Annotated in this window: 48 protein-coding genes, 3 pseudogenes and 1 riboswitch (2 of these 52 only partly in view); of the genes and pseudogenes, 7 read left to right on the top strand and 44 right to left on the bottom strand. The window is 37.9% G+C overall.

The annotated features are described in order from the left end of the window. The 5 genes from Q5794_RS05165 to Q5794_RS05145 all read right to left on the bottom strand — a co-directional run. Window positions 1-932: the 5' portion of a CoA transferase gene (locus tag Q5794_RS05165; protein ID WP_214985051.1), read on the bottom strand. Its footprint begins 277 nt before the window's first position; 932 of the gene's 1,209 nt are visible here — the first part of the coding sequence; it begins with the start codon at window positions 930-932; its stop codon lies off the left edge, out of view. Window positions 933-1,043: 111 nt separating this feature from the next. Then, complete coding sequence (locus Q5794_RS05160; RefSeq protein ID WP_013081988.1) at window positions 1,044-2,348, bottom strand: MFS transporter; 1,305 nt, start codon at window positions 2,346-2,348, stop codon at window positions 1,044-1,046. A 638-nt stretch (window positions 2,349-2,986) separates the two neighbouring features. Beyond that, entirely contained in the window at window positions 2,987-3,883 is an 897-nt protein-coding gene (locus tag Q5794_RS05155; RefSeq protein WP_164797215.1) for a shikimate dehydrogenase, read from the bottom strand. Window positions 3,884-4,399: 516 nt separating this feature from the next. Continuing rightward, complete coding sequence (locus Q5794_RS05150) at window positions 4,400-4,978, bottom strand: VTT domain-containing protein (RefSeq protein ID WP_311591958.1); 579 nt, start codon at window positions 4,976-4,978, stop codon at window positions 4,400-4,402. A 235-nt stretch (window positions 4,979-5,213) separates the two neighbouring features. Then, window positions 5,214-6,194 (bottom strand): zinc-binding dehydrogenase, encoded by a 981-nt coding sequence (locus tag Q5794_RS05145; RefSeq protein ID WP_214985046.1) that lies wholly within the window; start codon window positions 6,192-6,194, stop codon window positions 5,214-5,216. 161 nt (window positions 6,195-6,355) lie between these two features. Here Q5794_RS05145 and Q5794_RS05140 point away from each other — a divergent pair, with 161 nt between their 5' ends. Next, window positions 6,356-7,234 carry a LysR family transcriptional regulator gene (locus Q5794_RS05140; protein ID WP_164797214.1) on the top strand — a complete coding sequence of 293 codons (879 nt, stop codon included), beginning with the start codon at window positions 6,356-6,358 and terminating at the stop codon, window positions 7,232-7,234. A gap of 258 nt (window positions 7,235-7,492) precedes the next feature. Here Q5794_RS05140 and Q5794_RS05135 read toward each other — a convergent pair whose 3' ends face one another. The 5 genes from Q5794_RS05135 to Q5794_RS05115 all read right to left on the bottom strand — a co-directional run bounded on the left by Q5794_RS05135 (window position 7,493) and on the right by Q5794_RS05115 (window position 10,972). Further along, window positions 7,493-8,107 (bottom strand): AI-2E family transporter, encoded by a 615-nt coding sequence (locus Q5794_RS05135; RefSeq protein WP_374989197.1) that lies wholly within the window; start codon window positions 8,105-8,107, stop codon window positions 7,493-7,495. Between the two features lie 65 nt (window positions 8,108-8,172). After that, window positions 8,173-8,526: a hypothetical protein gene (locus Q5794_RS05130; RefSeq protein WP_374988766.1), complete on the bottom strand. Its 354-nt coding sequence runs from the start codon at window positions 8,524-8,526 to the stop codon at window positions 8,173-8,175. Window positions 8,527-8,694: 168 nt separating this feature from the next. Next, on the bottom strand, window positions 8,695-9,348 hold the full coding sequence (gene bluB / locus Q5794_RS05125; RefSeq protein WP_013055676.1) for a 5,6-dimethylbenzimidazole synthase: 654 nt from the start codon (window positions 9,346-9,348) through the stop codon (window positions 8,695-8,697). A gap of 464 nt (window positions 9,349-9,812) precedes the next feature. Further along, window positions 9,813-10,232: a hypothetical protein gene (locus Q5794_RS05120; RefSeq protein WP_214985040.1), complete on the bottom strand. Its 420-nt coding sequence runs from the start codon at window positions 10,230-10,232 to the stop codon at window positions 9,813-9,815. Between the two features lie 101 nt (window positions 10,233-10,333). After that, on the bottom strand, window positions 10,334-10,972 hold the full coding sequence (locus Q5794_RS05115) for a DUF1643 domain-containing protein (protein WP_016763237.1): 639 nt from the start codon (window positions 10,970-10,972) through the stop codon (window positions 10,334-10,336). A 381-nt stretch (window positions 10,973-11,353) separates the two neighbouring features. On the opposite strand from Q5794_RS05115, the pseudogene Q5794_RS05110 reads away from it, so the two are divergent. After that, window positions 11,354-12,003, top strand: a pseudogene (locus tag Q5794_RS05110) (hemolysin III family protein). Between the two features lie 42 nt (window positions 12,004-12,045). Here the strand turns inward: Q5794_RS05110 and Q5794_RS05105 are convergent. The 7 genes from Q5794_RS05105 to treP all read right to left on the bottom strand — a co-directional run bounded on the left by Q5794_RS05105 (window position 12,046) and on the right by treP (window position 20,045). Then, window positions 12,046-13,233, bottom strand: a complete 1,188-nt coding sequence (locus Q5794_RS05105) for an NRAMP family divalent metal transporter (protein WP_214985034.1) — start codon at window positions 13,231-13,233, stop codon at window positions 12,046-12,048. A gap of 9 nt (window positions 13,234-13,242) precedes the next feature. Then, on the bottom strand, window positions 13,243-13,998 hold the full coding sequence (locus Q5794_RS05100) for a LamB/YcsF family protein (RefSeq protein ID WP_214985032.1): 756 nt from the start codon (window positions 13,996-13,998) through the stop codon (window positions 13,243-13,245). Between the two features lie 11 nt (window positions 13,999-14,009). Continuing rightward, window positions 14,010-15,008 carry a biotin-dependent carboxyltransferase family protein gene (locus Q5794_RS05095; protein WP_193426488.1) on the bottom strand — a complete coding sequence of 333 codons (999 nt, stop codon included), beginning with the start codon at window positions 15,006-15,008 and terminating at the stop codon, window positions 14,010-14,012. Then, the gene (pxpB, locus tag Q5794_RS05090) at window positions 14,998-15,720 is read right to left on the bottom strand and encodes a 5-oxoprolinase subunit PxpB (protein ID WP_214985029.1); all 723 of its coding nucleotides are present in this window, start codon (window positions 15,718-15,720) and stop codon (window positions 14,998-15,000) included. Before pxpB ends, Q5794_RS05095 begins: the two co-directional genes overlap by 11 nt. A 355-nt stretch (window positions 15,721-16,075) precedes the next feature. Next, on the bottom strand, window positions 16,076-16,792 hold the full coding sequence (gene treR, locus Q5794_RS05085; protein ID WP_057241514.1) for a trehalose operon repressor: 717 nt from the start codon (window positions 16,790-16,792) through the stop codon (window positions 16,076-16,078). Between the two features lie 88 nt (window positions 16,793-16,880). Further along, complete coding sequence (gene treC, locus Q5794_RS05080; protein ID WP_214985026.1) at window positions 16,881-18,566, bottom strand: alpha,alpha-phosphotrehalase; 1,686 nt, start codon at window positions 18,564-18,566, stop codon at window positions 16,881-16,883. A 15-nt stretch (window positions 18,567-18,581) separates the two neighbouring features. Then, window positions 18,582-20,045: a PTS system trehalose-specific EIIBC component gene (treP, locus tag Q5794_RS05075; RefSeq protein ID WP_214985021.1), complete on the bottom strand. Its 1,464-nt coding sequence runs from the start codon at window positions 20,043-20,045 to the stop codon at window positions 18,582-18,584. Between the two features lie 199 nt (window positions 20,046-20,244). Here treP and Q5794_RS05070 point away from each other — a divergent pair, with 199 nt between their 5' ends. Continuing rightward, window positions 20,245-20,421: a YvzF family protein gene (locus tag Q5794_RS05070; protein WP_214985018.1), complete on the top strand. Its 177-nt coding sequence runs from the start codon at window positions 20,245-20,247 to the stop codon at window positions 20,419-20,421. Window positions 20,422-20,450: 29 nt separating this feature from the next. On the opposite strand, the gene Q5794_RS05065 is transcribed toward Q5794_RS05070, so the two are convergent. The 4 genes and pseudogenes from Q5794_RS05065 to Q5794_RS05050 all read right to left on the bottom strand — a co-directional run bounded on the left by Q5794_RS05065 (window position 20,451) and on the right by Q5794_RS05050 (window position 24,852). Then, entirely contained in the window at window positions 20,451-20,630 is a 180-nt protein-coding gene (locus Q5794_RS05065; RefSeq protein WP_129706578.1) for a hypothetical protein, read from the bottom strand. Between the two features lie 131 nt (window positions 20,631-20,761). Beyond that, window positions 20,762-21,546 (bottom strand): annotated as a pseudogene (gene aroD, locus Q5794_RS05060) (type I 3-dehydroquinate dehydratase). 66 nt (window positions 21,547-21,612) lie between these two features. Next, window positions 21,613-23,370, bottom strand: a complete 1,758-nt coding sequence (locus Q5794_RS05055) for a thiamine pyrophosphate-binding protein (RefSeq protein ID WP_374988765.1) — start codon at window positions 23,368-23,370, stop codon at window positions 21,613-21,615. Window positions 23,371-23,421: 51 nt separating this feature from the next. Next, a complete protein-coding gene (locus tag Q5794_RS05050) occupies window positions 23,422-24,852 on the bottom strand; it encodes an aldehyde dehydrogenase family protein (protein ID WP_214985011.1) in 1,431 nt (476 codons plus the stop codon). 548 nt (window positions 24,853-25,400) lie between these two features. Here Q5794_RS05050 and Q5794_RS05045 point away from each other — a divergent pair. Next, window positions 25,401-25,958 carry a shikimate kinase gene (locus tag Q5794_RS05045; RefSeq protein WP_013055659.1) on the top strand — a complete coding sequence of 186 codons (558 nt, stop codon included), beginning with the start codon at window positions 25,401-25,403 and terminating at the stop codon, window positions 25,956-25,958. Here Q5794_RS05045 and Q5794_RS05040 read toward each other — a convergent pair. The 3 genes from Q5794_RS05040 to Q5794_RS05030 form a co-directional block, all read right to left on the bottom strand. After that, entirely contained in the window at window positions 25,940-27,013 is a 1,074-nt protein-coding gene (locus Q5794_RS05040) for a LacI family DNA-binding transcriptional regulator (protein WP_374988764.1), read from the bottom strand. The two genes, Q5794_RS05045 and Q5794_RS05040, sit on opposite strands and share 19 nt — an antisense overlap. 146 nt (window positions 27,014-27,159) lie before the next feature. After that, complete coding sequence (locus tag Q5794_RS05035; RefSeq protein ID WP_214985007.1) at window positions 27,160-28,485, bottom strand: NCS2 family permease; 1,326 nt, start codon at window positions 28,483-28,485, stop codon at window positions 27,160-27,162. A gap of 379 nt (window positions 28,486-28,864) precedes the next feature. Next, window positions 28,865-30,208 (bottom strand): 5'-deoxyadenosine deaminase, encoded by a 1,344-nt coding sequence (locus Q5794_RS05030; protein ID WP_214985005.1) that lies wholly within the window; start codon window positions 30,206-30,208, stop codon window positions 28,865-28,867. 522 nt (window positions 30,209-30,730) lie between these two features. On the opposite strand from Q5794_RS05030, the gene Q5794_RS05025 reads away from it, so the two are divergent. Both Q5794_RS05025 and Q5794_RS05020 read left to right on the top strand, forming a co-directional pair. Then, window positions 30,731-31,300 (top strand): YkoF family thiamine/hydroxymethylpyrimidine-binding protein, encoded by a 570-nt coding sequence (locus Q5794_RS05025; RefSeq protein ID WP_214985003.1) that lies wholly within the window; start codon window positions 30,731-30,733, stop codon window positions 31,298-31,300. Between the two features lie 53 nt (window positions 31,301-31,353). Next, a complete protein-coding gene (locus tag Q5794_RS05020; RefSeq protein ID WP_097824209.1) occupies window positions 31,354-31,983 on the top strand; it encodes a hypothetical protein in 630 nt (209 codons plus the stop codon). 243 nt (window positions 31,984-32,226) lie between these two features. After that, window positions 32,227-32,326, bottom strand: a riboswitch (SAM riboswitch). A gap of 159 nt (window positions 32,327-32,485) precedes the next feature. On the opposite strand, the gene Q5794_RS05015 is transcribed toward Q5794_RS05020, so the two are convergent. From Q5794_RS05015 to Q5794_RS04965, 11 genes and pseudogenes are all read right to left on the bottom strand, one after another. Further along, a complete protein-coding gene (locus tag Q5794_RS05015) occupies window positions 32,486-33,805 on the bottom strand; it encodes an aspartate aminotransferase family protein (RefSeq protein WP_374988763.1) in 1,320 nt (439 codons plus the stop codon). A gap of 360 nt (window positions 33,806-34,165) precedes the next feature. Beyond that, window positions 34,166-34,753: a histidine phosphatase family protein gene (locus Q5794_RS05010; RefSeq protein ID WP_214984998.1), complete on the bottom strand. Its 588-nt coding sequence runs from the start codon at window positions 34,751-34,753 to the stop codon at window positions 34,166-34,168. 12 nt (window positions 34,754-34,765) lie between these two features. Beyond that, the gene (locus tag Q5794_RS05005; RefSeq protein WP_057241501.1) at window positions 34,766-35,572 is read right to left on the bottom strand and encodes an alpha/beta fold hydrolase; all 807 of its coding nucleotides are present in this window, start codon (window positions 35,570-35,572) and stop codon (window positions 34,766-34,768) included. A 36-nt stretch (window positions 35,573-35,608) separates the two neighbouring features. Continuing rightward, a complete protein-coding gene (locus Q5794_RS05000; RefSeq protein WP_057241500.1) occupies window positions 35,609-35,983 on the bottom strand; it encodes a DUF1992 domain-containing protein in 375 nt (124 codons plus the stop codon). A gap of 456 nt (window positions 35,984-36,439) precedes the next feature. Further along, window positions 36,440-39,313 (bottom strand): ATP-binding protein, encoded by a 2,874-nt coding sequence (locus tag Q5794_RS04995; RefSeq protein WP_374988762.1) that lies wholly within the window; start codon window positions 39,311-39,313, stop codon window positions 36,440-36,442. After that, on the bottom strand, window positions 39,303-39,671 hold the full coding sequence (locus Q5794_RS04990; protein ID WP_214984992.1) for a response regulator transcription factor: 369 nt from the start codon (window positions 39,669-39,671) through the stop codon (window positions 39,303-39,305). The genes Q5794_RS04995 and Q5794_RS04990 overlap by 11 nt, the downstream gene beginning before the upstream one ends. 2 nt (window positions 39,672-39,673) lie before the next feature. After that, a pseudogene (locus Q5794_RS04985) lies at window positions 39,674-42,890 on the bottom strand (hypothetical protein). Then, window positions 42,887-44,296 carry a glycosyltransferase gene (locus Q5794_RS04980; RefSeq protein ID WP_374988761.1) on the bottom strand — a complete coding sequence of 470 codons (1,410 nt, stop codon included), beginning with the start codon at window positions 44,294-44,296 and terminating at the stop codon, window positions 42,887-42,889. The pseudogene Q5794_RS04985 and the gene Q5794_RS04980 overlap by 4 nt, the downstream one beginning before the upstream one ends. Then, window positions 44,286-45,335, bottom strand: coding sequence for a HEAT repeat domain-containing protein (locus Q5794_RS04975; RefSeq protein WP_214984986.1), 1,050 nt, complete (start codon window positions 45,333-45,335; stop codon window positions 44,286-44,288). Before Q5794_RS04975 ends, Q5794_RS04980 begins: the two co-directional genes overlap by 11 nt. Further along, window positions 45,336-46,724: a response regulator gene (locus Q5794_RS04970; RefSeq protein WP_251033932.1), complete on the bottom strand. Its 1,389-nt coding sequence runs from the start codon at window positions 46,722-46,724 to the stop codon at window positions 45,336-45,338. Beyond that, the gene (locus Q5794_RS04965) at window positions 46,721-46,942 is read right to left on the bottom strand and encodes an Hpt domain-containing protein (protein ID WP_251033931.1); all 222 of its coding nucleotides are present in this window, start codon (window positions 46,940-46,942) and stop codon (window positions 46,721-46,723) included. The genes Q5794_RS04970 and Q5794_RS04965 overlap by 4 nt, the downstream gene beginning before the upstream one ends. Window positions 46,943-47,511: 569 nt before the next feature. Between Q5794_RS04965 and Q5794_RS04960 the strand changes: the two genes are divergently transcribed. Then, window positions 47,512-47,943 (top strand): hypothetical protein, encoded by a 432-nt coding sequence (locus Q5794_RS04960; protein ID WP_374988760.1) that lies wholly within the window; start codon window positions 47,512-47,514, stop codon window positions 47,941-47,943. A 31-nt stretch (window positions 47,944-47,974) separates the two neighbouring features. Here the strand turns inward: Q5794_RS04960 and Q5794_RS04955 are convergent, their stop codons facing one another. The 9 genes from Q5794_RS04955 to Q5794_RS04915 form a co-directional block, all read right to left on the bottom strand. Then, window positions 47,975-48,709, bottom strand: coding sequence for a sugar phosphate isomerase/epimerase family protein (locus Q5794_RS04955; RefSeq protein WP_374988759.1), 735 nt, complete (start codon window positions 48,707-48,709; stop codon window positions 47,975-47,977). 51 nt (window positions 48,710-48,760) lie between these two features. Beyond that, window positions 48,761-49,567, bottom strand: coding sequence for a carbohydrate ABC transporter permease (locus tag Q5794_RS04950; protein WP_013055640.1), 807 nt, complete (start codon window positions 49,565-49,567; stop codon window positions 48,761-48,763). Window positions 49,568-49,635: 68 nt separating this feature from the next. Next, window positions 49,636-50,490, bottom strand: coding sequence for a carbohydrate ABC transporter permease (locus Q5794_RS04945; RefSeq protein WP_013055639.1), 855 nt, complete (start codon window positions 50,488-50,490; stop codon window positions 49,636-49,638). A gap of 72 nt (window positions 50,491-50,562) precedes the next feature. Beyond that, entirely contained in the window at window positions 50,563-51,840 is a 1,278-nt protein-coding gene (locus Q5794_RS04940) for an ABC transporter substrate-binding protein (RefSeq protein ID WP_214984980.1), read from the bottom strand. Between the two features lie 351 nt (window positions 51,841-52,191). Further along, window positions 52,192-52,803, bottom strand: a complete 612-nt coding sequence (locus Q5794_RS04935; protein WP_214984977.1) for a flavin reductase family protein — start codon at window positions 52,801-52,803, stop codon at window positions 52,192-52,194. Between the two features lie 418 nt (window positions 52,804-53,221). Beyond that, window positions 53,222-54,484 (bottom strand): 3D domain-containing protein, encoded by a 1,263-nt coding sequence (locus Q5794_RS04930; protein ID WP_268575043.1) that lies wholly within the window; start codon window positions 54,482-54,484, stop codon window positions 53,222-53,224. Between the two features lie 439 nt (window positions 54,485-54,923). After that, window positions 54,924-55,844, bottom strand: a complete 921-nt coding sequence (rbsB, locus tag Q5794_RS04925) for a ribose ABC transporter substrate-binding protein RbsB (protein WP_374988758.1) — start codon at window positions 55,842-55,844, stop codon at window positions 54,924-54,926. 11 nt (window positions 55,845-55,855) lie between these two features. Next, on the bottom strand, window positions 55,856-56,815 hold the full coding sequence (gene rbsC / locus Q5794_RS04920) for a ribose ABC transporter permease RbsC (protein WP_025749709.1): 960 nt from the start codon (window positions 56,813-56,815) through the stop codon (window positions 55,856-55,858). A 1-nt stretch (window position 56,816) separates the two neighbouring features. Next, window positions 56,817-57,671 carry the 3' portion of a sugar ABC transporter ATP-binding protein gene (locus Q5794_RS04915; RefSeq protein ID WP_057239178.1) on the bottom strand. 627 nt of this gene lie beyond the right edge of the window, so 855 of the gene's 1,482 nt are visible here — the last part of the coding sequence; the start codon falls outside the window, past its right edge; the stop codon is at window positions 56,817-56,819.

The raw sequence follows: 57,671 nt of genomic DNA, 5'->3' as shown, positions 1-57,671 counted from the left end.
TTTGCCTGCAGCTCGTCTTGAGTGAAGGACTTAATCCAATTTGACACAATTTCCTGAACTTCATGATCATGCTTTAGACGCTCTACGTTTGTATAGTATCGCGGATCCTTTAACATATCTTTTCTTTCCATTGCCTCTGCAAGACGATCAAAGGTAGAATCTGTACTGCATACTAATACAACAAACTTTCCGTCTTTTGTTTCATATGTGCCTGCAGGGCTTGAGTGACCTGCAAGTCCAGGGCTTCTCTCTCTTACTTTTCCGTTTTGATCATATTCAGCGATTAAAAACTCCATCATTCGAAAAATAGATTCATATAATCCCATTTCTACTACTTGACCTTCCGGCTGTTCGTGTACATCTCTATGATAGATAGCGCTTACACAAGCGAACGCAGTATATATGCCCGTTACATAATCTAGTAAAGAGTAAGAAGGACTGACGGGCGGACGATCTGAATATCCTTGTAAATAAGTATGTCCGCTAAATGCTGTCCCAGGTGTACCGAATCCAGCTTTTTCTCGATAAGGACCTGTTTGTCCATAACCTGATACGCGCACCATTACTAGCTTAGGGTTAACTTTTTTAAGCTCTTCATATCCTAAGTTCCATTTTTCCAGTGTACCGGGACGAAAATTTTCAATTAAAATGTCTACTCCACTAATTAGCTTTTTGAAAATTTCTGCTCCTTCTTCTGATCGAATGTCCAGCGTAACGGACTTTTTATTGCGAGCAAGTCCCGGCCACCTTAAGGGTTCAGTCCCTTTCCAAGGCCCTACAGTCCGAAGCGTATCTCCTTTTCCCGGAAGTTCAATTTTGGTTACTTCCGCCCCCAAGTCCGCTAGTAAAGTAGCTCCAAAGGGAGCAGCAATCATAGTAGAAATATCTAGTATTTGAACTCCTGTTAAAGGTCCATAATTTTTGGTTAACACGTTGAATCCCCTCCGGTAATAACTGTTTGTATGCTTAACTAATATAATTAATTAGTAGATTTCCTTTGATATGTTAAAAACGAATACCATTAGTCGAAATATTAAGATTATTTATTTTTCTAAAGTTAACTCTTTTTCTTCTAATAGGATAGACTCTTTGCTTTCAATCGGGTCTAAATCTGTTAATAAGAACGTATAGCTTAAAATTCCAATCACTAAAAAAGCAGCTGCTAAAAGGAAAGCATACATAAATGAACCCGTGGCCTGAACAATGAACCCAGTCGTAATAGGTGCAACAATAGCCATCGAGTTATTCCCGAATGTTAAAAGTCCCGTTAATGTTCCTACCGTTCCTTTTGGTGCAATAAATGTAGGAATGCTGTAGGCAACAGCAGATGTGACAACAAGACCTCCAAGTGCTGTTGAAATCCAAAATACAGCTACGTTCGCACTGTGAGTAAACGCTGCCCCAATAATTGACAAACCAAATACCATACCTATTACTAGAAAAAACTTGCTGACACGCGTCCGGTTATACCCTTTGTTAATAAGACGATCAACAAGCCAGCCCCCGATTACTATTTCAGTAATGGTACCTACAATCCAAGGTATGGCCGAGTACCAGCCTGATTTTAAAATAGACATGTTCATTTCTGTTGCTAAATATCCAGGAAGCCAAGTCAAGAACAAAAACCATGAGTAGCCGTATGCCGCAAACCCAATGAACACTGCCCAGACTTTTCTTTTAGTTAGCAAATATCGAATGTTCTCCATTGCACTGCCTTTAACTTCTTCTGAACTTTGAGAACCGCCTTGAACAATGTAGTCATATTCTTCTTTCGTCAAACGCTCATCTTCATGAGGTTCACGATACCAGATCCAATAAACAATAGCATATATGAAACTAAGGATAGCAGTTGCTAAGAAACCGCCTCGCCAGCCCCACTCTGTTACAATTAGTGCTAATATAGGCGCCCCGATGGCGTTGGAAAGTTTGGATTGAGAATCATAAGCTGCGATAGCTTTTCCGCGTTCCTGACGCGGAACCCAATGGCTAACTGCTTTAGCAGCAGATGGAAAGAATGGTGCTTCTCCAACTCCTAACAGCACCCGAGATAAAATAATTAACCCCCATCCATTTGCTACTGCAGTTAAAAGACAAGCTACTGTCCATATCACGGTCGCTACACGCGTTACCCATTTTACGCCTATTTTATCTAGCAAAGGCCCTATAGGAAGTTGAAGTAAAGCGTAAGACCATGCAAATGCTGATAGGAAAATCCCCATCTGACCTGCTGTCAAGTTAAATTCTTTTTGTAACAATGGCATAGCAATGGACATATTAATTCGATCAAAATAGTTTACAACTACACCAACCGCAATCAAGAATACAATCGACCAACGATGTTTTTTCATTCTTTTCCCTCACTCATAAGATTTTAAGTATGCGCTTTCATTTTTGTGAAATATTTCTTTGCTCAGATCCCATTTATAATTGCTTGCTTACATAAAGTCTGTCTGAACTAAAGTTGAAAGATGGCAATGCTGAAAACCTAATCCTCTAGCTATTTACTTATTCTTTTATCTTTTCGTAAAAACATTTTATTACTGGAATTAAAAAAATTAATACAAAGTTCTAATTAGAACGATCTAATTTTTTATTAGAACGATCTAATTGCAGCGGGAATCTCTTCACATATTGCGGAATGGTGCTGTATATTTTATGATCTACTCAAATATCCGAACGTGATGATCAATGTCTGCTTTTTTAATTTCTCATTGTAACACCTGACTTTTTTCGCTAAGCGTCGTCTTTTGACACAGCCTAATATAAAATCAATTCAAACTTGAGTTTTAGTATACTGAATTACATTTGCCTGCGCAATATATATTTTTAATTTTTAGAAAATTAAAATAAACACTTTTTTAATATAATAAATTCAAAAAAATAACTGTATTAATTTTACAAACACTTCTCTTATTGCGTTAAAGAAATAGAAAATACAGACACTTCATTCGTACAATTTTCTAGTAAGGTTTGAAGATACGAGTTTTCAATATTGTAAGCTTGGTTCAAACATTTGTTCCTTAATGTAATCCACAGGCATCTCTTTTCCTGTCCACAATTCAAACGCCATGGCCCCTTGCCAGATCATCATTCCTATTCCATTAATGGTGTGACATCCAATTGATTCAGCTTGTTCTAACAGTTTTGATCTCATAGGCATATACACGACATCTGTTACAATTAAATCACGGCGCAGCATTGATATATCTTCAATAATGCTGAATTCTTCTAACGGTTTCATTCCCACTCCTGTTCCATTTGTCAAAATATCGCTCGTTTTAATTTCTTCTCTTAACCTGTCTGTATCCTCAAGAGAATACAGCTTCGCTTTACATGAAACATGTTTCATCTCTTCATTAATAATTTTTACGTTTTCGACAGCTTTTGAATAAAATTCATCGTGACGAGCAAAAATTGTTAATTCTTCAAGTCCTTCTAAAGCCGCTTGAATAGCAATAGGCGTCGCTGCTCCACCCGAACCGATCAACGTCATTTTTTTCCCTGTGATATCCACGCCGTGCTCTTTTAAATTTCGAATGTAACCCATACCGTCTGTGCTGTGCCCAACTAGTACGCCATTATCGTTTACGACCGTATTGACAGCTCCTGAAAATTTGGCGCTGTCTGCTAATTCATCAAGAAACGGGAGAATTTTTGTCTTATTGGGCATGGATACATTAAAACCTTTAACATTTAACGCTCTCAGCCCTTTAATCGCATCTTCTAACGAGTCATTTCCTACCTCAAAAGCTAAATAAGCATAATTTAATCCCAGTTTCTTAAAGGCCATATTATGCATAGATGGTGATAATGAATGTCCAATTGGAGTTGCTAAAAGGCCGATGAGCTGAGTTTTGCCATTAATACGCCCTACGCTTTTCATGATTTTACCTCCTGTTTTATTAAAATTTCAGAAATACTTGTGGTACCTAACCTGTACTTTTTAAGCTTATTTTCAGTTACGATCAAACACATTTCACATTCATGTAATACGGGTAATTAGATCGATCTAATTTTAAGATATACTCACTATTCAACCAACCTGTAACAAGCTGCATTCAAAACCAAAGCTGCTCTACTCACATGTAAAAAGAAAGAAATCGCTTACAAATTTACGGTTTTAATAACATACGTTTAACACGTACTGTACGTCTTACCTCCCTTCACAAGGCAGCATTTCTCAACATTACTAGAAACAAAGCTTTCACCTATACCTGGCTTCTTTTATTAAATGACTGCAGTAAACACTCGGTGAACCAAGACAACTCTTAGCGACCTTATATATCATAGTATCACATTTTTTTAAAAGGAAAAATGTTTTTTTGTTACTTTTCAGAAAAATCTTTTTATTTAAAGAATTTCTTTATATTAAAATAAAGCTATAACCATAATTATAGCTTTATTCTTGAGCGTGGCTTTCTCTTCTCTTTTTCATCCACCAGCCTGCGCCAGCTATCACTCCGATTATAAGAATAACAAATATTAAACGATCAACATCATGCAAATATTTTTGGATTTTTTCAATATCTCCAAGTCCTCCTACATAGAGCAAAAAAACAAACCACGGAAAAATGCCTAGGGTACTGTATAAAACAAAGTCCCTAGATTTGATTTTACTAAGGCCTGCCAAATAGGTTATATAGTTTGCGATACTGATGGGACGAGAAATCGTAATACTCCATTTTCCATATTTATGAAACCATTTTTGGGCACGCTTTATATTTTTTTCACCAAACCAGCGCTTGGTAATAGATTCAAACCTGTATCCCATAACGAACGGAATATAGTTGAATGCGATATAAATAACGGTATTGACAGCTGAAACAATAAGGATTTTCCATATTGAGAGCTGCAGCACCGAGCCAATAAGCAAAATCGATAACGTACACGGAAAAGGAATTGCCGCAGCTTCGATTGCTGTAGCAATAAAGATGCCCACTATGCCTAAATTTTGTACAAAATCAATAAACCCTTGCACCTTTTTTCTCCTTTCAATCATACAAATTTCACGTTCTTTCATCATAACTCAAACTATTCAAAATTTCACGATTTCAAAGCAATTTTACTAGTAAAAAAAGCTCATACGCACCCGTTTGCTCTATTTGATTATCTTCTATCATATGCAGTTCATAAGTGAAGTAACGCAAAAAAAGAAAATAGCAGAAAAAACCTCTTTTATTAGTTGTAATAAAAGAGTCTTTTCTGTCCTGCTATTATTTAACTTTAGCAATAATTTTCCCTTTCATGTGGCGTTTTGAAAGCTCTTCTAATGCACTTGGCACTTCTTTTAACGAGATGATGCGCTCAATCATCGGAGCTACTTTCTTCTCTGCTACTAATGCTAAAAGCTCACCGCCCATTTTTGCTAAATCCGCTTGCGCAATCATGTCATCAATGTGGTGTGCAGCATTTAAAGCTACTTCATGATAAGAAATCACCTTTGTAAAAGGCTTTACTTTTGTATAATCAGGTGCACCAGCAATATGTGCTAAATGTCCTCTATAGGCAATCATATCTAAAGAATCCGTTGCGTTCTTTGCGCTCACCGTGTCAAGCACAGCATCTACGCCGCGGCCATTTGTCAGCTCCAATACTTTTTCCACGACATTTTCCTCGCGATAATCAATTACATAATCAGCTCCTAACGACTTCACATACTCATGATTATGTGCTGAAGCTGTTGAGAAAACGGTTTTTCCAGCGTTTTTAGCAAGCTGCACGCCAAAGCCCCCTACGCCTCCAGCTCCTCCGTGAATTAAGATGGTTTGAATATGGTTCATTGGAAGTTTACGAAATAGTGCTTCATACGCCGTGTAACCTGCAGTAGGCAAAGCAGCAGCTTCTTCAAATGTAACAGCATCAGGAATGCGCGAAATTGAATGAGCAGTTGTAACCGCATATTCAGCATATCCGCCTTTTTTCATAAAGTCGCCGTGATAGACAACGCGGTCTCCTTTTTTCCAGCCGGCTACTCCTTCACCAATTTCATCAATTGTCCCAGCTACATCTAAACCTAGAATGTGAGGATATGTCCAATGAGGGTTGCCGTTAGTAGCCGTTTTATAATCTACGGGATTAAGTCCCACTGCGTGAACTTCAACTACTACTTCCCCTTTATTTGGAAGAGGTTTTTCTATTTCTTCTACTTTCATTTCTGTCCATTTATTTTTATCTTGCAATAATAATGCTTTCACAGTCTAACTCTCCTTTTTAAATCATTTGCCTAGCGTTGCTTTTATTATTTTATCTAAAAATGATTTGCTTACTATTTTTATTTTAAAGAGAGCTTGTCTATAATACAAATTAGAAAATAAATAGATATCCATAAATAAATTTATAAGAAAGGATGACATAAATGATTGATTTTGAATGGTATCGTAGCTTTATTAGCATTTACAAATATCGATCCGTTTCTGAAGCAGCCAGAGCGAGGATCTTAACGCAGCCGGCCATGAGTCAGCACTTAGCTGCTTTAGAAGCTGAAATAGGCGAAGGTTTATTTATCCGTGCACCGAGAAAGATGATTCCAACAGAAAAAGGTAAAGAACTGTACACGCGTATTGTCCCGTTAATTGAAAGTCTAGAAGCTGCTTCAATTGAATTAAAAATGACCGCTTCATCTCCCGACGCGCTGCCGGTCGTAAAAATTGGTTCTCCCGTAGAGTATTTTACCGAACAAGCTTTAGAAAGAATAAAGGATGCAGGCATCCGCTGCTACAGCCAGTTTGGTATTGCTTCTGTTTTGCTTGAAAAGATACAGAGCGACGAAATTGATATTGCGATTACAACCCAAAGATTGCAAATACCTGGAATTGAATATACGGTCATTGAAGAAGAAGAGTTTGTCTTAACCGTCCCTCCTTCTTTTGAAATGACAGCTAGTAAAGACGTAGAAGATTTTTTATATAATCAGCGGTGGATTAGCTATGGTCTTGAACTTCCTATTATCAGGAGATTTTGGCGGCAACATTTTAAAAAACGACCTGAAATTCAGCCTCATCATGTGATTCCAAATCTTCAAACGGTGTTAAAAGCCATTCAGCATCACATGGGGATCAGCCTGCTTCCCCGCTATTTAATTCAAGAAGCGCTTCGAGAAAAAAAAGTGAAAATCGAACTTGAACATTTAGCAGTAAAAAATCAGATCTTTCTTGCTTATAAACTTAAGCATCGCGATCATCCTACTATTCAAAAAACGATACGCTCGCTAAAAAAAGAAGAGGTTGAGAAATAACGACATGAATCCATTCTAAGGACGAACAAACAGGATATATGAGATATATGAGCTGAGCCGCTTGTGACACCGCAGTTGATTTCCATGCAAGACTTCGCTTTCCGCGGGCGGCCGATGAGCCCGCAGGAGTCTTCGCTTTGCCCTCCAATCAACTGCTAGAAGGAACGAAACAGATGAAACCTACGTTCACCATAACAAAAAAAACGAACCACGAATCAAACATCTTGATTAATGGTTCGTTTTTCACCTCGTCTAAAATCATTTTGTCCCAGTCTCTTCTTTTTTTGACAGTTGCTGTGCTGAATCTACTCCTACTAAATCTAAAAAGAAAATAAAAATAGGAATACCAAGAATCAGCCCCCATATGCCCAAGAAGTGTTCACCAAACACTAAAATGATAAACGTAATGAACGTTGGCAAGTTTGTTTTAGATGACATGAGCTTTGGATTTAATACATAGCTTTCAAGTGCGTGAAGTACTACCACCATAATTAACACAGATAGTACTTTTACACCGCCTCCTAAACTGTAAGCGATTGTACAAAGTGGAATGAGTGAAACAAATACCCCAAGAACCGGCACTAGCCCTAGTAGAAAGACCATAACGCCAAGTGCAAGCAAATTAGGAAATCCTAACACCCACAGCGCAATAACGGATAAAATGCTGTTCACAAAAGCGATAATAAACTGAACTTCTATTACCTTGCCGAAGGAATTAACAAATTTTCTCCCCAAGTAGCCCGCTTCTTTGAAAAACCAGCCCAGCCTAGATTGTTCCAGTTGGACAAATAATCGGTGAATCCGCGACTTTTCAAGTAAAAAGAATAGGCTTAACAAGAGTGCTAAGAAAACTTGTGCACTTACTTTTCCAATATTAGATAAATAGCTGTATACTAAATCAATATTCTGCTGAATATTCTCTGGTGATTTGAATCTCTTTAGATTATCGATAATATAGGTGACGAATGTATTATCAGGGGGTGCTTGTAAAAATACATCAGCTTCTGTACAAGCTCAGTAACTTGCGTCATAATAACCGGGATATATACATATCCTACAATACCGAGGGCCCCAATCAGTGCGATATAGATGACGATGAGTATAAGCGTTGAATTAAGCGTAAGCTTTCTTCTTAACGTTTGTTGAAGACGACCAATTAAAAAGGTAAAAATAAACGTAAATAACAGCAGCTGAAGCATACTTCTAATGCTGACAAGTAAAACTGTAATGACAATAAGCGTAATGATGCGAACAGTAAGTTTGTTGTGAAGCCAACTTCTTGCAATATTCATGAAACCTTCAATTCTCCTATCTCTCTTTTTCCCAAGTCATTTGTATACATATAAATAAAACGGATACGCTAGACGCTCATATCCGCTTTCGCTATATATAGTGTATCATTTAATATTCAAATTTTACTATATTTCGGCACTTTTTAGTATGTCTTTATTTTCTCTCCGCTATTCTTTTTCATTTTCCCATACATTATGATAAATTAGCTTGTCTAAATCCCTTCTTTTTTCCCAGTTAGCTTGTTCTAAGATTGGTTTCTCAGGATATTTATCTGTATAGCCAATTGACATGAGCGCTACAGGATCAATATGAGGAGGAATATGTAAAATGTCACGTACATCATTTTTCTTGTAAAAACTTACCCACCCCATTGCCAGTCCTTCTGCATATGAAGCAAGCCACATATTTTGAATCGCACACGCAGTTGACATCATATCGGTTTCTGGAATTGAGTTTCTTCCGAGAACATGAGAGCCCCCTCTTGTTGGATCACACGTTACGCAAATAGTTAATGGCGCTTCTTTTAATCCTTGAATCTTTAGCTCTAAAAAATCTTCTTTCTTTTCACCTTCATAATGAATAGCCAGTGCTCTTCTCTCTTTATCTGCTGCCCAGGCAAGTTTATTTTTCACTTCTGTATCAGATACTAATATAAAATTCCAAGGCTGCATAAACCCGACGGAAGGTCCGCTGTGAGCAGCCTGCAGAATGTTATAAACCGTTTCATTCGGAATCTCATCAGACAAAAATGTTCGTACATCTCTTCTTCCGTAAATCGCTTTGTATACCGCTTGCTTTTCGTCGTTTGTAAACGAATTCATCTTCTTCAACCTCCATTAAATTCTCTCTTCAACTATTTTTCTAAAAAAACATTAAAAAAATGTGATCCAAACTTTATGTTTTCTCGTATTACTATATGAATCTATCATAAAGGAGGTTGCAAACATGTTCAACGACGTTTTAATGAACTTATTTAACGCGGTAAGCAGCATCATTAACACAATTGGATAATTTGATTGTACATATTCAGTAAGAGAGGAGGCATATTACATGCTAAACGAGGTACTTATGAACTTTTTTAACGCAGTAAGCAGTATCATCAACACAATCGGATAAAAAAAGCACAAAGAAAAGGGTAACTGCCATTACCACCGTCTTTATGCTTTACTAGTTCAAAATCATATATTTTACAATAAAAAGAACTCTTTGATTAGGAGTTCTTTTTACTTATCCTAACATGTTCCCTTTTATTTGTATATATGCCTTGCCATTTCAACAGATTCACTTATATGTTGCAAGCATACACATAGGTCTGCAGCTCGTAGTGCAGTTCTTTTAAGTCTTCAGCTGCTTGAGTCAATAACTTCTTTCGCTGAGCTGTATACACATCTAGAATAGCTCTTTCTACTTTTACCTTTTCTTCATATAAAATATCTAACTTATCTTCATTTCCTTCAAGGGAAATAGGCTTTAACATAGCAAATTGATAAATGGGTTGTCCATAATCCAATTTTGTTAAAATAGAACCTACTAATACATCCTGCGAGCATTCATATACGAAGTTTAACAGCGTACTTAATTCTTCTAGACGAGAAATATCCAGCTCTGCATTTTCGTTGATCACAGCCCCTATATATTGAAAGCAATCTTCTTCTAACTCATTATAAATAGTTGTGATGCGGTGCAATACTTCATTCAATTTCATAAAGTTCCCCCTTCACACACGCTTCTTGATACAACCATATGACAAAACTTGGTGTTTTATACTAACGAAAAAGCGAGGAATATAAACCTCGCTTCTTCTTTTTACCGATACATACTGGCAATGTCTTCAATAAACATAAGCGGTTCTTCTTCTGTTAGTTGTTTAATTGGAGAATAATCCTCTCCACCAAAACTTTGATCTATGTCTTCAATAAACGAAGAAACTTCTTCCGACTCTTCACGATTAGCCGGCATTTCGTATTTTTGTAATTCTGTGCGGTGCACGACGGATAAAATATGGCGAGGAAATTGCTGCTTCGTTTTTCCAAAACAGTATACCGGCTTGTGTTTCAAAAAGCGTTCTACTTCCTCTTGCCGGTTATAAATGCTTCCATGATCACCCCAAGCTACCACAACCAGTTCAGCATCTTCCACTGCTTTTTGAATATATTCACCTGTTCTTGTTCCAACAGCTTCTTCTTTTGAAAGCATGCGTAAAAACGAAACATGATCGGTTTGATAGCTGAATAAATAAACGATTTCTAAGACTCCAAATCCCCACTTTTGCGCCAGTTCTATGCATTTGGATACAGCTGTATCGTCGCTGTATTCATACGTATTTTCTGGAAATGACAAGATAAACGTAAGTTTACGTTCGTTTACTTCACTCCATTTGCATAATAGAGAGTATTTGTATGTGCCTGTTTCATCAAAAATAACTTCTTTTTTCACTGCTTCCATCCCCCTGCCTTCTTACAATCTTGTTACTTATCTATTGCAAATGAGCTAAGCAGTAATCGTAACCTTGACTGTTAAAAGTTTTATTTTATATGTATTTCAAAATCATGCCTTCATGACAACTTTTCTTCCATTTTTTCAAAAAGTAATTTTTTCTTCTATACATGCTTTTTACAGCTAGTGAACATTCACATATACATCTTTCCTCTTTTCGGACCTCCAGTCAAAATAGATAAAATCAAAAGAATGGTCTATAATAAAGAAATAACCAATGACTTTTTCACTCATGTTTTTGACAGTTACGGATTTTTCTCAGCAGGTATGTTCAAAACTGATCCTCTGAGAAAATAGAAAATAAATTTGTGTAAAGAAAGGATTTTGTAAATGGCTACTACACACACATTTACAAGAGGAGAAGAAATTGCAAATGCGATTACACACGGCGTTGGAGCCGTACTCAGCATTGTTGGATTAACGCTTTTAATCGTACTTTCTTCGTTAGAAGGAACGCCTTGGCATGTTATCAGTTTTACTATTTACGGAGTAACCATGCTGCTTCTCTATGTCTCCTCTACGCTTGTCCATAGCTTTCCGGAAGGTAAGGTAAAAGATCTTTTTGAGATATTTGACCACTCTTCTATTTATTTGTTTATTGCCGGTACGTACACTCCATTTTTATTTATCGCAGTAAAAGGAACCACCGGCTGGACACTTTTTGGAATTGTATGGGGCATCGCTCTTGCAGGAATTGTATTCAAAGTTTTTTTGTAAAGAAATTCCTTTTTATTTCCACCATTCTTTACGTATTTATGGGATGGATGATTGTGTTTGCTTGGGATTCGTTAACTCAAAACATTGCCCATCAAGGAATTGTCCTTCTCGTAGTTGGAGGCGTATTGTATACAATCGGGGCCGTTTTTTACGTATGGCGAGGATTTCGTTTTCATCATATGATTTGGCATATGTTTGTTCTTGGCGGAACCGTACTCCACTTTTTAGCAATCATTTTATATGTATTGCCTATAACCAATTAAAAAAGGGCCTTCTGGCCCTTTTTTAATTGGTTATAGAATTCCTTACCACAGTTTTGCCATTTGAGTCAAAAGCGTATAGACTCCTAGCACAGCCATAATAACAACCACAAAACCGCCAAAAACGGTCAGCCAAGCCGGATGCTTGTAATCGCCTACTATCTTCTTTTTATACGCCGCTATCAGCATTGTTCCGAGTGTAATAGGTAAGATTAACCCATTTAATGCTCCAGCTAAAATAAGCAGAGTGACCGGCTGACCAATCGTTAAGAAAACCAGGGTTGAAATCGTAATAAATGCAATGATAATCCAGTTTTCATATTTCTCAATCCTTTTGCTGAAGGATTTAATAAAGGAAACCGATGTATATGCCGAACCAATAACTGAAGTGATAGCCGCCGCTGCCATGACGACACCGAATAATTTATAGCCAATATCCCCTGCGGCTAACTGAAAAACAGAGGCAGGTGGATTATCAGGATTCAGTTTTAATCCTTGGCTCAACACACCTAATGTCGCTAAAAATAGAAAAATTCGAATGATCGAAGCAATCGTAATACCGGATACTGCTCCTCTTGTTACTTCAGGAATCGCGGCTTTTCCTTTGATTCCTGCATCTAATAAACGGTGACCTCCTGCAAATGTAATATATCCTCCTACTGTTCCTCCTACAAGAGTAACAATCGACATTACGTCAATGTGATCCGGCCAAAATGTTTTAGAGACTGCTTCTCCTAATGGCGGAGCGGAAGAAACTGCAACATACACCATTAAAACAATTAATATTCCGCCCATTAATTGAGCAAAACGATCCATTAATTTTCCGACTTCTTTGACTAAAAAGATTGCGATAGAAATGATGGCTGTAATGACTGCACCCGCTTTAGGAGAAATACCAAATAGCGCATTGAAGCCAAGACCTGCTCCTCCTACGTTTCCAATATTAAATGCTAAGCCTCCGATTACAATTAAAATAGCAATAAATAAGCCGAGACCTGGCAAAACATTGTTAGCGATATCCTGTGCTCTTTTTTCTGAAACGGCAATAATACGCCATACGTTTAGCTGAACGCCAATGTCTAATAAAATCGACAGTAAAATGACAAAACCAAAACTTGCGGCGAGAGCTTGTGTAAAGACCGTTGTTTGAGTTAAAAAACCTGGACCCACTGCTGAAGTAGCCATTAAAAATGCTGCTCCGAGCAGCACACTCCAGTTGCGTTCTTTTTTCATGATGTCACCTCATTGTGGTTGAATAATGATTTGTTCTTCTTTTAGCTTGTCACAAATAGCTTTGGCAAATTCAACAGCATGTGCACCGTCTCCATGAATACAAACGGTATCTGCTTGAATGGGAATCTCTTCGTTTTGCACAGTGAATACTTTCTTTTCTTTGACCATTTTAATTACTTGAGAAATAGCCGCTTCTTCATCTTGAATCACGGCGTTTTCAATGTTTCTCGGCGTCAGCATGCCGTTCTGTTGATAGGTTCGATCTGCAAATACTTCCTGAGACGTACGCAAGCCTATTTCGTTTCCGGCTTTAATCAATTCACTTCCAGCCAAACCATATAGAATAGCTTCCTCACTAACATTATAAACAGCTTCAGCAATAGCTTTAGCTATGTCTCGATCCCCTGCAGCCATATTATATAAAGCGCCATGAGGTTTCACGTGATGAAGGGTCTCTCCTTCTGCACGTATAAAAGCTGAAAGAGCCCCCATTTGATACACCATTAAATCATAAGCTTCTCGAGGCGTAATTTTCATATATCTACGTCCAAATCCAGCTAAATCTTGCAATCCGGGGTGCGCGCCAATCGCCACATTTTCACTCAAAGCCAGCTTAACTGTTTCTCTCATAACTGAAGGATCTCCGGCATGAAAGCCACAAGCAATGTTTGCTGACGTTACATAGCGTAAAATTTCTTTATCATTTCCTAATCTATAGTTCCCAAAACTCTCCCCTAAGTCACAGTTCAAATCAACGGTAGCCATCTTCTTCCCCCTTATATTTTCATTCGAAGTGCTCTTTTAATATGATTTATTTTCTTTTCCTGCTCCATATATAAATGCTGCGCTTCATCCAGTGAAATTGCTTGAAAAGAAACCTTTTTCCCTGGAGAAATTTGCGCCAGCGCTGAAAAATCTGCAGTTGCTACCTGTCCGATTCTAGGATATCCTCCTGTCGTTTGATGATCTGCTAATAAAACAATGGGCTGTCCTTCTTTTGGTACTTGAATCGTACCGAACGTCACAGCGCTAGAGAGCAGCTCTTTTTCTTGACCAAGGACTAATTTCTTCCCTTTTAGCCTATAGCCCATGCGGTCAGATTGAGGGGTAACATCAAATTCTTGATTAAAGAAATGTTGTTGACTTTCTTTTGTAAACCAATCAAATTCCGCACCTTTCATCGTGCGGATAATAGGCGTCTCGTATGAAGGAAGAAGTTTAGGGTGAATCGTCCAAAAAGCCTGCTGAAAAGAGCGGTCCGTTTGCTTTTTCACCAGTTTCTTTATAATTGCTTTCCCTGTTTCTGTAGGAGGGTGGCTTAATACTTCGTCCCCTGACTGTAATGCTTTACCGTGCAGCCCCCCTATCCGAGCGCGAAGTGAAGTAGATGTACTTCCCATAACTGCAGGAACATTAAAAGCACCGGAAACCGATAAATAAGAACGGCACCCTAAAGTCGGAACACCAAACTGTAGCACGCTCCCTTTTTTCACATATAAAGGCCGCCACATCTTTACGGCTTCATCATTAATAGTTGGCGATAAATCCCCTCCTGTCAGGGCAATCAAAACATCTTGCTGAAATTCAATTTTTGGTCCCATTAACGTAATTTCAACAACCGGCTGGTTTTCTTGATTTCCTACTAATAAGTTGGCAATCCTTAGAGCAACTTTGTCCATTGCCCCGCTGACAATCATGCCGTCCTTTTGATATCCATGTCTGCCGATATCTTGAATCGTTGTTAATAAACCGGGACGTATCACTTTAATACTCATCTTCATCCACCTCCTTTTGGGCTTCATATTCCGTTTCAGAAATGGAAACAAATCGGATACGATCACCTGCTTGAAGCAAGCTTGGCGAATCTTTTTTTGGGTTAAATAGTGTAAGAGGAGTACGCCCGATTAACTGCCATCCTCCAGGTGTCTCAATTGGGTACACGCCGGTTTGCATTCCTGCGATGCCAACTGATCCTTTTGGGATGCTGTTTCTCGGTGATTCTTTTCTTGGGGTCGCAATTTCTTTGCTCATCCCTCCCAAGTAAGGAAAACCAGGAGCAAAGCCTATCATATACACCAAATATTCTCCATTTGTATGAATGGAGATAACTTCATCAGGCGTTAATGAATGAAAAGCGGCTACCCTCTCTAAGTCCGGGCCGTACTTTCCTCCGTAACACACCGGAATTTCAATTTGTCTAGCGATCGCTTCAGATTTTTCTTCCTGGAGGAAAAGCAGTTCTTCAATATATGTAGATATTGCTGTGTAAGGATTTCTTCTTCCTTTTTCACTCATTATCCAAGGATCATAATAGATTGTAACTGTTGTAAAAGCCGGCACATATTCAATCATTCCCTTACATAATGATTGCTCTAGCACCTCAGTAAATTGCTGAATACGTTTATGTATGCCGAAATTAATTTCGTCTCCAAATGAAACGACAATGCCGCTGTCACCAAGAGGATAAAGTTGATAATCGTGACTCATTCCGTCTCCTCCTTTTTACTTAGTATTGTTTGAGCAGCTCCCTTTAATGCTGTAGTTAGATACATTCATTAGAATTACTAATGGAATTGTTGTTTTCAAATAACATTTTCTTATATATCTAATAAAAAAAAGAACAATAAATCTCTATCCTGTATGGATAACATTATACAAATATAAAATAATCTTATGTTCTACTAAAACAAACTCCAAAGAAAAATTCAACCTTTTTAAAGTTTTATCGTCAAAAGGATCACGTTTTTTCAATTTTCCCCATAAAAAAACTGCTTTGTTTTTTATACCAAAGCAGTTTTTTGTAAACATGTACAAAAAGGAAAAACTCATGGGCAGTAAAACATTATATACCTCTGCGAGCAAAATCTACAAAACGAAACTTATCAAGACGATGACGTGATTCCGTATATTGAAAAAGGCTTGCGTCTTCTAAATACACATAGTTTCTTACTACCACAATATGTTCATAGTCTTTTAAATCTAAGTACCACTTATCTTCGTCCGTCAGCTCGTCAACGGAAATTTCTTTTTTGGCAAAGCTTATTTTCAGCCCAAGATCTTTTTCTAAGTATTCATAAATAGAGCCTTTGCATATGTCTTTTGTGAGGTGAGGAACATACTTTTTATGAAAAAAATCTTTATCTAAAATAATTTTCTCTCCATCGATTTCACGAGCTCGAACCACTTTCCATATGAGATCTTTTTTCGTCACCCCAAGCTGTGTGCACAGATCTTGATCGGCCTTAACTAATTCAAATTCTTTTACAATAGTAGTCGATGTATGTCCTAACTTTTCCGCCACTTCTTTGAAGCTAACAAGTCCTGATACTGGAAAATCAAAGCGTGATACGTCCAATACAAATGAGCCTTTTCCTTTCATTTTTTGAATGTACCCATTTTGTGAAAGTAAATTTAACGCTTTCCGTATCGTTTCACGAGACGTTTGATACTGTTCAACAAGCTCATTTTCAGAAGGAAGTTTTGTATTGGGGCGCCAGTCACCACGTTTAATTTTATCGACTAACTGTTCGTAGATGCTGATAAATTTATTTTCTTTCAATTGCCATCACCTATTTTACTTTCTATATATACCCAATTGTATAAAAAGAACGATAGATTGTCACCCATCGTTCTTTTTACTTTTTTCTCTATTTTTTTAAATGATACACGATTGATTCATACGGCCGAAGTAAGACTCGCTTGAATTCCTTTGATGAATCTTCGTAGTTAGACAACAATATTTCACTATGATATCCTTCAAAAGTTATATCTTCTGGCAGTTCAAAGGCTGTTTCGCTGCCGTAGAAATTATTTATCACCAACAGCTTTTCATCTGCTCCATTTCGGATATAAGCGAAAATCTGCTCGTCTTCTCCAAGAATTAATTCATAGTTTCCATAGTTGATAATCTCGTACTGCTTTCGCAGTGCAATAAGCTTTTGATAAAAATAAAAAATTGAATCTTCATCATCTAGCGCTTTTTCTACATTAATTTCACGGTAGTTATCGGCCGGATTAATCCATGGCTTTCCTTTTGTAAAACCTGCATTTGGCTCATCGCTCCATTGCACCGGTGTACGGGAATTATCTCTTGATTTATGTTTTAAAATCTCCAAAATTTCATTTTCGTCCATTCCTTGTGCACGTTTTATTTCATACACATTTAATGACTCCACATCTCTATATTCATCAATAGAGGAAAACTTCGGGTTTGTCATCCCTATTTCTTCCCCTTGATAAATATAAGGTGTTCCCTGCATCAGATGAATCGTTGCAGCGAGCATTTTGGCAGATTTATTATGATAGAGTTCATCGTTTCCATAGCGGGAAACAACGCGAGGCTGATCATGGTTGCACCAAAATAGTGCATTCCATCCCCCTCCTTTATTCATCTCCGTTTGCCAAGTTGATAGAATCTCTTTTAATTTAATGAAATCAAAATCTGCTAGCGCCCACTTTTCTCCGTTTGGGTAATCGACTTTCAAATGATGAAAATTAAACGTCATGCTAAGCTCGCCCCGGTCCGGATGAGAATATTGAATACAGTGGTCAACAGTTGTCGACGACATTTCCCCAACAGTCATGCTATCGTATTTTGAAAAAACTTCTTGATTCATTTCTCGCATATATTCGTGAACGCGAGGACCGTCGGTATAAAATTTCCGTCCATCTCCTGGCGCGATAGAACCATCATCATCTAAAAAGCGCTGATCTTTTGAAATTAAGTTAATAACGTCCAGACGAAATCCATCTACTCCTTTTTCAAACCAAAACGTCATCATATCGTACACGCTCCGGCGCACACGCTCATTTTCCCAGTTCAAATCCGCTTGCGTGACATCAAACAAATGCAGATAGGATTGTTCTGTCAGCTTATCATGCTCCCACGCCGAACCTCCAAATTTTGAAACCCAATTCGTCGGAGCACTTCCATCTTCTTTTTGATCTTTCCAAATATAAAAATCTCTGTACGGGTTATCTTTCGATTTTTTAGCTTCTTGAAACCATTCATGTTCAGTTGACGTATGATTAACAACAATATCCATGATGATTTTAAGATCCCGCTTATGCGCTTCTGTTATTAAACGGTCGAAGTCCTCCATTGTTCCGTATTCTTCTTGAATAACAAAATAATCACTTATATCATATCCATTATCCCGCTGCGGCGATTTATAAATTGGCGTTAGCCACACAACGTCTACGCCAAGCTTTTTCAAATAATCTAGCTTTTCAATAATACCAGCTATATCACCCACGCCGTTGCCAGTCGTATCGTAAAAGCTTTTAGGATAAATTTGATAGACAACCGATTTTTTCCACCAAGGTTCTTGCATTTTTAACACCACCATTTAATTCTTTGGATTATGTTGAAACGATTCTGTATCCGCGACAGTTGATGTAACGGTTGATTTTTTCTGAAGCTTTCCAAGCGTTAACGTTAAAAGAAACGGCACCACAATTACGATTACCATTCCACTAATAAAAGCTGACCAGCTCTGTGGAACAATCGATAACGGAGCTGGGATACCACCAATTCCCACCGATGCTGCTTTCACTCCTGCCACGGATATGACGACACCTGCAATAGCTGAACCAATCACTGCAGAAATAAAAGCGAATCTAAAGCGTAAATTCACACCAAACATTGCAGGTTCCGTAATGCCAAGCCACGCTGAAATCCCTGACGTTAAAGACAGTCCTTTTAATTTCTCATCGTCTTTTGAAAGAACCATTATCGCGAAAGCCGCAGAGCCTTGTGCAATATTAGATAATGCTACCATTGGCCATAAGAACGTACTTCCTACGCTTCCAATCAGCTGTAAATCTACGGCCAAAAATGTATGATGCATGCCTGTAATAACAAGGGGAGCATATAAGCCTCCGTATACAAGCCCTCCAATAAATGGAGCCGTTTTAAACAGCCATACAACTGCACCTGTAATCACATTTCCTATTGCAAATGTAATCGGACCAATCACAATGAAAGCGAGAAACCCTGTTACTAAAAGAGCTACAGGCGCTACAACTAAAAGCTGAAAACCATCTGGTATTCGTTTTCTTAGAAATAATTCGATTTTTGCCAGTACAAACGAAGCAGCTAACACAGGTAAAACCTGCCCTTGATAGCCAACCTTTTCAACATGCAGGCCAAATAAATTCCACGTATCAATACTTCCTTTTTTTAATGCTTCTCCATAAGACCAGGCATTCAGCAAATCAGGATGGACCAGCATGAGCCCAAGGACAATTCCAAATAAAGGACTTCCTCCAAAACGCGTAACAGCTGACCATCCAATCAGAGCCGGCAAAAAGGCAAAAGCCGTATTGGCAATTAAATTAATCATGCTCGCGAAGTCTTTCCACTGTGTATGAACATCTACGATTGATTTATCATCGTAAAAAATTCCGGCTCCTGTTAATACATTATTGATTCCCATTAATAAACCTGCAGTTACGATTGCCGGTAAAATGGGAATAAAAATGTCAGCTAATGTTTTTATTGCGCGCTGCAGAGGATTTAAGTTTTTAGCCGCTTCGTTTTTCAATTCCTCTTTTGAGAGTTCCCCTATCCCTGTAAGCGTCACCATTTCTTTGTATACTTTATCGACCGTGCCTTGACCAATAACAACTTGAAACTGGCCGTTTGTAGAAAAAGATCCTTTTACCAATTCGTGCTCATCTAGCATACGTTGATTTACTTTACCTTCATCTTTTAAAACAAGTCGAAGGCGCGTTACACAATGCGTTGCAGCAGAGATATTTTCTTTTCCGCCAACGGCTTCTACAATGCGTTCAACAGATTCTCGATTCATGTCTTTTCCCCCTTGTTTCCGTTTTCATTTTACTCCTGTATTTCCTATCCCCCATATAAATTTCACCGCAAACTTGTATATACAAGTTTTATATTTTTATTCTAACCTGTATATACATGTTCGTCAACAAAAATAAAATTACTTCTTTTTCATTTCATGATATAGTCAAAAAGCAAAGTATATAGAAGGAGACGTTACAATGCTGCAAGTAAGATTAATGGAAAAACAAGAAGAAATTAATGAAGCGATCAAACAGTTTGAACAGAACTACCATATAGAACATCAGTCAAAAGAATATACGCGAAGCGCTAATCCAAAGTATGAGCGCAAAAAAGATACGCGCGTGTATCTTTCAATGCATTTAAAGGAGAAATAAAAAAGAGGCTGGGACATAACAAAATGAATTCAATCTAAAGGCGAACAAATGAGATACATGAGCTGAACCGCTTGTGACACCGCAGTTGATCTCCGTGCAAGACTTCGCTTTCCGCGGGCGGACGCTGAGCCTCCTCGTCGCTTACGCTCCTGCGGGGTCTCACCTGTTCCGCTTTTCCCGCAGGAGTCTTTGCCTTGCCCTCCAATCAACTGCTAGAAGGAACGAAACCGATGAAACCTACGTTCACCACAACAAAAAAACGAACTATTAATCAAACATCTTGATTAATAGTTCGTTTTTCATTTTAGCTAAAATACTTTTGTCTCAATCTTTTTTTATTCTATATCGAACCAATTTGATGGAAATGATAGCTCTCAGGATCCGTAACTTTTTTTGTTAACTGAATTATTTTTCGTAATTCATCAATTGGAACTTGCCCAGGAGCTGAGCTGCTTTTCCCTACAGCGAAAGTAACAGAAGAGCCGTACATCCACCCGACGATTCGACTAATAGCTCCTAACCCTCCCATCGACATGGTAATGAGAGGAATGCTGAGCTCTTTTTCAGCCTCTCTTGTAGCTTCTAATAAAGTTAAAACATCTTGATTGTTCTGAGGCATGACAGCTGCTTTCGCTGCATCTGCTCCGTAAAATTCGGCTAAAAATAAGCTTTTAAAAATTTCCGCTTTAGGAGGCGTAAAAGAAAAATTATGATAAGAAAGCACAAGTTTCTTATTATTTTCCTTGGAAATTTTGCGCAAATAGCGGATATGCTCTGGCTGATTTGATACTTCAAAATCAATAATTGCTACATACGGGTGTTTACATACCTCTGCAAGTACGGCTACTACTTCCTTTTCTGATAAGGAAATAGGCTGCCCCCTTCTTTTTGAGAACGTACAGTAAGCAAAATAGGAGTGCGCTCACTATTTTCATATATATCTTTAGCTGCAGAAAGGACGCTGTTTATATCTTGAATTTCTTCGTAAAAATCTAAGCGCCATTCAATTATATCCGGTTTTTTTAATAGAATTTCCGCTAGCTCTGTTAAAAGCTCTTTGCGATCTTTGCCCACTAAAGGCGTACAAATAGATGGAGAATGAGTTCCTTCTCCTCGTTCTAACATAGGAACAGCTCCTTTTTATCAAAGTTAAATGTTTCCGTTTTCATTTCAGCATTTGTTCCATACTTGTTAAACAGATACATGGTGTACTTTCTTATCCGGTGAGTAAATATCCATGATGTTCCAATGTCCTGACGTTGGTACAGGATTGTTTAACATCGCTACATCAATTACAACTGGTTTATTAGAAGCAATAGCTCTTTGAAGTGCCGGTTTAAACTCTTCGGCTGACTGAATTTTTATACCTTCTACTCCATAAGCTTTAGCGATACTTGCAAAGTCAGGAGAATATACCTCTCCATCTTTTTCAAATACCGTGCCTAGAGTGGTTCCAAAATGTGCTTTTTGCAGCCCAGCGATCGTACCAAACGCAAAGTTATTCATAATGATCCAAACCACAGGAATATTCTCTTCGGCTGCCGTAGCAAGCACAGCTGGATTTTGGCCGAATCCCCCGTCTCCTACTAGAGAAACAACTACTTTATCAGGCTGAGCTACCTTTGCTCCTAAAGCTGCCGGCGCTCCAAATCCCATTGTGGCAAAACCTCCTGGAGTTAATATACTTCCAGCTTCATAGATTGGAAACTGCTGTCCTACCCCATTCTTATTCCAGCCTACATCAGTAGTAATATAGGCATCTTTCGGCAGGACTTCACGAACTTCATTTAAAATTCGCTGCGGCTGCATTGGGAATGAATTGTCGTGAATATACTCTTCATTGCTAGCTTTAAACTCTTCACGATAAGAAGCAATCTCTTTGATTAATGCTTCGTTTTTTACTCCTTCCGGAATAAGCTGTTTAGCCACGCGATTTAAGACTTTAAGGGCTTGTTTTAAATCAGCCACTGCACCAATTTCGGCAGGATAATTACGCCCTATCTCGCTAGGATCAATATCAATATGAATCAATTTTGTTTGTGAAAAATCAAACGTATATTCCGGCTCCCAGGAGCTAGAATCTGCTTCTGCAAATCGTGTTCCTAATGCTAAAATATAATCGGCAGTCCGACACTTTTCATTAATAAACTTCGTGCCCCAAAAACCAGTCATCCCTAGAGTCAAGTCATGATCATCTGGAAGTGCTCCTTTGCCCATTAAGGAGTGGGCTACCGGAATGTTCAAGTGATCCACAAGCTCTTTTAATTCATTTGCTGCATCTGCTAATAGGATGCCTCCGCCTACATATAACACTGGATTTTTGGCATTAATTAATTTTTGTACAATACTCTTTGCCGTTTCATCATCGATAGAAGGTTTTTGCAAAGATTTCGTTTGGCGATGCAATCGATCAAATAAAGAAACATCGATCTTTTTTGAAAAGATATCCATAGGTACAGATACTAATACGGGGCCTGGATTCCCACTTTCTGCTAGTAAAAATGCTTTCTCTAATATTTCGGGAAATAAATCTGGACGGTCCACTCTCCATGCACGTTTAACGAATGGACGATAAATTTCATATTGCGAAGCATCAGCATGTAAATTTACCTCTTGATGCGGATGCTTTCCATAATAATGAGTAGGAACATCACCAGCGATGACAACCATTGGAATTGAATCTAACGCTGCATTGGCTACGCCTGTAGCAGCATTTGTTAAGCCAGGACCTAAGTGACTTAATACTACTGCTGCTTTTTTCGTCACACGCGCATAGCCATCAGCTGCATGCGCGGCAATTTGTTCGTGTCGAACGTTTATAAATTTAATTTTGCTTTCTTCTAAGGCTGTTAGTACCGCTATGTTTGTATGACCACACAAACCAAAAATATGCTCGATGCCTCGTTCCTCAAGATAATTTACTAATTGATGTGATATTAATTTTTCCATTGTATATCCCCCTTTAAATTCACTATATATTTTTTCAGGTAATAAACTCAGCTACGATAGCTGCAGGACAATCATTTTTGTTTCTGTCATATCTTCAATCGCAAATCGAGGTCCTTCTCTACCAACGCCGCTGTCTTTTATCCCACCGTACGGCCAATGGTCGAGTCGAAAATTAGAGGTCCCATTAATCACAACTCCTCCTACTTCTAAAGATTCAGCAACACGGTAAGCTAAATCCATTTGATTTGTAAACAGCCCTGCTTGCAAACCGAATGATGAATCATTTGTTTCCCGAATAGCTTCTTCAATATCTTGATAAGGAATAATGCTCACCACAGGTCCAAACACTTCTTGACACACTACTTTGCTTTGTTTAGGAGGATTTAATAGAACAGTAGGTTCTATAGAAGCCCCTGTCTTTTTGCCTCCGCATATCAGCTTTGCACCTAGAGCGACTGCTTCTTCAACCCAAGCCAAAACTCGGTTTGCAGCTTTTTCATCTACTAAACACCCAACATCCGTCTGAGGCAGCAGAGGATCACCAACTTTTAAAGACGTTACCTCATTCTTCAGAAGCTCTGTAAATTCAGAAACAACTGAGTCATGTACATAAATACGCTGAACTGAAATACAGCTTTGACCAGAGTTGCTAAACCCTGTTCTCCCACACATTTCAGCAGCTTTTTTAATGTCGGCATCTTCATGAACGATTGTTGAAGCATTTCCTCCTAATTCTAGAAGCACTTTTTTCATTCCAGCCAGCTCACATATATTTCTGCTTGCTACTGTTCCACCGGTAAAAGAAATGACATTTACCCGGTCATCTTTTACGATTTGCTGTCCTGTTTCTACTCCCCCTAAAACCATATTAATAGCGCATTCAGGGATTCCAGCTTCTAATAATAGAGCTATAAATTCTGAAGCAACTAAGGTTGTTTGCGGAGCTGGTTTTAAAATGACACTGTTGCCAGCAGCAAAAGCTGGTCCAATTTTGTGGCATACTAAATTCAAAGGTGCATTAAAAGGAGTAATAGCGGCAACAACTCCGACAGGCACACGGAATGTGGAAGCTATCGCTTTTCCCCCTCGTTCGGAAGCATCTCCTGGTATCGTTTCACCGATAAGCCTTTTTGCTTCTTCCGCAGATTGCTCTAATGTTTCTACAGATCGAGATACTTCATCCAACGTATTCTTCAGCGGTTTTCCTAATTCATTTGAGATGAGAAAAGCAAATTTTTCTTTTTGCTTTTCCAAAAGCCGTGCTGCTTCTTTTAAAATTTTGGCCCTTTCATAAGAAGACAGACTCGCAATTGTTTTTTTAGCTTCATAGGCGGCTGATAGCGCTCGTTCAACATCTTCTGGCGTTGCTATAATTTGCTCACCAATTACTTCCTGCGAGTACGGACTTTTAATACTTACTGCTGATCGATTACCTTCAAGCCATTCTTTATTTACATAAGGCCTTGCTCGTCTAAAGCTCATTGTTATCTCTCCTTTTAACAATTGACCTGACTGCTATTTTTAGATCGATCTAATATTATATTTAGATCGATCTAAAATTTGATGCAGTTTTCTATAAATCCTATTGATTTAAAGTAATAACTCGTTTTGTAAACGTTATCATAATCCTACAACAGAAATTTTAATCTAGCAATAGAAAATTAAAGAATTTTCTAAAAATATTTATTGATACTTAGTCCAGTTTGCTTATACTCTCTTACGTAGTTTCACATTCACTTCCTTTTTTTTTCTTACATACACTGTAGGAGTATATAAGATAGCAGCACTATCAATATGACAAAGATTTATGATTATGATCGAGCTTAACTATTGCTTATTTGTTTTGGTTACAGCGTATCACCATCTGTTGACTAACAAAAATTTTATAAACGTGAGCTGATACTTGTTGCTTAGGACATAATATACCTTTCACTGTTTTTACAAACAGTAAAATTTGTATTATAATTCTAATAACTAAAATACAAAATAATAAGTTTTTTATTGTTAAAAACAGAAAGAGGCTTTGAAAAATGACTTACAGCGAGATGTCTCTTAGAGAAAAAAGCATTGTATTTATTGGCTTTATGGGCGTAGGTAAAACAACAATCGGCGAACTAGTCGCTAAGAAATTATACAGAGATTTTGTCGATATAGACCAAGAAATCGAAAAAATGTTTCAAATGCCTACATCACAAATCTTTAAAGAGTTTGGTGAAGAGTTTTTCCGAAATAAAGAAAAAGAAGTAATTAGCCAGTTATCTCAGCAGCGTTTAAAAATTATATCCGTTGGCGGAGGCGCATTTCTTCAAGAAGAAATTCAAAAAATATGCTTATCAAATTGTATTGTATTCTTTTTAGACCTTTCATGGGATTCATGGAAAGAGCGCATCAGCCTCATTATTGACAGTCGCCCTGTTTTACAAGGAAGAAGCCTAGAGGATATTGAAGAATTATTTTATACGCGACAAGCAATTTATTCCAACCACCACTCCAAAGTAGAAACTGACAATTTGGATATTGAAGAAGTAGCAAATTATATTGTTGATTCCTTGAAAATGGCTTGGGATATTTACGAACCGTCTAAATAATTCACAAGGAAAAGAAGCAGTTCATTAACTGCTTCTTTTTTTGATGACGATTCTCGAACAACTAACTGAGGCGTTAAAATAATGCGATGATGATGTTCTTTTTTATCAACAATTTGGTTATGAAGACACCGTGCAGCATCTTTTCCTATTTGTCTTGCAAAAGAAGAGACGGTTGTTAGAGTAGGGTGACATACGGATGATTCCATGACATTATCAAATCCCACTACCGCTATATCTTCTCCCGGAACAATCCCTTTCTCTTTTAAACCTTGCATAACACCAAATGCAACTAAGTCGCTAAAACAAAAAACTGCTGTTGGAGGCTCAGAAATGTCCAACACTTGACGTGCAGCTTCTACACCGCCGCTTCTTGTCGGACCGCTCGGAATAACAAGCTCTTCATCGATAGAAATTCCTGCGTTCTTTAGCGCCGAACGGTAACCTTCCATTCTTTCTTTCCACGTTGTAGAACCGGTTGTTCCTCCTAAAAATGCGATTCTTTTGTGTCCCTGTTCAAGTAAGTGTTGAACCGCTTTTTGAACGCCTAATCTATAATCTACCCCTACATAATCTGACTCCACCTCAGGCAATTCCCTTACTGCTAGTACTGAAGGAACATCTAAATGCTGAATTTTTCTTATCGTATCTTCCGATGTACCCGCAACAGGACATAAAATAATGCCTCCTACCCGATGCTCTAGCATCGTAGAAAGCAGCTGATCCTGTCGATTATCCGAATCAAACGTCGTACCTAAAAACACCGTATATCCGTCTTTCTCGAGCTCCTCGTGTACTCCAATTAACAATTCTGTAAAAAACGTATTAGATATATCCGTAATAATAACTCCGATTGTTGATGAAGTTTGAGATCTTAAATTTGCTGCAATACGGTCATATACGTATCCTAACTCTTTCATCGAAGCTAGAACTTTTTTCCTTGTTTTTTCAGAAACACTTGGACTATTTCGCACAATAAGCGAAGCGGTAGCTCGAGATACTCCCGCGTGTTCTGCCACTTGTTGTAAGGTTACACGTTTGCGTTTACTTTGTTTCAATTTATTCCACCAACCCTTTATAACGCACCTTTTATGATTATTTTACAATTATCTAAAATAAAAGAAAAGCTTCATCCTTTCACGATGTTCTCTGACAAGGACTCAGTAACAAAAAAAGACGTAGTGTGGGGCTACGTCTTTTTTTCCTAATGCGAACTCATATAAAAATTGACAAAAAAGGCAATGGTAATCACATACATCATCCAATGAATTTCGCGATGGCGTCCTGTAAACAGTTTAATCGCTGTGTATGAAATGAAGCCGAATGCTAAACCTTCTGCAATGCTGTAGGTTAACGGCATCATGACAATTGTTAAGAAAGCGGGAACAACTTCAGTAAAATCGTCGAAGTTAACGTTTTTAATGTCACTTAGCATAAGCGAACCAATAATAATGAGTGCTGGAGCAGTAGCAACGCTTGGAATAAATTGAATAAGCGGTGCGAAAAACAAGGTAAATATAAATAAGATGGCAACCGTTAATGCCTTTAAGCCGGTACGCCCTCCTTCTGCAATACCTGTTGCATTTTCAATATACGTATTTAACGCAGTACTTCCAAAAATAGCACTCGCCATTGTACCGATTGAATCCGCTGCAAGCGCGCGATTTAAACCTGGAATTTTACCGTTTTTATCTACTAAGTTTGCTTTTTTAGATAGTCCAATCAATGTCGCTAGCGTATCAAATAATTCTACGATGGTGAAAGAAAATACAACTGAAAAAATGCCGTAGGCAACTGCGCCCTTTAAATCCATTTGAAAAAATGTTTCTCCGACGCTTGGCGGCGTAGCTGAAAAGACGTCTTTCAGGGAATGAGGAACTGCTTGTACTCCTACAATCATCGCTAATATTGTCGTAGCAAAAATACTTATAATGAGAGCGCCTTTTACATTTTTAGCCATCAGTACAGCTGCTAATATCAGCCCAAAAATAGCCAGTAAGGGACCTTTATCCATGACATTTCCAAGCCCTACAAAAGTAGACTCGTTTGCCACAACTAATCCAGCGTTTTTCAAACCGATAAACGCAACAAAAAGACCAATTCCAACTGCTATGGAAGACTTTAGTACGTTCGGAATGGCATCAATAATCTTTCCGCGTATTCCTGTTACCGTTAAAACAAAAAATAAGACCCCGGATATAAAAACTGCTCCAAGTGCCGTTTGCCATGACAATCCTTGCCCTAATACTACTGAATACGTAAAAAACGCATTTAAACCCATCCCTGGACCGGTTACAATCGGGAAATTTGCCCATAGAGCCATCAATAACGTACTAAATACAATGGCGTAAATGGTAGCTGCAAGAGCCGCTTCACGGGGGATACCCGCGTCAGACATGATAATGGGGTTGACGATTACCATATAACTGACCGTCATAAAAGTTGTAAGTCCTGCTAGTATTTCTTGTTTTGGTGTTGTGTTGCGCTCTGATAGTTTAAACAAGCGCTCTAATATTCCGTTACGCTCCAACACGCGCGCCTCCCTACTTCTAAAAAAAATAAAAAATCCTACCTATTCAAATGTCCTAAAAAGGACACGATTTAGGAGGATTTTACGTTGCAAAGTAAAATCTTTTGTCCTATTATAGTCTTAATTTGTAGATATGCAAAGGTAGAAAACGCTATCATTATAAAAATTTTTATCTTCCGTTAGTTTGGAATTTTGAAAATTTATTCCTTCTATCCCTTTAGTCTGTGGCAAGAGTGCTCTTTTTAATCATTTATACAAAAAAGAGATTAAACCCACGTTCATCATGACAACAAAAAACTCGAATTATTAACCAATAATTCGAGTTTTACTTCAACTAAAATACTTTTATCCCAGCCTTTTCTTTGTTTTACATCCATGATTATGAAATTAAAAGCGGGATTCTTTTTAAAAGACGATCAATCGAATGATTTGCTTCTTTCAATACAATTCCTTGGTCAATTGTTTTTAATACGCGATTTTCCATCACAATTTCTCCATCAACCATCGTTAGTTCTACATCTCCTCGCGTTGCTGAATACACAATTCTAGAAATAGGGTCTACGCCGTAAGATGGAAAGGTATGAAGCTGATTTAAATTTAAAATAGCAAGATCCGCTTTTTTCCCGACCTCTAAACTTCCAATTTCTTTTTCAAGCCCAACTGCTTTCGCTCCGCCGATTGTAGCCATTTCTAGCACGTGCTTTGCATTCATGGCCGTTGGTCCGTACGAGGGTTTATGAATCGTAGCGGCCAGCCTCATTTCGTTGAACATATCCAAATTATTATTACAAGGAGCACCGTCAGCGCCAAGACTTAAAAATACACCTTGCTCTAATAAACCGGGCACATCTGCGATTCCCGATGCAAGTTTTAAGTTTGAGCCTGGGCAATGACTAACTTTTACTCCTTGATTCTTAATAATTTGCTTTTCTTGATCATTTAGCCACACACAGTGCGCTAAAATAAGGCGCTCATTGGCTAACCCTAAATGATCTAAGTACATGATATTTCTCATACCCGTTTCAGCTTCTACGATGCGAATTTCTTCTTGATTCTCAGAAGCATGAGTATGTACATGGACATTATATGCAGCTGATAAATGGCTCACTTCACGCAGCAAATCTTCCGTACACGACAGCACAAATCTTGGGGAGAATGCGTATCGAATACGACCGTTATTTGAATTATGCCATTTTTCAAGCATCTCTACACTTTCTTTGATCGAGTCAGCCGTTGTCTCCTGCAGAGCTTTTGGCAGATCATCGCCTTTTTTATCCATCATTACTTTTCCTGCAAGAGCTCGGATTCCACTTTGAGATATAGCTTGAAAAGCAGAGTCCGTATGATGAACAGTTTCCATATCTACAATTGTTGTAGTCCCGCTTTGAATGAGTTCGCCGATCCCTAACAGCGCTGAATAATAGATAGATTCTTCATCATGTGAAGCTTCAAGCGGCCATATTTTCTTCTTTAGCCAGTCTAGCAGCTCTAAATCATCTGCTTGCCCTCTAAAAAGCGTTTGACATAAATGAATATGAGTATGTATAAAGCCCGGCACAATCGTTTTATTTGCTGCGTCAATGACTTTATCTACCTTTTCCGGATGCAGGTTTTTCCCGATGGCTGCAATACGATTTCCAACAATATAAAGGTCACCGTAAATAATATCATTCTTCTCATTCATCGTAATAATCTCTGCATTTTTAATTAATGTGTGCGTCATACCTTCTTTCCCCTCTTTCGTAACATCTATCTATTTCTAGCTCAAGCCGAACACTAACATCTTCAAGCAATCTTTCTTACACTGGTCTTAAATATATATGGTGCATGCTCTGAGTTGAATAAGTGTAGGGAACCTCATGCGCGATAGAGAGTTTGGGTAAAAAAAATTCCTAGCTGATTATACAGCTAGGAGGTTGGATTTATGATAAAATCCCAAGTCCCTTTTTCAAGAGGTTATACGAAATCGCAGGAGAATAATGTGATCTTGTATTTATAATATGGTGTTTTCAGTCTATATACCAGTTTTTTGTCAGAAGTTCTAACATTGTTTTTTTATTCTTTTTTATTATGTGACTTTTCTTAACACCCTTATTTTTCATGTTATGCAATTTATTTTCGTTTCTTCTATGTAATATTTCCTAAAAATAAAGAATCTATCTTCTGTTTCTATACAAAACAGAAAAGTTATTTTATGATTTGTATGATTAAAAAACTACAAATCTATATTTTAGGGGTGATTAACTTGGAAAAAATAAATGTTGGCTGCCGTTTTACGCTTTCCGTTATGAGTGATAACTTTATCGATATTATTTTAGGCGCACTAAACGAAGTGGATATGTCTAAAGTTCAGCGAAAAACGGACCGTGTTAGTACGTTTATTGAAGGAACTGCCAAAGACGTATTTGAAGTTGTGCAAGCCGTTTATAAAAGTGCTGGAAAATCAGGAAAGCATATTGTGCTGAATGCCACGTTTTCAACAGGGCAGCACGAAGAATATTTCGAAGAAAGAAAAATAAAATCAAAAGAAAACATGTCTTCAAACCAACAGCTTTGTGCTTCGTTCCCTGTATCCACTCAATTTTCTTTGTATCCATTAGATACGCCGCATTATGTAGACATCATCAAAAGCGGAATTGGCGCAGTTAAACAACAGGGAGTATTTGCCGAAACCGTGCCTTTTGCAACAGCTTTAGAAGGAGATGTAGACAAAGTATTCGCTTCTCTATACGAATGTTTTATGAAATCTGTACAGCAAGCTCGTGTCGTGATGACAGTTAATATGTCAGCACACAGTCCTTCTTCAAAACGATAAATTACTTCTTATCTATTTATAAAGATAGAATACTAGAAAGGATTTATATAAATATGGCTACAAAAAGAACTTTTTTTTCTTTTTTCCTGATAAGTGCGTTATTATGTCTATTAGTCGTACCAAACTCTGTTATGGCTAGTGAAAAACCTGCACATTTAACGGTTGCTTCTTACACGCAGTTCTTGAAAGCGCAAAGTGATAAAAGTTCACTGTATGAATTTTCAAAACTGTCGCGTCAACAAAAACAAAAAGTTGTACAATCACTAAAGGATCCATCTCTGTTAAAAATGGATATTGAAGAGACTAGCGGCACGGTCGAAGCTGCAAGTACAGCAGCATACGGAGCAAGAACGGCTTCACCTTTATTCAAAACAGCAGCTTATACGGCTTCTTATAAAGCGGCTGGATTTACAACAACAAAACTAACGGTGTATGTAGACTATTACACGAAAAACTCATCGGTGACTTCAGTCAAAAGTGTACGAGGCGTCGTCACGAAAAATGTAAACCCCCTTGTGTCTATTTCAAAAAAGAGCTCAAAATCTTGGGTGCAAAATAATCGAGCCTACGGGCGAATTGACTGGCAGTGGAAAATTGCAGCTAAAAATGCTGGAATCAAAAGACAAACTGCTTACGGTACAGCTTCCGGCGCTTCAGGCGGATCAACAGCTACAGTTAATTAATAAAGAGGAATAAATAATGAAAAAAATGATGTGGTGGATTGTTGATATTACGATTGGAGTACTTTTACTAGGAATTCTGGTAGGTTATTTATCATTTTACAGCATATAAAAACAGCAGGTAATTTCGCCTGCTGTTTTTTATCTAAATGTCATATTCTTGTCATAAAATTAAAACCTCCACTTACAGTGTCTAAGTGCCTGTAAGAAGAGGTTGGGATCACAATTGTTAGTAAGCCTGGTCTCTTCTTATCTTTCAAGCACTGCTTGTGGGAGTTGGCACGGTTCTATAAAGTCCGTTGCCGAGGTTTCACAGGGCCTATCCCTCCACCTCTCTTGATAAGAAGTTTGTCGAATTTTGTTGATAATTGTTGATAAGATAAATATTATGTTACATGCTGCACAAACAGATGTCAACTACTTTTCAGAAAATTGTTTTCCCTCTAAAACTATGATATCGCTACCATTACTATGACAACTAGGTTACAAATATATAATTTTTTTATCACGCTTTTACAGCTGACTTTTTCTCAAAAGAAGTGAGAGCCTCATCTAGCATGCGAATGCCGTCATCTATCTGTTCTTTTGTTACAGTAAGCGGAGGTACCATGCGAATAACTTCACTTGCATTTCCGCAAAAATAAAATAACACGCCTTTTTCTAAAGCTAAGTCCAAAATCTCGAATAAGGCGTCTCCATCGCCTTCTCCCGTATCCGGATTAACAATTTCAATTCCAATCATAAGTCCTAAACCACGGATATCCCCAATAATTGAATGTTTGCCCTTTAAAAGATGCAGCTTTTCTAACGCATAAGCGCCCATTTTTTTCGTGTTATCCAGCAGTTGTTCTTCTTTCATCACTTCAAGAGTTGCAAGGGCTGCTGAACATCCAATAGGATTTCCTCCAAATGTTGTACTATGTGTGCCAAGGGGCCACTGCTTCATTAATTCTTGAGAGGCTACCGTTGCACTAAGCGGAATTCCAGAAGCAATTCCTTTTGCTATAGCCATAATATCTGGCACGACATCAAACGTTTGTCCAGCAAACCATTCGCCGGTACGGCCAAACCCTGTTTGCACTTCATCGAAAATAAGTAATATTCCGTGACGATCACAAATCTCTCTTAACTTCTTCATCCAACTTTTCGGAGGAATAATATAGCCGCCTTCTCCTAATACTGGTTCCAAAATAACAGCAGCCACTTCTTCAGGCGTGACTTGGTGCTTAAAGAGTATTTCAAAATCTTTTTCAAGCTTTTCAGTAAAGTACACATCGCTGTCTAGCTCCGCAGGGCACTCTTTTGGATTGGCATATGGAATTTGATACGTCAGTCCCGAAGGCTGCTGAAATTGTCTATATTTGCTTTTCGAGGTTGTAACACTTAAAGCTCCCATCGAGCGGCCATGAAAACCCCCTAAAAAAGAAATAACATACGGACGCTTTGTGACATGTCTCGCTAATTTCAAGGCTCCTTCAATTGCTTCGGTGCCACTATTTCCAAAGAAAAAGCAGTCTAAATTGCCCGGCGTTACTTTTCCTAACTCATCGGCTAACTTTAATATCGATTCGTACATAATAACACCTGAAGGACCGTGCAATAATTGATCTGCTCCGTCTTTGATTGCTTTTACTACTTTCGGATGTCTGTGTCCTACATTTGTCGTAGCGATTCCGGAAGTAAAATCGAGATATTCTTTACCATCCAATCCATAATAATAGCATCCTTCTTCTTTCAAAACGGGCAAATTCGGATGGTCTTTAGCCATCGTCGGTGCTAGCAATTCAGGCATTCTTTCAAATAAGTGACTCCAATCTTTTGACATACTACATCCTCCTTGAAATTATACAAATCAATTAATCTTATTCCGAAATATGGTTACTTATTAAACAATATTAGGAAATTCAGTTATACTAAACACTTTAATAGAATAGTAATAAAACTTATTTTACTATGTATTTTTATTAAAATCAATTGTATAAATATTTATATATAAAATTAATATGCGGGGTCTCATCCCTTCCGCTTTTCCCTCAGGAGTCTTCACCTTGCCCTCCAATCAACAGCTAGAAGTACTTACATATATGAAACCCAGGTTCACCATCACCATAAAAAAATCCGAACGATTAATCGTTCGGATCTTCCCTCAACTAAAATACTACTGTCACAGCCTCTTTAAGTATATTTATTCAAGATGTTTGGCATCATTGATCGTTTCAAGGCGCCATTTTCCACTTTCATAAGCAAAAGTTGTAATCGATGTATTTTGTAAAATAGTAGCCCCTGTTCCTTGTTCTCCGCTTGTTACATGATGAATGAATGTATTAATTGCCGCCCCGTGACTAACAACTGCTACTTTCTTTCCGATAGACTTCTTCATAATTTCCGTTAACCGCCGAACCATCCGTTCTTGAGCGGCTTCGAGTGTTTCGATATTATATAAAGGTTCTTCTCCCCAATTTGTTGCATAGTTTGGCACAAGCTCATGCAGAACTTCTACGTTCTTTGATTCTAGTTCTCCAAAAGAGCGCTCACGTAGCTGCTCACAAACCTCGACTTTCTCTACTTTAGCAGCTGCTGCAATTTCCCTAGCCGTCTCCTGCGCACGAAGCAAATCGCTTGTATAGATTATATCAATATGGATATCTCGAAAACGTTCCGCTACGCGTTTAGCTTGTTGCTTTCCCGCTTCGTTGAGCGGAATATCAGCATGCCCTTGAATAAGTTTGTTTTTATTCCAATCTGTTTGGCCGTGTCTAATTAAGTAAAGCATCGTAATCCCCCTTTAATCCCGTTTTAAAAATTGATAGACAGCTTTATCAACCTCTGAGCTTTCATGTAAATCCGAATGTGCTTCATGAAACGTTTGGAGATGAATGTGTTCGGTAAACTCTTGCAGTCCGTAAGCACTTTCTACTGTTACCACTCCATCTGTCTTATCTCCCACGTCTCCTGCTCCTGAAAAAACGTCGATTTCTTTTGAGAAATCTTGACGACTTTCGTACAGCTTGTTTAACGCTATAGAGTGAAAAGCTAAATCACGAGCACCCATAGATTCAATATGATTGCGTGCATGAGGGTACATCTCCATTAATTCCTGATAATCTAATCCTTGAATTGGCGATCCTAACGTAACTAACTTTTGAATATATTGAGGGTTAGACAAACTAACAGCTGCTGCTGTTACTCCTCCCATACTATGTCCAACTAAATCAACAGAAGATGCTTTATATGTATCACGTACATCTTGCATAATAGCTTCAATCCATTTTTGCTGCTGAGCAATACTGGCATCTGGCTTTTTAAAGACGATATGAATAAGCGGAAGTTTTCCCTCTTTTGCTTTCATAATATGCTTCCACTGAATAGCTCCATCTTTTTGAACAACGCAGTAAGCTACTTTAGTTCCCCATCCGTTTTGTTCAAATCGTTTAATCATTTTCCCTAAGCTTTTTTGACTGCCTAAATAGCCATGAATAAATAAAACCGGCACATTTTTCGATTGGGCACCTCGTTTTATTTGTGGAGCAAAAATATAAAAACAAAGCGAAATAAATAGTATGATACTAATCAATAAAATTAACAGCCGCAAGTTCTCACCCTCCGATCGTCTTGTCCATTACACTCATTAATAAAAAAATTTGGAGTAAATTTTATTCTGATACGTCCTGTAAGCTGCAGAACTTGTCATCTTTTTCTTGTCAACGAGCTGCTCAAAGCGCAAACGCTTTTCCGTAAGCATCTCGGTTAGCCTTTGTTCTTCATTAGCATCCGTGCATATAGAAATCAATTCTTCTATTGTAGCCATATCTCGTTTCAGCTCTTGTTCATCCGTTATCATGTTTGCATTTTTTAATATCCTATACGCTTGGCGCATTTCTTCAGGTATATGTGATAAATCCTCTAACTTTAATGGTTTGCCTTCCCCAGGCAGCTTATCAAAGTCACCGTCTTTTATTGCTTGTCTGATTCTTTCTTCAGCAATTATATACGCAATATCCAAGGAAAGACCTCCTTTAAGAAAATATAAAATTCAATCTTACCTTCTATATAAAAGATGTATAACAAACACAGCTTTTATAACCGTATTTTTTATTATACTATGATTATAAAAATTGAACTACCTTCACTTCTTGGGTAGACTATCCTCCCTTTGTGAAATAATCTCCAGAGCTTCACGCCTTTCACTATCAAACTTTCTTGAGCAGTTTCTTAACTAGCTGAAATTCAATGAACGATTCTGCATCAGGTTTTGTTATCTTATCTTACTATATTTATACAAAAAAAGCCTCCTTACGCATGTAAGGAGGTGGAAAAAGGTAATTCTAAGGTCATCATGTTATGCCTACTTTCTATAAAACCACATTTTGATAGCGTTTTCAACTTTTTTTATATTACTTTGCTAATTTTCTTTTCGTTTAATGAGGCTCCGTAAATATAACGAAGCCTCACCAAATTTCTACTCTTCCTTATCTGATGGAATCATAATTTCTCCTTCATGCTCTTGTTTTTTCAAGAGCAGCTGGAGAATCGTTTTGGATAATTTACTAGGCTGATAAGGTTTAATCAGAAACTCACACACTCCAAGCTCTAACCCTTTGCTTCTTTCGTCTAAAGCAGATGAGATTAAGATAGGAATTTTTTCTGTCTCTGTATTTTCTTTGAGATGTCTTAAAACATCCCAGCCGTCTAACTTATTTTCTCCTAACATAATATCTAGAACAACCACTTCAGGCTTTTGCTGATGAATAGAGTTTAATGCGTCTTCTCCGTTGTTAAAATACCGAACGTGAAAACCGCTTTCTTTTAATTCTACCTGTAAAAGCGTCGCTAAACTTTTATCATCTTCTACAATCACTACGCTTTTACGGTTATCATTTGTATTTATCATCTCTTCATCGTACTGAACTTCATATAGAAGAGGCAGAACAACCGTGAATGTTGTTCCTTTTTTCCATTCCGATTGTACAGTAATGTCTCCGCCATGAGCTTTTACAATTTCTTTTACAATTGCTAATCCTAGACCCGTTCCGCCAATTTTGCGCATATCGGAGTTATCTACTCTGTAGAATTTGGTAAACAATTGACCTAGCGCTTCACTTGGTATACCAATTCCTTCATCTTGAATATCAATATAAACAGCGTGTTCCCTTTGATACACTTTAACTGTAACGTTCCCTCCATCGGGCGAATATTTCACTGCATTGCTAATTACATTATTAAACAATTGCAGCAGCTTATCTTTATCTCCCATTACTGTAAAATGCTCTTGATCAGAAATCATATCAAATTCATGCTTATTTGTTTGTATTTTCTGGACCTCAATCACCTGCTTAATAAGCGGCAGAATGTCTTGATACTTTTTATCGTAGGTTTGTTTCCCCGCTTCCATTCTTTGGACGTCCAGAAAATCGTTGATTAAAGACGTTAACCGCTGTGCTTCCTGATAAATAGTAGTTAAATACTTCTTCTGTCTTTCTTCTTTTAATGTTTTGTTTAGCATAAGCTCAGTGAACCCTAATACGCTTGCTAAAGGTGTGCGCAGCTCGTGACTCACAGTGCTTACAAATTCCGACTTCATCTGATCAACTTCAAATTCTTTCGTAATATCACGATGAACGAACAATACGCCAAACATCTGACGGTTTCGATACACGTATTCGCTATAAACTTTTATAACTTTTCGCTTACCATCCGTGTGCAGGTAATAAACAAAAGACTTTTCTACTTGCTCTCCCTTACAAATGGCTTCAACGTATTGTCTCAGCTGCTGTATATTTTCGACTTTTTGAGAGAGAGCATCTATCCATTGATCGCGAGAGAGCTGAAGAAGCCCGCTTTGATGCTCATATTGAAACAATTCGCTAATCTTCGTATTCACTTGTAGAATCGTACCGCTTGTATCTACAAGCTGCATTCCTTCTTGAATCGAATTTAAAATATCTTGAGATAGCAATCGGTCATGCTCAGACTCTTCATAAATATAAATTTTTTCAAGAGCAATCGTGATTTGTTTGGCCAGTATTTCAAATGTCTGTAATTCATGGTCTGTGTATTCATCCGCGTAGCGGCTGTAAAACATATAGGCTAGCATATCTCCCTGTGAAGACAGCACCGGTACGATAACATCATACAAATAAAACGTTTGCTGATGATATAGGCGCTCATGTTCTATACACTCTCTTTTTACTACCATACATTTTTTCGTCTTTTGCACATGATCAACGTAATTATTATGAAGATTTGCCACCATCTGTTGAACACTTGATGAAGATAGACCAAATGAAGCATGTGTCTTTTCATCGGCTAGCATAATAAACCCGTGATCAGCTTTCATCACCCGGCTCATGTTTGTGACAGCACTCGTGAGAACTTCTTGCTTGTGAAGAGAATTTGTTAGTCCATGCACAAATAAATTGCGCAATTCTAACTCCCCTTCTCGTTCCTTTGTCAATTCTAATGCGTGCTGAAGTTCATCTTGCTGACTGTGCAATTCATCTTGCTGTGCAATCAGCTCCTCATTTTGAGCCGTTAACTCCTGTTCATTATTTTGCAAAGTCGATACCATTCTGTAAAAGGCTTGAGATAGCATGCCAATTTCATCTCTTCTATGTTCATCAAATGTCATAGGCATTTCTTTTCCCGCAGCAATTTCGCTTGCCGTATATGCGAGCTGACTCAGTGGCTTTACAAACTTATTTAGCAGTACCCGTGTAAGCAATAATAAAATGACTACTGTAAACGCTAAAAATAAAATAAAGAACGTTTGACTTTTCTGCATGTCACTCGACGTATCATCGTACTGTGTATTTAAGTCTTTAGTTAATTCATTTTGGTAGTCATCAAGTTCTTTTTGCATTTGTTCTATTGATTTAGAAGCAGCCTTCCGCTCAGGACTAGAGCGGACTCCTTCAATACCTTTTTTGTCGTAAATATCTTTAAAATAAGGAAGCGTTTGATTAAAATACGTGTTTAGCATCACCGTCGCTTCATTTACAAACGTACGCTCACGTCTATCTGCGGCTAGACCTGAAAGTCGGTCAAGATTTTCTTCGATAATTTTTTGCTGACTTGCAGCCTCGTTATACATATCCTCTGAATCAAACGCAATAAACCCACGAGCCTGCAAAAAAGCCTTGTTCATTGATTTATCAATTGTAGATAGCAGCTGTGCCTTTTCTCGTACTTGTGCCCTGTACTGGGCATAATCAGCTGTAATTTCTTTTTGCCGTACAACAAGTACAGTTGAACCCGCCGCAAAAGCAAGTAAAAGGATACTTGCTAAGAGGATGAACTGGGTTGAGATACTTTTTCGTTTTAGTTTATTGTTCATCTAAAATTCCCTCGACACGTTCGGCTAGTAATAGGGGACTAAATGGCTTAGACATAAAATACGCAGCCCCTGCTTCTAACACTCGGCTTTGATCAGCAGCTTGACTCTTAGCTGAAAGCATCAATACTTTTGTATGGCGCTTATCTTTCATTTCTTTCAGCTGCTGAATGACTTCAAGCCCAGTGAACACGGGCATCATATAATCCAAAATAATTAAGTCAAAATCACGTTCTTTAATAAATTCCAAAGCTTCTTCGCCATTTTCTGCTTCCGTCACTTCATGTCCTTCATCTTCAAGCGTATCTACCACTAACATACGAAGCACTTCTTCATCTTCCGCTAATAAAATTTTCGCCATTGTTATTCCTCCGCTTGTAGTCGTCCATACGTTTTTTGCAATATGAAGTAGGACGGCTTTATTCGTTCGTGAAAAGTTGGATACTCCCAATTTTTCCAATTGTATAAGTAAAAATCTTTTAATAAAAGTTCTCCTTTTTTCTGAGTCGGAAACGTATCTTCCACGTCATTGCTCTTCTTATTAACAGCTACGACTCCTACTTGAATTCCTTTTATTTTCTTGCTGTATTCTAATCCTTTTTTGGACCAAATATCTCCCATTATTTCTTTTTGACTCGGGTCTTTTACGTTTAAAAGCGCCCAAGGAATGCGAAGTTCAGCAATTCCATTTAATTCATTCACTTTAAAATCAGCAAGCGAATCAAATGAAGAAGAGTTAGGATCGCTGTTTCCTTCTTGGAGCTTCCCAGTTTCATAGGCGTCAAAAGGAATGGTTCTCTTGTTTTTCCCCTCTCCAATCGCTAACTCTTTGTTAAGGGCGAGCCTGATTGGATTAAACATGCCGTTGTCTTTTGTATCGGTTCCTTTTACCGCGGGGATCATTTGAAGCTGATGAGCATATGAAAAATAATACGTATCGTAATAGCTGTCTGTCCATAAATGACTGTCTTCTTTCCCGTTTAATTCTGCTACAAAATCAATTCCTTTTGTTTTTAAGGAAGGAATTTGAGGAATCTTTGACTGTCCCTGATTGTTAATCGTGTTAAACAAGAGATAAAGCTTTTGATCTTCCAGTTCTTTTGCACTCACGTGTAGATATAGATAACCTTCATCACTTGTAATGTTCAATGCTTTTAACTTCTTAGACGGCTTATATACCGACTTGCTGTTCAGCTTTTTCCAATCATCTGATTTACCGTCTACTTTGACTTTTAGCTTCGTTCCTGGATCAAAACTCAGCAGTCCAAAATGGCCTGCGGTTCGGATTGTCGTACTCCATCGTATTCCACGTTCGCTTGAACCATTCATCTTGCCATGTAAAGACCATACCGCCAGCCATTTTTTCATCAACAATGTCTTCGTATAAGCGTGAAAGAATCTTTCCTTGTTCTTGTTCCGTATGAAAGCCTTGATCCCACCCGTATACGTTTCTATGGGTCAATCCTCGTGAAGCAGGGATACCGAATTCTGCAATAAGAACGGGCATATGATGAACTTCTTTCATATTTTGCAAATAGCCTGCATAGTTATTTTTCTCTCCTCGATGATCTTGATAAGCGAGATAACGAGGTTCATAGCTTAAGAAATCAGGATAGTACGGATAAATATGATAAGAGGCAAATAATCCCGGCTCAAATTTTTTAGTTGTGTGAATTAAATTAGGATTAACAGACACTTTATCTTCGTCTTCAGAAGGCTCATATGGATGATTCAGCAAATCCGTCGTGACCCAGTTCGTAAAGCTCATAGGCCGCTGCCAATCATATTTATCCTGCTCATAGGAAATTGTTTTTTCCATAAGCTGAGCAAGCCATATTTCAAAGGGGTTGCCTTTTTCGGTATAGATATACTGCCCTTTAAAATCTTTCATTCCTTTATGTTTTTCATTTGTCGAAAGAGCTACCGTGGGATCCCATTCAACTCCTATAATCCAGCCCAAAACGTAAGGAGAAACGTCTGCTGTATACGTTCCGCTAGCATGTCCCGTCCGTTTTGGCAGTGTTGCATTTCCGTGAATAACGTTTACAATCCTTTTCATTTCAGCTTCAAATTCTTTTGTATTTTCCTTTGCAAAAGCATCTTGTGAATCATAGAAAACTTCTTCATTCACCCATACCCCATGAAAAAGATAAATGGGTTCTTCGGCTTTTTGATTATACTCAGCAAGCGCTTCATAAAAGGCGGGAGGATGAATGGTGTATACGCGGATTGAGTTTGCATTCATCTTTCCAATTTCTTTAAACCAGCGCAAATATTCTTCTTTCGAAATAGCAGTCTCACTAAGGAAATGTCCTGGCTTACTAATGCCCATATTTACTCCTTTAATCAGCAAATCTTGCCACTTGCCATTTTGATAAACTTGCAAATAATCTTTTCCTACTTTCCCTGCTACTTTACGGTCAGCATCTTCATAGATTTCCATATTTTCATTAAAAGTAACAGAAGCAGGCTGAGATTCATTTTGCTGTTGATCTATGATCTTATTCATAAGAGGCAGGTAAACAGTCCAGTAAAAAGAAGCCTCATCTTCTTTTCCGATTTTCTCTGTCCATTTCTTCCACACCGGGTAAAAAGAGGTTTGATAAATGGAAGGTACTTCTCCTTGATCTGCAAAATCTCCTGCAAAGTAATAGGTATCATATCGCTCTTTATTATGATGAACGACTGCTGGTATGGACAAAGGAATACCATTTTCCTTTAGCTTGTTTTTTCCTTCAGAATCCAAGTGAAAGACAAACTGAGCCTGCACATCACTTTTTTGCTGGGGTGTAATTACGTCAAACCAATATTGATAAGCAGATTCATCCTGTAAATTCAATGTTTTCTTTCCTTGTTTTGTATATTGAAACCATACTGGATTTTCTTTTAATTCTTTTTCCGTTATAATAACGAGCTTATTGGATTCATTAAAGAATAATAAGCCTTTTCCTGTAAGGCTCCACTCCTTGTTGTACTGCTTTTTGTAAGCACTTTTCACCCAAGCAGGAACTTCTTCACTGCCGAATTCCTCAAAATAGCGACCAATCCAGCCGGACCACGTAACATTGTACAATTCATACAGTTCTTTGCGAATGTCTAAAGAAGTAGGGCTTCCAAATGTATTAAACTCTCCAATCAGCGTTTTTGTACGTCCATTCAGCGCTTTCTTAACGTAGCTCACGTCTTCAGAAGTCATGCCTCCATACACCAATTGAGAGCGATCTCCTCTTTTAGCTTTTACGCCTAAATCTTCTTTGTATACGCCATACGTGTCCGTGATATAAATCATATCTGCAGAGTTTGTTGTTGGCAGAGATTTAATGCTGTATGTTTTATCTCCTTTTGGGTAAAACCCTGCATAATCTTTTGAGATTTTATAAGGCTTCCCCTCTTTACGTACTTTCGCTTGATTCAGCATCCACATTAAACCTTGATGCTCTCGAAACGTTTGATCCGGCACTGTTTTATCAATGACAAGCATATTCGAATCAGTTGGTTTCTTTAGCTGCCAAATAAGAAATGGAGAAGCCGTTACTGCCATAACCAAAATAATGCCGCCAATTAACAACCATTTTTTCATTGTGAAACTCCTTTTCGCTGCATGTCTCCCCAGCCTTTTTTATTGCGAATAACATCCAACAATCCATGACAGCGCCATATAACAGTTAGAGGGCGATACCAAAAGGATTCAGTCAGGGAAAAGACAAATAGCTTAGCAATATCGGATACTCTTGGATATTTGCGAAGGCTCCACTCTTCTAGCAAAACGGCCGCCATCGAATAAAGAGAACCATATACAACCATCAAGAGAAAAAGCAAATAAGCAAATTCTACATAAATCCCGCCTACAACTAGAGAAATAACAATAAACAAATAGCCTAACATTTCCATGACCGGCCCGATTAGTTCAATAAACACAAAATAAGGCATAGAAATCATTCCGATACTTCCGTATTTCGGATTAAACAGCATCTCTTTATGCTTCCAAAGACTATCAAATAAACCGCGGTGCCAGCGGTTCCGCTGTCTTCGCAAATATTTGATTTCATCGGGTGCCTCTGTCCAGCATACGGGATCTGGAATATAAACAATTTGATTGTTGGTTTTTTTCTGTTTAATCAGTCGGTGCAGGCGAACAACAAGCTCCATGTCTTCGCCGACTGTATGAGAATAACCCCCAGCTTCAATCACCCAGCGTTTAGAAAATACGCCAAATGCTCCTGACACAATAAGTAATAAATTATGGCGACTGAGACCAATGCGCCCCATAAGAAAGGCACGTAAATATTCAATAATCTGCATCACAACAAGCGGCTGCGTATCAAGACCAATTGATACAACGGCGCCGTTTTCGATTTTACATCCGTTTGCAATTCGAATACTTCCCCCTGAAGCAATTACTTCTCCGTCTGAATCAATAATTGGCTTCATAACTTTTAAAAAAGCGTCTCTTTCTAACACTGAATCGCCATCGATCGAACAAAAATAAGGATAGTTGGATAAATTAATTCCTGCATTTAATGCATCTGACTTTCCCCCATTTTGTTTATCGACTACATATAAATAATCGTATAATTTAGAACGATATACAGCTTTTACTTCTTTCGTCTCTACTTGCTTTCTCACAACTCGATTCATTTTCACAAGAGAAAACTCCTCGATTAGCTTTTCTAACGTATCATCCGAAGATCCGTCGTTTACTACAATGACTTCATATTCCGGATATTCAATTCCAAGCAGCGAACGCACGCTTCCAATAATCCCGACAGATTCGTTATAAGCTGGAACTAATATAGATAACGGTGTTGTATAGCTAACCGTAAGCAAATCTTCATAAGGTTCTTCATCATTTAATTGATATTGCTTTCGCAGTTGAAAAGCAGAGATGATAAACATCATAAAATAAAAACAAAGCACAAAAATCATATAAGCAAATACAGCCCATCCGCAAATGGACAATAAAAGATGCCAAATACTATTCCACAACCGTAACTCCTCCTTTTTCAAGCCATTCTGCTGCCATATCTTTTGAAAACTTGTCATCAGTCGTTTTGTATACATGAACTAAGTATTCTTTACCTGTTGGGATTTTCATCATTGACTGAGCAGCATTCGAACGCACAAGAAAATGAGATTCTTTTAGCGACTGCTCAAGAAGTGACAATCCCTTCTCATCTCTCGTTTTGCCTACTAGTTTCGTAGCCATCATTCTTTCTTGCCAAATAGCTGACTGAAGGTGTTTCGTGAGCTCTTCTATTTTTAACGGATAAGATAACGCATTAAGTGATTTCAACGAACGAATTCGCAGTTCTTCTGATGAACTTTTCATGTGCATTTTTAAGAAATCTATATACTCTAACTTATGATTGATACCGATCATATCGATAAGAGGCAGCTGAATTTCTTCTTGTAGGTCTTCAAATTTATTAATAAATTGCTGAAACTGCTCACTGTTCATGGTTCCAAACAAAGAGCGGTACATAAATTCAGACAACGGTTTAGAAGAGTTCGTCATGTATACAACAAACTCAGGACGGTTCAGCTTAACTAAAATCTTTAAAATTTGATTTTTTTCAGCCGCTGTACTGTTTTTTTTCTTATACATTTCTACTAATTGGTCCGTTAGCGTAGTTAGACCAAAGTCTTCAATAGCATAAAGGGCATTCATTCTGACACTCCACCTAGAATGATGCAGCTCTTTTTTATATTTGGGTGTAAAAATCTTCTCCGCATAGAGCGTGATGTTATTTAGAATTTCATCGCCTTGCACAGCTGCAGCAAAACCGCTCAATAGTTCTTCTACACCCGCCAGCTCTATTTTATTTTTAGGCTCTACCCGATGTTCTTCATCTTTTCTGTATAAATAAATAAAAAGAGATTCTTTCATACTATCTTTATAGAATTCTACTTTTGCTCGAAAAGCGTTTAAACGCGCTTTTTGAATAAGTAAATAAATCAGAAAACAGACTAAAAGCAATAGCAATGCGCCAAATAAGACATATACTACTTGAATTGACATCGCCATTTATTTCACCTTCTTCATTAAATGACGTACGCGCGCTTCAAGCTCCATTAACTTAAATGGCTTTGTCATGTAATCGTCTGCCCCAAGTTCTAATGCTCTTTGAATATCTTGTTCGCTGTTTCTTGATGTAAGCATAATAACCGTATACTGATCGAGACGTTTATGCTGTCTTAATTTTTGTAGCACTTCTAAGCCATCCATTTTAGGCATCATTCCGTCTAAAATAACAAAGTACTGATCACTAGAATGAATCCATTGGGACTCAAAAAATTCGATGCCATCTTTAAACACTTCTATTTTCACTTCATAGCGATCTCCTACATCAATCTTACTTAAAAGCTCTTTCAGCATCGTTCGAATGATAGAATCATCATCAATAATAGCCATACGAAGCGTTCGCTTTTTAACCAGCTTGCTTTGAGAAGAAGCTACAATTTTTTGACGTCCTGATTCCTTCGCTATATATAATGCTTCATCAGCTTGATGAAGAGCTTTGTCGAGCGGCCATTCAGTGTTATGAACTTCTACAACTCCGCCGGAAAAGCTGCAATAAAACGAATTGCTTTGATGCGTGAACACTTTTTTCACAAACAAATCCAACAGTCTATTTAATACTGTTTCTGCCTCTTTTATATTGGTTTTTGGAAGTAAAAGAATAAATTCTTCGCCTCCATATCTAAAGATGTAATCTGTTGGACGAATTTCATACTTCATATACTCTACAAATGCTTGCAGCACGCGGTCTCCCATAAGGTGCCCATACTGATCATTTATTCTTTTAAAGAAATCTAAATCTAAAATCGCTAAACAAAAAGGCTCTTTTAAGCGGTCGTAGCTGGATAGCTGCTGACTGTAGATTTCTTTTAAATACGTTCGGTTATAGGCTCCTGTTAATTCATCAAACATTAAATAGGAGTTAAACATCTGCTTTCGTTCAATATGGTGACCAATTCGAAGTAGACTTTCTTCCATATCAAAAGGTTTAACAAAAAAATCATCGGCCCCTAATTTAAAAGCCTTCAAACGCGTCTCTCTTTGATTATCATCGCTCATCATGACAATCGGGACGAACATTTGCTTTGTTTTATCACGCAAAAATGACAGAATGTCAAAGCCTGTACCGTCTTTCATATGTACATCAACAACAAAGCAATCCGGCTTTAATTCGTAAAAAGCCGTAATGGCTTTTTCTTTAGATGCAGTTGCTAATACGTACCAGCCTTGTTTTTCAAATTGTTCTTTTAAATACATCAGCATTGAAAGATCGTCGTCTACAAGTAAAATATTAGCTGTTTGTTCACTGATTTCTATCGGTTTATTTATATCTTCTGCAGATTGAATTTCATCTTGATAAGAAATTTTAATAATATCTAATAAAAAAGTATTCAACTCCGCATAATTCCAGTTTTTTTTCTGTTTTTTTCAACAGCTTCCATTAATTCGCGCGAACGATCTCCTAAATAATGCAGCCCAATGGTCGCAGACGTTCCAGAAATTGAATGCAAAAAGCGATAGACCTCTTCATGAGGTATTTCTTCATTTTGATCGGTCCACTCTTGCAGCTGCTTGCGGACATTAGCTAACAATGCAATTTGATATTTATTCATTTTATACACCCTTTGTTCGATATAGTTAACACTTACCCTATATTACTCCATCCATTTTTCTGTAATATTTTGTAAGTAAATGAAATATTTTCTCACTTTTTTTAAGTATGTTTTTTCCAAATGAAAAGTAATTACTCTTTAACCATACTTTTCCTCCAATGATTTCACTTTAAAACGATTCTTTTTTCACCCATTATTTTTTCTCCTCAATAAGTAAAATGACCTGTTATTTTCTTTATAAATAGACCCACAAACTCATTGACAAAATTAATGAGTCTTTGTTACCCTTATACACGTTGTGAAAAATTTAAAAGTGAATGTTAAGGAAAGCAGCCGTTTTGATGAATAATCAATCAAATCAGGTTCTTTCCTTTTTATATTTTTACTAAGGTAGATACTTTGCTAAATAAAGTTTCGCTTTATACACCGTGTCCTCTTTGTCATAGGCGCACTTAGACCGAAAACAGACGGAAAGGAGTATAAAATGTTTACTCAGCTTACAGAAAAAAAAACAGAATGCAGAAGAGCTAAAAGAAACACTTGATGATCTTGAGTTTCAGCTATTTCGCATGCAGGATAATTTAAAAGAAATTGCTAAAAAGTATGAAGTTATTGGTGTCGACCAGCCTGAAGATAATCAGTTAGTTATTGTATCGGCACAAAATGACGGAAGCGCATGTAAAATTATGCTAAACGAATGCACAAAAGCTTATAGAGGGGCTTGGGATTTTGCTATCGACGGCGTATATGAAGATAATCACACGATTTTTATCGGTGACATTAAAGGGCCTGCTAACAAAGGATATGGCTCTGTATGTATGAATTATTTAAAAGAAGTAGCGGTTGATCAAAATGTTCATGTCATTAAAGGGGATATCGCTGAGCGCGACTGGGATCATCTCGAAAGATTGATTCATTTTTATGAAAAACATAACTTTGAGGTAAATATTGATTATACGAATAAGTGCGGAGAAATTGAATGGACTCCAGCTTATCAATAAAAAACGAACAGACAGCATCTGTTCGTTTTTTTTATTTGATATATGCTAAGCTTTTTTTTATGCTGCTAAGAGGATTTTCTTTGCATTGGTCTTGTTCAACAATCCACCATTTTACTCCTGCTCTATGTCCTTCTTGCATTACAGCCTTTACATCTACTCCTCCGGTACCAAGAGGAGCAAAAAATTGCTCGCCGTCTGTTGTCATATCTTTCAAATGGATAAAAGGCGTACGATTTCGATAGTGCTTCATCCACTCAACTGGATCTTCGCCTGCTTTAGTGAGCCAATAAATGTCCAGCTCTACGTTCATCCCGGTTTCTTCTAGGATGGTTTGGAGAGCTGACTTTCCAGTTGACAATTTTTTCAGTTCAAAATCATGATGATGATAGCTAAACGACATGCCTTCTTTTTTACAATAAGTATCCATGTAATTTAAAGAATCAATAAGTTCGAAATATCCTTTTTCAGTTTGTCGTTCAGGCATTAAATAAGGACAAACAATATGTGAATTTCCAACTTGCTGTTCAAAGTGAATCACTTGCTCTAAATTAGATTCTAATTGTTCAAGCGGTACATGGCTAGAAGCTGGCTTCAGCTGCAAATCCGTTAACCATGCTCTTACTTCTTGCGCTGTATATCCTTCATACCCTGCAAACTCTACCCCTTGATATCCTAATGCAGCTACTTTTTGAAGAGTTCCTTTGAAGTCTTTTTTCATTTCTTCGCGCAGCGTATAAAGCTGAACTCCTACAGGTATTTCTCCCATCTTCTCTCCTCCTGTTCATTGAGAAAGCTCCTATAGTAGGAGCTTCTGCTTTTATTTTACTGCACTTCCAAGCATTCCTGAAATAAAATGACGCTGAAGTGCCAGGAAGAAGACAATGATTGGAATGGTTGCAATCGTTACTCCCATCATTACTTGACCGTAATCAATAATCGACAAGCCAATTAAGCTTGAAAGAGCAACTGGCAATGTAGCCATTTCGTTAGATGTAGTTGCAACTAGAGGCCACATAAAGTTATTCCACTGTGTCATAAATAAGAAAATAGCTGCTGCAGCCATAGCAGGCTTCATAGAAGGAAGCACAATAGTTAAAAAGATTCTCATCTCTCCAGCTCCGTCCAAACGAGCTGCTTCAATAAGTTCCGTTGGAAAAGCTAAAAAGTTCTGACGTAATAAAAAGATAGCAAACGGAAAGCACAGCTGCGGAACAATAAGTGCAAAATACGTATCAAGCAAATTAAAATTCGACATCAGCTGAAAAAGCGGAATGAGCGTTGCTTGATATGGAATCATCATAGACAATAAAAGCGTAGTGAAAATTGCGTTTCGGCCTTTGAATTCAAATTTAGATAGCGCGTATGCAGCTGTGGAGCAGACCATTAAAGCTACAATCACATACACGACTGAAACAAATACTGAGTTAAAAAAGACGCGCCCTAAATCAATTGAAGCATTTAAATTTTGTAGATTTGTCATAAATTGATCGCCAGGCTTCAGCGTGGGAGGGTTTGTAAACATTTTTCCTGATTCATTCGTAGCGCCGATAATCATCCAGTAAAAAGGAAAAATAGAAATAATCGTGAACAACCCAAGCATGCTGTATAATCCTATTTTGCGCATGATGTTACTTTTCTTTTTAACCTTAGGCACGGTAGCTACTGCGGTTGCTTCTACTCTCTCTAATACACTCATGATTTATCACCCGTAAATTTAAATTGGAAGAACGTTAAAATACCAACTAATAATACAACAACGTACGCAATGGCTGAAGCATATCCAAAATCAAAGTATTTAAAGCCATTTTGATAAATATATAAGCCTAGCGTCATCGTGGAATCAGCAGGGCCGCCTTTTGTTAAGTTAAAAGGTTCGTCAAACAATTGAAGCGTGCCAATTGTCGATAAAATAGTAGCGAACAAGATAACGGGTTTTAATTGTGGAACCGTTACGTGGAAAAACTTTTGAATACGATTTGCTCCGTCTAAATCAGCTGCTTCGTAAACTTCATGAGATAAACTTTGAAGAGCTGCTAGAAAAATAACCATGTTATAACCTGTCCATCTCCAAGTCATCGCAACGATGATTGAGACTTTAGCCCAAAATGGATCTCCCAACCACTGAATGGCATCAATACCGAAAAATCCTAAAATAGTATTCATAATTCCTTCATCTTGAAGAATGATTGAAAACAAAATAGAGTAGGCAACTAGTGACGTTACCGCCGGCAAGAAAAACGAAACTCGGAAAAAACCTTTTAGTCTTAAAAGCTGACTGTTTAAAGCGTTAGCTAGTACAAGCGCTAATAAAATCATAACGGGTACTTGAACGATTAAAATAATACCCGTATTTCCAAGCGCTTTCCAGAAAATATCATCTCCGAGCAAACGTGTATAGTTTGATAACCCGGTAAATACATACTTTCCGCCTTCCATACTCTGAAAGCTTAGAACAAACGATGAAAAAATAGGGTAGATTGTAAACAGCGCGAACAGCAAAAGTGCTGGAGCAATAAATAAGTAAGGCAACGATTTATTTGTCTTCATGATGACCTCCTAGTACCGCAAGAAGAAGAGATAGAAGGCAATTTTCTAGAAATCACCTTCTATGCTTCTTGATTATTTTTGAATTCGGTTTTCTAAGCGTTTTTGAGCTGCTTCAAGCGAGCCTGTAACGCCCTTACCATTTGTTACTTCTGACACAGCTTTGACTGCTTCACTGTTTGCAACTGAGTAATTGCCCGTAAAATTAACCGGTTTAATATCTTTCATTTCATCTGCGAATGTTTTCCAAATCGTCTGATTGTTAAAGTACTCATCTTGTGCAGTGAATAATTTTGAAGAGTATACGGTATTTAATGATGGGAATAATCCGCCCTTCATCGCTTCTTCTTGAACTTTATCCGTTGTTGAGAAATACTCCATAAATTTGTACGCTTCATCTGCTTTTTGACTAGTTGCTGAAATCACATAGTTGCTTCCGCCTAAGTTAGAAGCACGGTTGCCTCCTTCTTCAAACGAAGGTAATAAAAACACTCCCCATTTTCCTTTTAAATCCGGAGCCTGCTGCGTAATAGAACCGGATAGCCAAGCACCAGATGGTGAACTTGCTACTTTACCTTCTGCTAAAGCACTGATTGAAGCATCCCAGCCCACTGTATTTTTAACAATGCCTGCTTCTTTTAACTTCTTATTTAACTCCATTGCTTTTTTCGCTTCTTTAGAAGTTAAATTCAACTTTCCTTTGTTATTAAAATAGAACGTACCTTGCTGCGTCAGCGCCATTCGGAATAAGCCATCGTCATTATTAAAATCTAAACCTAGTAAATCAACGCCAACTTTTTCTTTAATTTTCTTACCAGCTGCAATATAATCATCCCATGTTTTGATACTGTTTGGATCTACGCCTGCTTTTTCAAAGTAATCTGTGCGATAGAATACCCCTGTTGGACCTGCATCAAACGGGAAGCCGTACATATCTCCATCCTTTGATAAAAGAGTTTTCTTAAACTCTGGAAATTTATCTTCTTGCTTATCAAATCCTTTTTTAGATAGGTTTAAAAATGCTTTTGGAAATGCATCTAAATATCCTTGGAAACGATCGTCTTCTACTAATACAATATCAGGAAGGCCTTTTCCGCCAGCTTGCAATCCTGTTGTTAATTTTGAATAAACGTCTTCACGTCCCATATCCACTACCTTTAATTTAAACCCTGGATTCTCTTTTTGGTATTCTGCTGCTGCTTTCTTTAATACCGGTACGTTAATATTCCAAGCCCATGCAACAACTTCTTTTCCACCGCTACCGCTTGTTTCATTAGCGGACTTTCCTCCGCATCCTGCAAGTACTAGGGTTAAAATGAGTGCAAAACTGATTAAACTAAACCAACGTTTCAATGAATACCCCTCCTATAATCTCGTCTCCTAGTGTGGCAAGTTTTTTTGTAAACGCTCATGATTCTTTCTCGAGAGAATTATTGAAAAATAATTCCGTATATTGAAAGCGCATACAATTTACTTAATCTAAATTATATGAATGAATACCCTTTTCCTCAATGGTAAATATAAAAGGCAAAAACCTTACATTTTTGCCTTTTTCTAAATTGATTTTGTTATTATGGTTTCTATTAACTTTTTCGTTCATGAAAAAAAGCGAATGTACTGTCGTTGTTGAAACAGAACACAATCGCTTATTTAAAAAAATCCAATGTATACTATTTTTTTGCTACATAAGTAACACTTTCTTGCTTATTTGGGACGTTCTAAGGAAAATAATTGCCCCAATTTACTATAGTTAGAACCCGCAAGTCGGCTGACTGGCTTCACACGTTCTGCAGAAACGCGATCGTTTTCTATCACTTTTTCACTAATATGAAACATCACAACTTCACCGATAAACAAATCTGAGCTGTATGCCTCATCCGTTCCTAATGGAACAATTTGGTGAAGCTTACACTCCATCCGAATGCTGGCTTCTTGAATTCCAGGAACCTGCACTTTTTTGCTGGGTGCTAGTGTTAACCCTGTTTCTTCGACTTCACTGACGGAAGAAGGATAAGAAGATGCCGCTTGATTCACCTGTTCCACTAAGTTTTCGTCTACAAGATGAACTACAAATTCTGTAGATGCACTAATATTTTTAGCCGTATCTTTCGTCATTTGACCTTCACTTCTCGAAACCGAAACAGCAATCAGCGGAGGCTCTGCCGCAACTACATTAAAGAAACTAAACGGCGCGGCATTCACTACACCGTCATCGTTTTGACTTGTAACAAACGCAATCGGCCGGGGAATGACGACACCTGTTAACAAATGATAATTGTCTTTTGCACTTTGTACCGCTGGATCGACTATCTTCATTTTACCCACTCCTTTTCTTCCATTTACTTTATTGTATGGTAACGAAAAGAGTATAGATTAGCTAGCAACTTGCTCACCAAACATGCAAAAAAGTGATTGAGACATAACTACATCCACCTAATCCGAAGACAAACAAATGGAAGTAATGAGCTGGTATAGATCACTTGTGACACCACTGTTGATTTCCATGCAAGGCTTCGCTTTCCGCGGGCGACCGATGAGCATCCTCGTCGCGTACACTCCTTCGGGGTCTCATCACTTCCTCTTTTCCCTCAGGAGTCTTCACCTTCCCCTCCAATCAACAGCTAGAAGCAACTAACTAGATGAAACCTACGTTCACTACAACAATGAAAAAATCCGAACGATTCATCGTTCGGATTTTCCTGCAACTAAAATATTTTTGTTCCAGTCTATTTCTTTAATTTAACACCGTAATTTTCACTGTACGACGTCCAAATGCTTTTGCAGCTGACTCAGAAGGTACTAATACGTCAATTCGATATCCTTTAATCGCACCGCCCGTATCACCTGCTGTTGCCACTCCGTATCCTTCTACGTATACTTTTGAACCTAATGGAATAACGGATGGATCTACCGCAATAATTTTATGAGTGCCTGAACTCACATTTTGTCCAGTGGCTGTTACGCCGCTACACCCTGCACAATTAGCTGTATAAGCTGTTGCTTCTACATACATTTCTTTTCCAGAATGCTTTTGTGTGCTTTCTTCTTTTTTCGTTTCTTTTGCTTCTGAAGAAACGGCTGCTTTCTTCTCTGTAGCTGTTTTTACTTCTTGTTTTGGCTCTGTTTTTACTTCTTTTTTAGCTGTTGCTAGTTCAGCTTGACGCTTTGCTTCTGCATCAGCCTCAGCCTTTTCAGCTGCCTGCTGTTTTGCCACTTGCTCAGCTTGCTTTTGAGCTGCTTCTTTTTCTTTTGCAATCTTATCTTGAATGCCTGTTAATTCAGACTGAAGGTTTGCTTTTTCTGAAGAAGCTGCATCAATTTCATTTACGACCGTGCTGTACTTTTCTTGCATAGTTGTTAACGTTGCTGTTTGTTTGGCAACGTTTTTATCTAATTCAGCTTGTTTAGCCGCTAAGCTACCTTTTGCTGCTTCTAATACTTTTTCTTGCTTATCAATTTCTTTTTTATCTTTTTCAATTTGATCTAAATCATTTTGATGCTGCTTTAAAATATCATTATCTGCTGACAATAAAGTTGTGACAGCACCCATACGTGCAACAAAATCTCCAAAATTATCAGCATTCATTAATGTATCAATAACAACGCTTGTTTTATCGTCTTGCTGTAAAGCAACTAATCGATTTTCAATAATATCTTTACGACTTAACACTTTTTCCTGAAGCAAAACGATTTCTTTTTTCTTTTTCTCAATCATTTTGTTCGCTTCTGAAATCTGCTTTTCAGTCGATGCTAACTCTTTTTTATTGCTAGAGATTACTGTATGTAATGAATTTAATTGTGATTGAATGTTTTGAACATCTGAATTGATAGACTGTTTCTCTTTCTCTTTTTGTTGAACAGCCTTTTCTGTTTCTTTAATTTTATTTTCAGTACTCTGGAGCGCTTCTTCATTCGATTGGGCGTGAGTCTCTGTGATGCCGGTCATGAAGAAAATTCCTGTGACTGCTGCAAGAGTCATACGCTTAAAAATTTTCATAAAGTAATAGTCCCCTTTCCTCATAGACATAGTTATACCATAAAAAACTATCTGTTTATGTTACAATACAGTTAAAAGTTTCCCATAATCTGTATAACCAAGAATCTCTTTCTGGGAATTCATCACCAAAATCCCTTGATAGAGAGGTTTACTGTTTATTAAAAAAGATATATTTTTGTCATAAACAGGGCAAAATTGCTCTTTGAAAATAGAAATAAACGCTTATTATTACAGGTATATTACAAATTTTTCACAGAAAATTATGTGTTTTACCGTCTTTTTTCGGTGTTTTTTACTTTTTATTACATAAATTCCACCTACATAATTCCTACACTATTTATAAAGTTGTGACTTTTTCACTTCTTTTTTACACTTTATATACATAAAAAGACGCCCATAAATCAAATGAGCGTCTTTTTTCTACACACGTATAAAACCATTATTTGTCAGAGGTTACTAGTTTTAAAGGCACTGGAATTTGCTTATCTACCTTTTTGCCTTGAAGAACATTTTTAGCAGACCTTACGGCAAGTTTACCAATTAAAACAGGCTGCTGGGCTACAGTTGCTCCTAGCTTCCCTTCTTTTACCGCTTTAATTGCATCGTCGTTTCCATCAAACCCTACTACTAGCACATCTTTTCCTGAGCTGTTAATCGCTTGAATAGCTCCTAATGCCATTTCATCATTATGAGCAAATACGGCTTTGATACCAGGATTTCCTTGAAGAACATTCTCCATAACGTTTAAGCCTTTTGTACGGTCAAAATCAGCCGACTGTTTAGCCATAATATCTAGCTTTTGATCCGCAACGTTGTGGAACCCTTTTCCTCGTTCACGAGTTGCTGAAGCTCCCGGCACGCCTTCAAGTTCTGCTACTTGAGCTTTTTCCCCTACTTTTTTCACAATGTAATCAGCAGCCATTTGACCACCTTTTACATTATCTGAAGCTACCAGGGTTTCTACTTTTCCTTTTTCTGCTGAACGATCTAGCGTAATAACTGGAATACCTACATTATTAGCCGATTGTACAGCTGTTGAAATAGCAGCTGAATCCGTTGGGTTAATAAGCAGAATGTTAACACCTTGCTGCATTAAATCTTCTACATCGTTAATTTGTTTTGCTGAATCATTTTGAGCATCTACTACAACTACTTCCATGCCCAGTTTTTTTGCTTCTTTTTGTACCCCTTCTTTTAGCGAAACAAAGAACGGATTGTTTAATGTAGAAACGGATAAACCAATTTTAATATCTTTTAAATTTTTACTTTCAGATGGTTTCGCCCACTCAGGAGGCTGAAGTGAACAAGCCCCTAACAGTAATAATGAAAATGATAATAGAACGAGCCAAATTTTCTTCATGTTTTTCCCTCCTAAGCTGACTTTTTGCGATCAATTAATACCGCGATTAAAATAACAATTCCTTTTACGACCATTTGGTAAAATGACGAAACGCCGAGTAAGTTCAAACCGTTGTTTAACGTTCCGATAATCAGGGCACCAATTAACGTTCCAACAATGCGTCCACGTCCTCCAGAAAGGCTTGTTCCACCCAGTACTACTGCAGCGATAGCATCTAACTCGTAAGACGTACCTGCCGTTGGCTGAGCAGAGTTCAAACGAGAAGTCAAAATTGCTCCTGATAGCGCTGCCAATAATCCTGCTAGTGAGTAGATCATAACCTTAACTTTTGGTACTTTAATTCCTGAAATAAATGCTGCTTTTTCATTTCCTCCGATTGCATATGTCCTACGGCCAAACGGCGTTTTATGCAAAATCACCCATAGGACAGCAAACGCTAGTACCATCGTAATTGCCGGAACAGGAATACCTAGAAAATAGCCGCGGCCAAATAACTGGAAGTAATAGTTTTCGCCTAAGCCCGTAATCGGATTTCCATCTGTATAAACAAGCGTTAATCCTCTAAAAATTGTCATCGTCGCTAGCGTTGCAATAAACGGCGCCATTTTTCCTTTTGTAATAAGCAAGCCGTTAATCATACCCATTACAGCTCCTAACACACATCCTATTAAAATAGCTAAAATAGGATCTACACCTGACACAATCATACCTGCCATTAACGCACTTGATAAAGCAAGTATAGAGCCAACCGATAAATCAATTCCGCCTGTTAAAATGACAAATGTCATACCGAATGCAATTAAGGCATTAATGGCTACTTGACGCAGCAAGTTTAAAATATTTAAAGGTTCTAAAAAGCTTGGATTTAAAATCGATACAATGACAATAAGAATAAATAGACCTAGTAACGGACCTAGCTTTTGCATCACGTTATCAACGCGATTTTCTTTTATCGCTGTGTTTGCTTTCATTTTACTGACCTCCTGTTGCAAATGTCATAATTTTTTCTTGAGTTGCTTCTTCACTTGTCAGTTCGCCTGTTATTTTCCCTTCATGCACAACCAAAATGCGATCGCTCATGCCGAGTACTTCCGGAAGCTCTGAAGACACCATGATAATGGCCACGCCTCTGTCTGTCAGTTCATTCATAAGCTGATAAATTTCACGCTTTGCCCCGACGTCAACTCCTCGAGTTGGTTCATCCAAAATCAGCACTTTTGGTCCAATGCCAATCCACTTGGCAATAACTACTTTTTGCTGATTTCCTCCCGATAAGTTACTCGCACTCGTCTCAGACGACTCGGTTTTGATCGTTAAACGTTTAATAAGTAAATCTACGAATTGCTGCTCGCTTTTTTGTTCAATAAAGCCTTTTGGCGAAAAGCTGAATAGACTTGGAAGCGCAATATTTTCTCGAATAGAAAAATCCAGGACGAGCCCTTCTGTTTTACGATCTTCTGTAATGAACCCGAGACCTAATTTAATGGCTTGGTCGGGCTTTGTGATACTGACCCGTTTGCCATTTAATATAATTTCGCCTTTTTCTAACGGATCAAGCCCGAAGATAGCGCGCATAATTTCGGTTCGGCCAGCTCCCATTAGCCCCGCAACACCGACAATTTCTCCTGATCGCACTGAAAAATGAACGTTTTGAAATACACCTTTTCTCTCCAAGCCTTTTGCTTCAAATACAACGTCTCCCTTAGGAGATGTCCTAGCAGGAAATCGATCCGTTAGCTCTCTTCCTACCATTTTGCGAACAACATCATCGAAGCTGGTTTCTGGAATCGGCTTTTTGTCTACCGTCTGTCCGTCACGCATGACCGT

It is taken from the genome of Priestia megaterium, assembly GCF_041941685.1.
Classification (GTDB): Bacteria; Bacillota; Bacilli; order Bacillales; family Bacillaceae_H; genus Priestia; species Priestia megaterium_C.
Note: the sequence above shows the minus strand (reverse complement) of the source record. Positions and strands in the feature narration are given on the sequence as shown.

Excerpts from the sequence above, each read along its gene's own strand:
- Q5794_RS05160 (WP_013081988.1), bottom strand. The coding sequence starts at position 2,348 with ATGAAAAAACATCGTTGGTCGATTGTATTCTTGATTGCGGTTGGTGTA.
- Q5794_RS05155 (WP_164797215.1), bottom strand. The coding sequence starts at position 3,883 with ATGAAAAGCGTAGGGCGTATTAATGGCAAAACTCAGCTCATCGGCCTT.
- Q5794_RS05140 (WP_164797214.1), top strand. The coding sequence starts at position 6,356 with ATGATTGATTTTGAATGGTATCGTAGCTTTATTAGCATTTACAAATAT.
- Q5794_RS05130 (WP_374988766.1), bottom strand. The coding sequence starts at position 8,526 with ATGAATATTGCAAGAAGTTGGCTTCACAACAAACTTACTGTTCGCATC.
- bluB (WP_013055676.1), bottom strand. The coding sequence starts at position 9,348 with ATGAATTCGTTTACAAACGACGAAAAGCAAGCGGTATACAAAGCGATT.
- Q5794_RS05120 (WP_214985040.1), bottom strand. The coding sequence starts at position 10,232 with ATGAAATTGAATGAAGTATTGCACCGCATCACAACTATTTATAATGAG.
- Q5794_RS05115 (WP_016763237.1), bottom strand. The coding sequence starts at position 10,972 with ATGGAAGCAGTGAAAAAAGAAGTTATTTTTGATGAAACAGGCACATAC.
- Q5794_RS05105 (WP_214985034.1), bottom strand. The coding sequence starts at position 13,233 with ATGAAAAAAGAACGCAACTGGAGTGTGCTGCTCGGAGCAGCATTTTTA.
- Q5794_RS05100 (WP_214985032.1), bottom strand. The coding sequence starts at position 13,998 with ATGGCTACCGTTGATTTGAACTGTGACTTAGGGGAGAGTTTTGGGAAC.
- Q5794_RS05095 (WP_193426488.1), bottom strand. The coding sequence starts at position 15,008 with ATGAGTATTAAAGTGATACGTCCCGGTTTATTAACAACGATTCAAGAT.
- pxpB (WP_214985029.1), bottom strand. The coding sequence starts at position 15,720 with ATGAGTCACGATTATCAACTTTATCCTCTTGGTGACAGCGGCATTGTC.
- treC (WP_214985026.1), bottom strand. The coding sequence starts at position 18,566 with ATGCAAGAACCTTGGTGGAAAAAATCGGTTGTCTATCAAATTTATCCT.
- treP (WP_214985021.1), bottom strand. The coding sequence starts at position 20,045 with ATGAATCGAGAATCTGTTGAACGCATTGTAGAAGCCGTTGGCGGAAAA.
- Q5794_RS05070 (WP_214985018.1), top strand. The coding sequence starts at position 20,245 with ATGCTGCAAGTAAGATTAATGGAAAAACAAGAAGAAATTAATGAAGCG.
- Q5794_RS05055 (WP_374988765.1), bottom strand. The coding sequence starts at position 23,370 with ATGGAAAAATTAATATCACATCAATTAGTAAATTATCTTGAGGAACGA.
- Q5794_RS05050 (WP_214985011.1), bottom strand. The coding sequence starts at position 24,852 with ATGAGCTTTAGACGAGCAAGGCCTTATGTAAATAAAGAATGGCTTGAA.
- Q5794_RS05045 (WP_013055659.1), top strand. The coding sequence starts at position 25,401 with ATGACTTACAGCGAGATGTCTCTTAGAGAAAAAAGCATTGTATTTATT.
- Q5794_RS05030 (WP_214985005.1), bottom strand. The coding sequence starts at position 30,208 with ATGACGCACACATTAATTAAAAATGCAGAGATTATTACGATGAATGAG.
- Q5794_RS05020 (WP_097824209.1), top strand. The coding sequence starts at position 31,354 with ATGGCTACAAAAAGAACTTTTTTTTCTTTTTTCCTGATAAGTGCGTTA.
- Q5794_RS05015 (WP_374988763.1), bottom strand. The coding sequence starts at position 33,805 with ATGTCAAAAGATTGGAGTCACTTATTTGAAAGAATGCCTGAATTGCTA.
- Q5794_RS05010 (WP_214984998.1), bottom strand. The coding sequence starts at position 34,753 with ATGCTTTACTTAATTAGACACGGCCAAACAGATTGGAATAAAAACAAA.
- Q5794_RS04995 (WP_374988762.1), bottom strand. The coding sequence starts at position 39,313 with ATGAACAATAAACTAAAACGAAAAAGTATCTCAACCCAGTTCATCCTC.
- Q5794_RS04990 (WP_214984992.1), bottom strand. The coding sequence starts at position 39,671 with ATGGCGAAAATTTTATTAGCGGAAGATGAAGAAGTGCTTCGTATGTTA.
- Q5794_RS04975 (WP_214984986.1), bottom strand. The coding sequence starts at position 45,335 with ATGGCGATGTCAATTCAAGTAGTATATGTCTTATTTGGCGCATTGCTA.
- Q5794_RS04965 (WP_251033931.1), bottom strand. The coding sequence starts at position 46,942 with ATGAATAAATATCAAATTGCATTGTTAGCTAATGTCCGCAAGCAGCTG.
- Q5794_RS04960 (WP_374988760.1), top strand. The coding sequence starts at position 47,512 with ATGCAGGATAATTTAAAAGAAATTGCTAAAAAGTATGAAGTTATTGGT.
- Q5794_RS04955 (WP_374988759.1), bottom strand. The coding sequence starts at position 48,709 with ATGGGAGAAATACCTGTAGGAGTTCAGCTTTATACGCTGCGCGAAGAA.
- Q5794_RS04950 (WP_013055640.1), bottom strand. The coding sequence starts at position 49,567 with ATGCGCAAAATAGGATTATACAGCATGCTTGGGTTGTTCACGATTATT.
- Q5794_RS04945 (WP_013055639.1), bottom strand. The coding sequence starts at position 50,490 with ATGAAGACAAATAAATCGTTGCCTTACTTATTTATTGCTCCAGCACTT.
- Q5794_RS04935 (WP_214984977.1), bottom strand. The coding sequence starts at position 52,803 with ATGAAGATAGTCGATCCAGCGGTACAAAGTGCAAAAGACAATTATCAT.
- Q5794_RS04930 (WP_268575043.1), bottom strand. The coding sequence starts at position 54,484 with ATGAAAATTTTTAAGCGTATGACTCTTGCAGCAGTCACAGGAATTTTC.
- rbsB (WP_374988758.1), bottom strand. The coding sequence starts at position 55,844 with ATGAAGAAAATTTGGCTCGTTCTATTATCATTTTCATTATTACTGTTA.
- rbsC (WP_025749709.1), bottom strand. The coding sequence starts at position 56,815 with ATGAAAGCAAACACAGCGATAAAAGAAAATCGCGTTGATAACGTGATG.